We start from the raw sequence: 57,671 nt of genomic DNA, 5'->3' as shown, positions 1-57,671 counted from the left end.
TTAGTGATTATTTGAAGCATAACTTTATCTTATCGTTTTGGCCCCCAGTATAGAATTCAGACTGCCTGCATCGTTCTAAATATTCGCTGTGTTCGCTCTTGCCGAACGGGACTAGCTCCTCTACAATAAAAGTTCGGCAGGCTTTTGTACCTGCAAATCGTGACATGGAGGAGGCCTGAATCAAACATGGAAATTTCACTCGATATTATCAAAGACAAAGTTGAATGCTTGCAGGCTTATGACTTCAAGGAACTGGAACGAGCGATCGAAGACCGAATCGGAATGAACAAGGCATTGCTGCTCCGGGTGAAGCAGGTTCAGCATCAAGTCACGTTCGACCCGTTTCGCAACAAGATGTTATATAGTGCAGTTGTTCATTTTTCTGCAGAGTGATAGACGAGTTTTTTTACTTCGATATGAAATAGTAGAACTACCCCCGTCTGGATTATACGGGGGTAGTCTTTTTTTATCAGCTGGTGTGATCAAACTTTACATTTCCCAGATCCGGTAGAGAACCATCGCTGCTTCAGCACGGGTCAATGGTTCGTCTGGTGCGATTTTGCCATCTTTGCCGTTGACGATTCCACTTCCTACAAGGGAAGTTACACTATCCACCGCATAAGTGGAAATACTTGCAGCATCCGAATAAGGAGCCAGATTCCCGTTGCCAGCAGATTGCTTACCAGCTGCTTTCAGGGCTTTCGCCGTAAGAACCATCATATCTTGACGGGAAATGCTGTTGCCTGGTTTGAATGTGTTATCTTCGAATCCAGAGGTGATACCAAGTTCTTTGGCAATAGCCACAGCCTGTGCATAGTGAGCAGTTGGCTGTACATCGCTGAAGGCTGCCGTGTTCGTTCCCGTACCCTTCAATTCAAGTGCTCTGACAAGCAAGGTGATAAAGTCGGCTCTCGTGATAGAAGCTGCAGGAGCGAAGCTGTCATCAGAGATTCCTTTAATAATATCGCGTGCAGCCAGCGCTTCGACTGCTTGTTTTGCCCACAGGACATGTTGCACATCGGCAAAAGTCTTGGTTACGTAAGCTACAGCATACGTGCTGAAATGAGTTGTTTTGAACACCATTGAACCGGATTTAGCATCATAGCGTCCGCTTGGCACAGCTGTTGCATGCCCTTGATTGTCAATGTAAAGAATCACGATCTGATGTGCATTGACAAGCTCCTGTGCAGCAGGCGTGTACGGAACAGATACCATTACAGGTGCCGCTGGATTGTTCCAGCCAAGGAGACGGTCACCAGCTTTTACACTTAGATCGATCACCGGACGGCTACCCACAATAGCGCGAACATCTGCGCTCAGACGATCTGCCGAGACTTTGTTAATCTGAATAGAGACTTGATCGGCTTGCTCCGTAATATTAGAAAGCATATTAGACGGAATTTGAAGTGTTGCATTCTCCGTCTTAAGCACAAACTCAACATTATTATTGCTTTGCAGGCTGGAAGTCGGCAATTGCACCACATAGGATTGGGCATTGGCCTGCTTCGGCACTTCGATGGTAACCTGCTTCTTGCCATTTGCACCTGGAGAAGCTTTTTCAATCGCTTTATTCAGGCTGTCGCTTGAAATGGTTGCTGTGGCTGTTCCATTTTCGACTTTAATTACCCGCACAATCGCCGAGTCGCTGCCTGGAAGCTCTGGTTGAGGCTGCGGCTGCGGAGTAGTCCCGGAGTTCGATCCGCCACTGCCGCCACCGTTGTTGCCTCCGCCATTGTTGCCGCCAGAAGAAGGTTTGCCAGTCAGCGTTAATTCACCGAATACGGAAGTATCCTGATAACCTTGGCCGGATGGATCGTTCCATGCATTCACGCTGATTCTGTTGCCGTCTTTGGCATCATTAATCTGCGCATCAAAACCAATTTTGGCATTGTTCGCAGGCTTAACCTTTTTGAACGGAATCTTCATTTCAACCGTGTAGTTGGTACCGGAAACAGAGACTTTGGATTCGAAACCTGCAGCGATTTCCGCAGGATTAAAGGAAGCTGCGTTCTCAAAGTTCACTCTGTATTGTCCATCATCGTCATGGAAGTTAGCTGTTTTTCCGTTGTTTTCATCGACGAATACTTCAACGGAATCCTGCTCCCATACATTCGGGTTGGACTTGTTCAGTTGATCATCTCTGACTTGAACCAATACATACAGATTGCCGTCATCCCACAGTGCTTTTGCCGTTCCTGTCGCACCTGACCATGCCATTTGCTTCGTATCCAGTTTCATTTCAGGAGCTTTGCTCCATACACTGTCTACAGAGCCATCAATAGCTGGTGTCCCATAGTGCGCACTTGATTTCTTGTATTCAAGCTCTTCGGGTGGATTTTCCGCCAGGTACTTCTCCGGATCAACGACCCCGTAGAACGCCTCTTTTGCTTGAAAATTCTTATCAAACAAGGTTGGATTCTGCTCGGCTCTCCAGCTGGTGCTGTCATTTAATCCCCAGAAGGTGACACGTGGAATATGCGCACTGTTCTGCTTATAGAGATCCATTAATTGCGCATACAGATAGGCCTGCTGCTTTGCTTCTTTTTCAGTAATTGTAGAATTGGTGCCTGCCATAATGTCCAACTCGGTGACACTGACTTCTACTCCCAAAGAAATGAAACGCTCAAGCGACATCTTGACATTGTCCAGTCTCGTACCCAAATTGTAGTGGGCTTGCATGCCGATGCCGTCAATCAGTTTCTCGCCAGGGTGATTTGCGGCGTAATTCTCATTGATCTCTTTAACCATGCTATAGATGGCTGTAGCTTTATTCTGGTTGTCATCGTTATAGTCATTGTAATATAGCTTGATATCCCAGCCATTTTCATCAATGACTTCTTTTGCTGCAAGGAAGGCCTCCTCTATAAATTCAGGGCCGATGGCTTGTAACCAGCCTGAATTACGCAATGCATTTTTCCAGTCTTCCGGATTAGGCGGGTTATCGTTCATCGCTTCGTTGACAACATCCCAGGAAATGACTTGGTCACCAAAGTGCTCAACGACCGTTTTAACATGTGTTCTTAGATTGGTCAGAGCTTCATCACGGCTCAATGGTTCACCACTCACTGCCGTATGAAGCCATGTAGGTGACTGCGCATGCCATACGAGCACGTGACCGTGCAAATCAAGGCCTGCATCCTGTACTTTTTGGACAAGAGCATCTTCTGCAGTGAAATCAAATTGTCTGTCCGCGTTATAGGCATAATCCGGCTTCATATCATTCTCAAACGTAACCACATTGTGATGTTTCTTCAGAAGCTTGAGCCGAGTCTCATCAAAGGTAGACGGATTAACTATGTTCCCGATCAGGAAATCATCCTCGTAAATATCCTTGAGGTTAGGGAGGTTTTCTTGAATCGGAGGTGCGGCAGTTACAGGCCCCAGATATTTTAGAGCAAAGTCATCCAAGAAGAAGGTACGGTTGCCGCCGTCATTGTTTGCTGTTTCAATATAAGCATTGAGTACGCTTGGAGTAGTGGTGAGCGTATACTTACCCGTTAAGTGTACCCATTCCTGATCAGTAACGGTTGCATTTGGTGAAACGTTCGCAAAGCCGCTGTCAGCATATTGAACACTAATACGAAGGGTTGTAGACTCTTCGCCAGGTGCCATTTTCACCCAAGCAGACAGCTCATATTCGTGATTCTTCGCCATTTTGCCAGTTGCATCAACCAAGGCTGCATCATATTGTGTTGTAGTCGTCACAAGCAAACTTTGCTTGCCGCCAGATGTATGATTATCGTTTTGGGAAAGAACTACCGATTCACGGCCATTCCGTGCTTTGAATCCATCCAGGTCATTCTCAAAATCGGCAGAGATGCCCGTTTTATCTACAATCTCCGGTGCGGTTTGATCAGGGGTTACATCGGTGATCATGACTTCATCAATGTAGATATCGGAGGTTAACGTATTGTCCGATGGTTCAACATAGATGATGACCTCATTCGTTTTAGAAGGTACTTCATAGCCTTTGGTTTCAAATAAAGTCCAGTCGGAAGCGGTTACAAGCTTGTTGCCTATAATCCAAGGATACTTCTGATCATCCGACAATATTTCAGAATCTATCTTGGAAGCCAGATGGAACTGGCCTTCACCTGAACCGAGTCTAACCTTGAGAGAAATATCATACTTATGGTCGGATTTCATTTTGCCCGTAAGTACGAGGGCAGGGACGGCTTTCTCATCGGCCCGGTTAAAGAACTTCAGAGATTTCGTACCTTCGGAGGCTACGTCATTAACGACCGTAGTGTCCCCATTCGATCCCCAACCCAGTTTGCCCCATCCACCGGTATTTCCGTCTTCAAAGCTTTGGTTAAGGACTACCGTGGGTTCGACAGGTGTTGCTGTCTGGGTGATCGTGATATTCCCGATATAGAAAGAGACACCCTTACCTGCTTCATCAGACTTGATTCGCAGAGCTGTATTCTCCACACTGTTAACGGAGAGATCGGCGGATAGTGTAATGCCTTGTCCTGCTTTAAAGTCAGCAGAGCTAATTCCAGTGTATCCCTCAGATCCATCAACGCCCTTATTGCTTACAATTTCCAGAACGGCTTTCCCGTCTGCAGGTGGGTTAGCATCAGTATCGACATATACGGAAGCGGTTACAGAATACTCTTTGCCAACTGACAAACCAAGGTCATCAAAAGCGAGGTCCACGCCATCCCAGTTATTAGATCGGTTACTAACATGTAGAGCCGCTCCATCATCATTGCCTTCAAACGGCTTGCCTGTTACAGCGTCCAGCTGGGCACCGCCTGATTGAGTTGCCTTGCCTTGACCATTCTGGAATGTTTCCTGATACACAATTTGTGAATTAGTTGCCACTAGATCTGCAGCGTTAACTGTCGGAGCTATCAAGCCGACCGGAAGAAGCAAAGCCGCTGCGAGTAACCCGGAAACGACCTGCTTAAATGATTTCCTCATTCGAAGCATTCCCTCCACACCAAATTTTTTATTAAATTTATAAAGCGCTTACATAACTTGCTGTAGCGAGCCTCCTTTCACCCCAAATAATACCACTTCATGAAAGAGAAATCTTACCCCAAATTAAAGGTGAATCTTAGTTTTTTACAGCACTATACCAAGACTGATAATTGTACGGACATGCTCTTCGTTCCGCTGACCAGGCCGCGGCAGATAAATTCGTCGCAGCACTCACAACAGATCGCCTCTTAATAATGCCTACCACCAGCCATACTTAAAAAAGATCAAAAGGAACAGGATTTCCCTGCTCCTTCGCTATGTGAAACTTCTTTCTCTCATCAAACGTAAATTCACAAGGTATAATGAAGTCAGATGACCGTTCAGCATGATCTTATGACCATCATAATGAAGGAGGGGACATTCGTGGCGTTTATCCCGTTAAACTGTCCCAATTGCAACGGAAGAATTGAATACAAAGAGGGTGAGATTTTAAAGTGTCCCTATTGTGAAACAGAGCTTTTATTGAAGCAAAATCATGTCTATTACGTAGACCAGACCATTAATCATTACCACGGAACGCCCCCTAAAGCACCGCGGAAGCAGGCTGTCTCCCTAAAGCTACTGCTGATACTAATGTTCGTCCTAACTGGCGCCATCGGTACGTATTTTTATTATAGCAACAGCTCCACCTATCCAAAAACAGAAGCCAATCTGCCTGTGCGAAAGATGCCTGAAAGCGAGGTTTTGCTCTCATTTTTGCGAGATATCTTCGATAAAGGTTCTGCCTTGCCGACAGAAGAGGAATTGGCTCGTCTTCGCTATTTAACCGTAGCGCATTCGGAGAATGATCAGTGGAAATTTACATATAGCCTCTCCGATCCCTTCAGCGATGAACAGGCCGAGAAGATCACTTATATTACTCAGGACAAGAAACTGAATACTCAGGAGATCGATCAGCGAGATTTTGAAGCTTTTAAGGGACTGACGGCATTGGACCTGACGAATACCTATGAAATCTCCCAGACGGACCAAACCACTTTGGCCCATATGCCCGGATTAAAAAGTTATGGAGGCGCTTTTAACGAATCCTTCAGCAAGTTTTCGGGCTACTTTGGCGACAAGTCTAAAATTACGGAGCTCTCCACTCAGCTTCGCAGCAATCAGGAATTGGCCCTACTGCTGGAATTTCCTAATCTGAGCTCTTTATCCATTACCTATGTGGATGAGTCCGTAACGGATTTCTTTCTGTTGAATAAACTGCCGCTCAAGTCCCTGTCGCTCACCTTTGTCGATGAACTCGGATGGTTGTCGTCCATGACCGGGCTGTCATCCTTGTCCATACATTACAGTGAAGCTACAGACCTACAGCCGCTGTATGCCTTAACCCAGCTTCAGGAGCTTCAGCTTTCCTATATAACCAACGTAAAGTCCATCGACTTTGTACAAAATATGCCTGCTCTACAAACGCTAGATATCGAAAATGTAAACTTTTCAAGCCTAGAGCGCTTGGCCGACAAGGCCTCCATTACTAAACTACGCCTGGCTTCTCTAAGTCAGCTTGGCTCGGTAAAGACCATAAACAGTCTGTCTTCACTGCGGGAATTAACGTTGTCCGGTTATTACGAGAAAGCAGAAGCGCTCACATTGCCAAATGTAGTGCGGGTGGAAGTCCCAGGCTCCTTTCTCCAGGAGCTGAAGGCGCCCGCCGCAACCAGCCTGACGCTCCGGGGCGGAAGCGGGGAATTAAACTTGGCTACGCTGGGGGAATTCCCGAAACTGGAGCAACTCTCCCTCTGGGAGATCAGTGAAATCACACGTCTAGGCGCACTGGACGGCTTGTCCCGCCTAGAGACCCTAAGCATTTACGACTCGTCACTGTTCAAGGAAAGCGATGCCTTATTTCGTTTGAAACAGGTGAAGTCTCTGATGTGCTCAGAGTGTAGGCTGAATTTCGAACAAAAATCGGCCTCAGAGAACGGCGTACTTGAGCATTTGACCTTAGAGCAGCCATATTTCAGCATAAACAACACCTCTGTTACTGAGGTTGACCAAATGATGCCTTACTTTGCCAAAATGACCGCTCTACGTTCCTTCACTCTGCAAGACAGCAATTTGGCTTCTCTCGAATTTATGAGTAACTGGCAGGCCATAGAAGAGCTTCATCTCGAGAACAACGCCATTTCCAATATAGAGAGCCTAAGTCGTCTGCCACATCTGCAAAAGGTATATCTATCCGGTAATTCCGTACAAAACAAATCCGTGCTTGGTACGGGTGTGCACGTATATTAATTACCGCCTGGGATGATGGGGAGTTTTAGACTACTGTAGTTAATGAACTCACTCCAGAATTACTCACAAATTAATGATGAATGGTATTGAAACAAAGACAAGAAGGGGTTCGAGAATCATGTATAAATTCTCGAACCCCTTATGTTTATGTTTAGCTTCTAACCAACACCGCCACGCTCTCCACATGCACTGTATGTGGAAACATGTCCACCGGCGTTACCTCAACCGTGCGATAACCGCCATCCTCCAGCACACGCAGATCACGTGCCAACGTACTCGGATTACAGCTCACATACACCACTCGCTCCGGCTTCATCTCCAGAATCGTATCCAACAAACGTGGATCACATCCCTTCCGCGGCGGATCGACGACGATGACATCAGCTTCAATGCCTTGTTCTTTCCAACGCGGGATGACATCTTCAGATGCACCCACTTCGAACTTCACGTTTCGCATCTCGTTCAAGAGTGCATTGCTACGCGCATCCTCGATTGCTTCGGGCACGATCTCCACCCCGTATACCTGATCCGCATGCTGCGCGAGGAAAAGAGAAATCGTACCGATGCCGCAATAGGCATCGATGACAGTCTCTTTACCAGTCAGTCCTGCGTACTCCACCGTCTTCCCATAAAGTACTTCCGTCTGCACCGGATTCACCTGATAGAACGAACGCGCCGAGATCGCAAACTGTACATCTCCGATATAATCGTAAATCACATCACGGCCCCAGAGGACGCGGGTCTCATCGCCAAAAATGACGTTGGTCTGTTTCTTGTTCACGTTCTGGCAGATACTCGCTACATGCGGAATCGCTTCACGGATACTACCAATCCATTCGTCTTTGTACGGAATGTCTCGGCCATTCGTGACGAGAACGAGCATCATCTCACCAGTACGGAAAGCCTTCTTCACAACCACATGACGTAGAAGTCCGCGACCTGTCTCTTCGTTGTAAGCACTTATCCCGAAATGGCTACCGATCTCCTTGACCTTGGCGACCACTTCATCGTTATGCTCATGCTGAATCAGGCAGGTGTCCATGTCGATGATCCGATGACTTCCTTTGGCGTAAAAACCACCCACCAAGCCGCCCTCGGCTGCTCCAATCGGCACCTGTGCCTTATTGCGATAGCGCCATGGTTCGTCCATACCCATTGTTGGCAGCACACGGATACCTTGCGTTGTGTCATCTTCGATCATGACACCTTCCATGCGAAGGCGAATACGATTGCTGCCGTTCATTTGTTCTTCAGTAGAAGTTTGTTCAGTTTGGATTGCCTGCTCATTATCCTCCACCAACACATTCAGCTTGCCGATCCGCTGCAAATTGTCCACCACCAGCTGGCGTTTCCACGCAAGCTGTCCAGCGTAGCTCATATGCTGGATCTGGCATCCGCCGCATTGATCGTAGATCGGGCAAGGCGCGGATACACGATCCGGGCTGGCCTTCACAATCTCCAGCAGTTTGGCGTAGCCGTACTGCTTCTTGGTCTTCATCACGCGCACGCGTACGGTTTCGCCTGGAAGCGCACCTTGCACGAATAGAGTGTATCCATTGGCACGGCCGACACCTTCACCGTCATGGTTCATGCCGATGATATCGATGACGGTCTCTTCATTTTTACTTACAGGAAGTCCTTCGATTGGTGCAGATTCACGTTCCCGTCCCTTCGGACGAACGGCAGAAAGAGATGCGCCTTGTGGCCGCACCTCTTTCCCTTGCTGACGTGTAGATGGACGAGATGATTTGCTCGGCTGGCGGGATGCTGAAGCATTCCCTTGCCCCTGTGAGGCAGCCGAATTCCGGCGGTTTTTTCCACGACCGCTGCGGTTCGTATTAGACAACGTACATTCACTTCTTTCTTCATATATGTTCATCCCTTGTTCAAGGGAGATTCCATTCATTTTCAGGCACCATGAGATTATACGTGATCCCACTGCCCACGGCAACAGGAAATCACATTTTCTCCCCGATCCATACTACGCTTAACGATACAACATCAGGTGATGACGCAGGTTCTTGAATGTCGCAGGCAATGTGCCGCCCAACTCGCCATCCAGGTTCAACTGCACATAGCCCGGCGACGTTACTTCCATATAATCCGTTTGGAAATGAACGACCTTCTTGTCATTCAGATGTTCACCACGCAGCGCAAGGGTTACGAGGCGAATCATGTCAGCCAGATTACATTTGCGGACACCGATCACATCGAACAGACCATCATCAATGGTCGCACCCGGAGCTAGCTTCTCGAAGCCCCCGACGGAGTTTGTATTGGCAATGAGGAACAGCATGAATTCATCATGAATTTCTTCCTGACCCGCGGCACGGATAACCAATTCCTGCGGAGACAGGCTCGCCATTTTCTCAATACCCTTCATATAATAGGCCAGTTGCCCAATCATCGTTTTCAGACGGCTTGGCACCTCATAGGTCAGTTCGGTTAACGAACCCCCGCCCGCAATATTGATAAAATATTTATCATTCGCCTTGCCCAGATCGAGCGGACGAAGCTGCTGGTTAATGACCAGATCCACGTAATCTTCCCACTGCCTCGGAATACCGAGCGCACGCGCAAAATCATTCGTCGTTCCCAAAGGAAATACACCCAGCGGAGGACGATTCTCCCGCTCGGCCATGCCGTTAATGACTTCATACAACGTACCGTCGCCCCCAGCGGCAATAATCATGTCATATCCGCGTTCAATCGCCAGCTCCGCTTCCCGGGTTGCATCTCCCTCACCCGTTGTTGCGTGACACGAGGCCTCGATACCACCTTGATCCAAACGCTGCAAAATATCTGCCAGACGTTTCTTCATTTCTTCCCGGCCTGAGGTCGGATTATATATCAAGCGAGCTTTTTTCATCTCATACGCCACCTATTCCACATTATCCATGAGTCTGAACGACCTCATATTCTTACTATCTGAGAGTGACCGTAGTCGGGCATCATTTTACACAATGACTCACGTCCGTTAATCCTGCCCCAACACTTTTCTCTACTTATATATATGCATAAGGAATTCCGTCTCATTCCAAAGCCTTTATGTACTATCATATCATCAAATGTAAAGATGTCCTAGCCTGTGATGCATAAGTAATTATTTTCATATTGATTATAACGAAATTTTACACCTGGATAATAATAACGATTAAACCTAAAGAACTATCCTACTCTAGCAATGACGAGCATGCGCTCTGTTCACTTCCGAACTTGTCTATCCTTTACAAAATAAACCTCTAGCACTCCTCTTGAATCTAATCCTATGGATTTCCTGTCATTTATAACTATCCATCACCATTCTGCCCGCTTGGGCCGGAAATAGTCTAATACCCTCTCAAATCATGAGGACTGCAGCTCAAGTACAGGCCAAGTGTACTCCCGTTCGGCATGGCATAATGGCGTATGGGCTATTATGTACGCATGGTACTTCCCGAAAGACTCCCCTTCCTCCGGTCTCGGCACTGAATACAACCGATTTTGGCAGTGCCAATGTTCCGTTGAACGACAGCAATTTTACGAACAATTTAAACAAGGCCTGGTTCAGGTAAAAAAGTAAAATCCCCTTCAAGTAGACACAGAACTTGAAGGGGATCGTTTATGCAATTACATATAGTTTAGAAGCCAATCTTTCTGCCAGCTCGGAGCTGTTTATACCAAAAATATACGGTGCAGCCTACACAGTAACCGAGCAACGCGGCACTTGCAGCAAGGAGAAGCATCGACGAGAAAATATAACCTGCTACCTGCCAACCAAGGCCGAATGAGACAAGTGCCAGCGTAAGAAACAATACGGCCAGAACATTGTTAAAGCGTTGCAGTTCCACTGCCTGTGTCTCTGTCCCTTTTCCAGTTAACACGGCCTTCCCAATCTGCACAAACAGATTAAGCTTGCCTCCGGATGCCAGACCGACAACTTGAATGATCCATAACGCTCCCAGAATTAACGGTTGATTGAACAGAAATGACAGGACAACAAATAGCACAATCCCAATCTGGTTCGCTTTGACATAGCGCATAGGCACTTCCCGCATCTGCATATCTCCTTATCCCCATTTTATTAGTTGGTTTAATTGTAGTCGGTAAATGAAGTAAGAGCAATAGGAAGTTGCTTTGATCATGCTTATAAGAGGGAATAGTCCCTTTTCAAGATCTCCCAATGCGGTGTTGGTACACCAGTAGCCTTTTTCCAATCAGTAAATGCATCATTTAACGCCTCGATCTCTCCAAAAGAACCCGCAACCAGTTTATGGATCGGAAGCATACTATAAATCTTTAATAGAAGGTAAAACATCCGTTGATGCTTGCGAATCAGTTTCGCCTGAATCTCCGGTATAACCGTTATGCCCATAGCCTCAAGCACGCTAAAGCCCTCATCCATCGCCCCAATCATATGCTGGATTTGTTTTCTGTTCCCGTCCAACTTGATCATTTCAAGCTTCTCATTAAAGCTCACCGCATTAAGCATCAGAATGGGCACAATATGGCTTTTCAGCCAGGCATCGATATCGTCCAGGTAATTCAACTTATATTTAGTCTTCTCAAAAGCTTGATCCAGTATGGATTTAAAGGCAATTTCACCATCCAGCCCACCAATCACCATTTGCCCGCTTGTTCCACCAATGGATAACATACGATCTTCTTGCCGCCGCCCGCCGCTGACCTGAAAACCAAACGCGACCTTTTTTTCCACCTTGCTATTTTCCTCCAAAAAGATTTGCATGCTTCGTGCATCTGCATTGTTGCCGACGATCACCAAGTTCCTGCTCTGATTGGCTGCCAAAATAGGCAGTACTGATGGAAAATCGTTATATTTCATAACCACGAAAATAAGATCATATTCATCATTCTCTTCCAGCGTTCTGGTTACCCGAACCGGATCAACTGTCGTTTTAAACTGGAACACATGACGAATGACAATACCATCCCTCTCCAGTTCCTCTGCCCGCTTCCCTCTAGCCAGAATGGTAACGTTATTTCCCCCACGTACCAGAACCTGCGCCAGCTGACTCCCCAGAACACCTGCCCCATACACTAATATATTCATTAGTTATCCCTCTATTTCAATTTTTTATGGATATTCGTTGCTTTATCAACATTTGTTGATAAAATAAGAGTAACAAAGCATCTGCAACGCTTCAATCGCTAAAATATCCGTTATTGTTGAATAATCAACGAATGGATCCATATTGTTGAAAACATCAAAGGAGGAGCCATGGACAGACGAGTTGTCAAAACAAGAAAAGCCATAACCGATGCCTTTATCGGGTTGTTAGAAGAGCATGATTTCGAGCAAATTACGATTAATGAGATTGCTGATCGAGCCAATGTGAACCGTGGTACCGTCTATTTGCACTACACGGACAAGTTTGATCTGCTGGATCAAAGCATTGAGACGTATTTGCAGCAGCTGGTGGAGAGCTGCATAGTGGAGAGTCCTACAACGCCCATGACTGTTAGGGAGGCGTTGCTCCGAACCTTCCGTTACCTGGAGCAGCACGCCCCTGTTTATACCACCCTATTAACCCAAAAAGGCATTCCTGCCTTTCGAAACCGGCTGATGAACATCCTGATTCAGGGAGTGGAAGAGCAGGTTGATGCATGCGGTATTCACAAGGGAATCAGCAGGGAAATCACTGTGCAATTTCTTGCCTGTGCTACCACTGGCCTGTTGGAATGGTGGATCATGAATTCCATGCCTTATCCAGCCGAACAGATTGTTGAAGAATTGATGTCTTTGCTGGAGCTTCATCTGATTCTTCCTTCTCAGATAAAGGGTTAATAAGGAGCTACGGATTGAATGAACAGGAGATCATATGTTGCAGAGACTCCTCCCTGTATGCTGAACTTATCCTCGTACTCCTTATACATGTTGGTGAATAAACGTCGTAAACTGTACCCAGGAATCGTTGCTGCTTCTGAAGTGCTGGCTCCCATTCCTTTAACCGAATACAGAAAATCTCTTGCGGAAGCATACTTTTCCATATAAATCGAACGCTCACAAAGGAAACTAGAATATCCGGATTCCTGAAGCATGATTTCCCATTGAACAGGTGAATGAAACGAAAGTCCATGACGCTGTGTTTCCATCCCGTTGGCACGATAAACTTCATCAAATGCCTCATGCATCTCACGAAATGTATCAGGCCCGAAGGTCGTAAATATGAGCAAGCCACCCGGGCGTAGCATTCGCCGTAGGTGACCCAGTGTTTCCTTCGGCGAACTTAGCCATTGAAAACAGGCGTTAGAGACGATGATATCCACTGAGCACTCCGGAGCTTTTATGGCCCACATTTCGATATCAACCTGTAGAAAACGTAAACGATCCTTTGTACAATTCGCAGTACCTGGATGCTGTGCTGATCGAAACCGCTTTGAAGCCACTTCGATCATCTCGGGTGCAATATCAAGTGCAGTCATATATGCATTAGGCCATTCATTTACTAGGATTTGAGTCAAAGCCCCTGTTCCACAACCGATTTCGAGAATGCTCGGATCACTTAAGAACCCTTTGTTCTTCCATTCTGCGAGGGATCTTGCTAGCTGATCAGCCATAGAACGCTGAATATGAGCATGTGCATCATAAGAAGTGGCACTACGATTAAATTGGCGTTGAACAGCACTACTTCTTCCAATGGTCATGCCACCATCTCCTCCATTCATCAGCGATGTGTACTTCCTTTCCCAAAAAGGGTGCGTGCCCGCAGCCTGTTAATGTAATTAACTCGGCTTGAGGTATTTGAGTGCTAAGTTCCAAGCCAGCACCGTAAGGACATATTCTATCCTCAGTCCCATGAATAAGAAGAACCGGACAACTGATATTGGGCAATTGAGACAAGCATTCCTCGCTTCTCAAAATCTGCAGGCCTGCCAGTAGCGCTTGAGTTGTCCAGCCCCCCATAGGAGGTAGACGTTCAGCAAGACCCGCCTCCCATTCTTGCTCCGTAAACATAATCTTTCGAAAATTGGCTTCCACTGCGTGTTGATCCTTTAAAATCCCTTTGATCATCTGCCTAACGTATGCATCTGCCAAGCCGCGGTCAAACTCTTCTTTTGAGCGGGTAAAACGAGCCGTTGCACCGAACAGCACAAGGCCATCCACGTAACCTTTAGCCGCTAGTCTGAGCGCCAATAAACCTCCGAGCGACCAACCTGAAATCAGAAGTGGACCACGGGATACTCTCTCCCTGCAAGCTGATCCTTCAATACCTAACATGTCCTTAACTGCTGTTTCAGTTAAGCACAGCATTTCCTCAGGAGAATCCGCTGCACTATAATCTACAGAAATATGTCGAAAATCAGGCAATAACAGGCGAAGACGGTCAAACACCGCATCTGGCATGCTCCATCCCGTCAACCATAATATGGTTCCGTTTGTCTCCCGCTCTGTTTGCAGTGGATTATTATCCGAGGCATTCATGAGCTCAGCACTCCTAACTGCAGTCCGATTTTGCAGATTTGTGCGCTGGCATCATTCAGTTCCTTAGGAGTATGGTCGGCTGATAAGGAGAAGCGAATTCGCGCTGTGCCATCAGGAACGGTAGGCGGTCGGATGGCGATCCCAGCAATACCGCCTGCTTCAAGTGCCTCACTGAAACGAAGAGACCTTTCGTTATCACCGACAATTATCGGCACAATAGGGGAATCCCCGGTCCCAACGTTAAATCCGGCATCACTAAGCGAAGAACGAAATAATTGACTTGCCGAGTAGAGGCGTTCACGGCGCCAATGATCCGCTTGTACCAAAGTTAACGCTGTTGATATACCAGCCACAAGAGAAGGCGGCAATGCCGTTGAATAGATAAGTGGTCTTGCTTTGTTAACGAGAAAGCGGATTAATGTTCGGCTGCCGCAGACATAAGCTCCATATAAACCGAATGATTTGCTAAACGTCCCCATATGCACATCCACATCATGATGCAGACCAAGCTTAAAGCAAAGTCCTTCCCCCCGTTTCCCGTAGATGCCCCCGCTGTGCGCCTCATCCACCATCAGCATGGCCCCGTACTCTTGTTTGAGCGCAACGAGCTCTTCCAAGTGTGCTTGATCACCATCCATTGAAAAGACGGCATCCGTAACAATCAGCTTACGCCGTTTATCCCGATGTTTGTTCAATAATAGCTTCAGATGCTCCATATCATTATGCCGATACCGGGCATGTTCCGCGCGGCTCAGCACAATACCGTCTACTATGCTGGCATGGTTTAATTGATCGCTAAAAACGACATCACCCCGGCCCACGAGTGCGCGAATGACACCAGAATTAGCCATATAACCATTTGCAAAAACAAGCGCAGCTTCACTATGCTGCCAAGTGGCCAGCGCTTCTTCCAGACGGCCATAAAGCGGTCGATTCCCAGTCACAAGGCGAGATGCGCCGGAGCCTCCTCCTTCGGTAAGAAGCGCCTCGCGAATTGTATCGATGATATCGGGATGTTGTGCAAGTCCCAGGTAGTCATTGGCGGCCAGGTTGAGGAGCACCCGGTCTCCTCTCCACGTATAACCAGGACAATCTGGAACCGCAGCACTGTCACGCAAGTAACGTTCATTGGAGACATCAGCCAATACCGCAATTTCTTTTTCCATCCAGTTCATAGTCCGTACCGCCTTAAAGTGCATTTAACTCAATCTCAAAACCCAAATCTTCAATCATTTGATGATCATTCGATATTTCCTGACCTGCTGTCGTTAAATAATCACCTACAAAGAGTGAATTAGCAGCATACAGTGACAAAGGTTGCAATGTACGGAGGTTGATCTCGCGTCCACCCGCAACACGAATCTCTTTAGACGGACAGATGAGCCGAAATAGCGCCAGTACCTTAAGCGCCTTCATAGCTGGAGTGCGTCCTGCTCCTTCCAGAGGGGTCCCCGGTATCGCATTCAGGAAATTAATCGGAATTGAATCCGCATCAAGCTTACGGAGTGCCAAAGCCATCTCGACAATTTCCTGATTACTCTCACCCATACCGATAATGACACCGGAACAAGGAGACATGCCGTATGCTTTAACCTTTTCCACGGTTTCAATTCGCTGGTCATAGGTATGAGTTGTGGTGATCGACGGATAATTGGCCTTGCTTGTGTTCAAGTTGTGATTGTATCGGTGCACACCTGCTTCAGCCAAACGTTCTGCTTGACCGTCCTTCAAGATTCCTAGACAAGCACAAATTTTAAGTGGCATCGTTTCACGGATTTCTTTTACCGCTTCTACAACTTGATCCAGCTCCTTATTCGTGGGACCTTTGCCTGAAGCTACAATGCAATAGGTTCCTGCTTTACGCGCCATAGCTTCATGTGCTCCTGCAAGCAACGTTTCTTTGTCGAGCAAGCTGTATTTTTGGATGGGAGCGGTGGATACAATGGATTGTGAGCAATAACCGCAGTCTTCGGGACAAAAGCCGCTTTTGGCGTTGATGATCATATTCAGCTTCACTTTTTTGCCGTAAAAATATTGCCTCACTTGGAAAGCCGCTTGCATTAGCGGCAGTACCTCATCGTCGCTTGCTTCAAGCACGGCAAGTCCTTCTTCCATTGTTAAACATTCGCCATTCAACGATCGATTCGCAAGCGACGACCATTCTAGATTAGTTACCGTTGTTTTCATCTTCATTCATCCTCCATGGATTGAACTGTTAATGCCTGTCTGATCGGTGTTAACTGGATCTTCTCTCGAATCACCTTGATCAACATTTCCGTATTCGTCTCGTCCATTAAGCGGGGAAAATGTCCAAGAAAGGGTATGCCGCAATAACGTTCAATCAGCTCCGCGTTTGTTGTGATGCTGGAATCGTTATAAATCTCGTCAGATTCACCATCGTTAAGAATAAAACCTACGATCGGTACCCCATGCTGCTGCAGATATGACACTGTAAGAAGTGTATGATTAATCGTACCTAAACCTGTCCGCGCAACGATCAGAGCCGGTGTCCGTAGCTTCGAGATTAAATCCACCACAAAAGAGTCTTCGGTCAGAGGAACAGCGACACCGCCTGCTCCTTCAATGAGTACCGATTCGTATCGATCTACCAGCGGCTGACCCGCACTGATAATCTCCTGTAACGTAATATCCACCCCATCCTGCTTGGCAGCGAGCATCGGGGTCAGTGGAGCTTGGAATGTAAATGGCGCCACATCCTCGGCACGCTCATGAATTCCGGTGTATTGCAACAGGCGTTCTGCATCGGTTTCTCCGCTGCCAAGAAGTGCACCAGATTGCACGGGCTTCCAGACGCCTATATTCCGTTTTTCAGCTCGAAGCGCAGCCACAAGAGCCCCTGTAACGATTGTTTTCCCAACCCCTGTGTCCGTACCTGTTACGAATAATCCGCGAATTACATTCATGATTTCAAACCACCTTCGGTGACGTCAAAAATGGATTGCATCAAGATATCAATCATTGCTTCAAGCTCAGTCTCTGTGCTAGCAAGAGGAGGAATGAACACAATAACATTGCCAAGTGGTCTCGTAAGCATGCCAAGCTCTCTGGCCCGCTCCGTTACCCGAACGCCGATTCGTTCAGCCCAATCGTACGGTTCCCGAGTTGCTTTATCCCCTACAAGCTCAATTCCTAACATCAGTCCCTTTTGCCTGATATCACCGACGTGCGGAGAATCTTTAAGTACTGAGAGCTTCTGCTCTACAAAAGCCGCCTTTGCTCTTACACCTTCCACCAGGTTACGCTCTTCAAATAGTTTCAAGTTAGCCAAAGCAACAGCGCAGCCGAGCGGATTACCTGTGAAGGAATGACCGTGGAAAAATGTTTTTTGCTCCTCATAATCGGCATAAAATGCGCTGTACACCTCATCTGTTGCCAGTGTCGCTGCCACAGGTAAGTAGCCCCCTGTAAGACCTTTGCCTATCACCATCAAATCAGGTGACACCTCTTCGAGATCACAAGCAAACATAGCACCTGTCCTACCGAAGCCTGTCGCCACCTCATCGGCTATGAACAGTACACCATATGTACGGCAAAGTGCTGCCATCTCGCGTAGACAGCCCTCTGGCATAATAAGGATGCCACTAGCTCCTTGCACAATCGGCTCCACGATAATAGCCGCGATTTCATCTGCACTCGTTTCAAGTACATTACGTAATGCGGTTAACGTAGCTTCCATGGCTTCCCGCTCGCCGTCCTCATGTCGATAAATGTAAGGATATGGAATGACATGAGTAGGAAATAGCATGGGACGGAACACATCATGGTACAACGGAATTGCACCGACACTCACCGCACCAATCGTATCTCCGTGATAGGCTTGATTCATCGTGATAAACTTCGTTTTACCGGTTTCTCCTCGGTTCTTCCAGTATTGAAACGCCATTTTCACTGCGATCTCAACACCCGTTGCTCCCGAATCGGAATAAAATACTTTATTTAATCCCTCTGGGGAAATCTCTACTAGTTTCTCAGCAAGTTCAATAGCTGGCACATTAGCCATTCCGAGTAACGTAGAATGTGCAACACGTTCCAACTGATCCGTTATGGCTTGGTTCAACTCGGGTATGTTATGTCCGTGAACATTAAGCCAAACCGAGGAGAAGCCATCATAATAAGCACGTCCCTGGACGTCATAGAGCATGACGCCTTCGCCTCGTTCAATGATGAGAGGATCAGAGTTATTGTAATCTTTCATCTGCGTAAAAGGGTTCCATAAATGGGCCTTATTTATAGCTGCAAGCCGTTCATAATGTGTCACAAGATATCACCTTCCGTTAGATCATTTCAATTGTTAACCAAAATTATTTTTAAGGTTAACAATTGAATGTTGACATCTTATCAGACAAAAACTTTCCTGTAAAGAGAATCATTTCTGAGTTAAAACCCTCACCTCCACTCTGTATGAACGGATTGAACCCGGAACTTCGGCTCGTAAAGGGTTTGGCCTAATACAAAAAAACACGCCTGATTCGGCGTGTTTTGTCTAAAATACATATAAAAACAAAAAAACGGCATCTCTGCCGTTTGTGTTTAAGCTATTGTTAGAGATAACGGGGGTAATCGCTAGCAGCGACCTGTTTTCCCCTAAACTAAACCTCATTACATCTTTCCAGTAAAAGTTGAATTTGACGCTCCAGCCACTTTCCTAATAAAGGATGTGGAAGCAGCGTCTCACCACTATACGCGTAATCCAGTTCCTTCAGTCGGCCCGGGATCACCTTCATGGTGAAATAACCGGCACTCAAAAACAGCGGCGCCACAATAACCCGGCTCCCCCGCTCTTCACTCCAGTATTTCGCCTTGTCGTACACACTATCTGGATTTAGCAGCGCATAATCGGTATGAGCAACACCGCTGACTTCCTGCACCCGCTGTGCGAGTGAAGAAATGCCCGCTTCCCAGCGCTGACGGAATCCATCGTGAATACTCCCATGTCCGACTAACAGGATCGTCTCCTGTTCTGGTTGCTGCGACAGGGCCTTTACCTTGTCCCAGACCATGACCGCAATATCCGGGTCGTTATCCACAGGATAACCGAAGTGTACTTGTGCTTTCACCTCGAATGGTTCCAGATCAGTCTCACGCTCCGGAGCGCCTTTGGCACCGATGGCATACTCAATCTCATCCACATGTGTACTACCGGACGAAACAAACAGAGGTACTACCAATATATCGGTTACGTCCTGTGCTTCCAGTCGGTTGATACCGTCCTGGATCAGGCGTCCTTCCACAAGTTCAAGAAACCCGGCTTCAACGGGCAATGATTCAGGCAGATGCAACCGGGAGACCGCGTCATCGACGGATTCTACCCAGGTCTTCTCCTGAGAACCGTGACTAATGATGAGTACACCCGGTTTCTTCATCCTTAACGTCCCAGGCGTTCCAGCGTCATTTTATAACCGTCATTACCGTAGTTCAGGCAGCGTTTTACACGAGAGATCGTGGCTGTACTTGCACCTGTCTCAGCTTCAATCTGGTTATAGGTATTTCCTTTGCCAAGCATACGCGCTACTTCCAGCCGCTGGGACATGGATTGAATCTCGTTTACCGTGCAGAGGTCATCAAAAAACACATAACACTCTTCAATATCTTTCAGAGTCAAAATAGCCTCAAATAATTGTTCAATGCTTTTATCATTTAGCTTTTTCAGCTGCATTTCATCATCATCCCCTAGCGGTTACTGTGTACCTTCATTGTACCCAGCCTGAGTTGGTATTTCAAGCGTTAACGATTTCACGCACTACAGAATAAAAATACATGTTACCGCTTTCATATAGCATTAATGTCCTCCCTGCGCGCACAATCCCCCTCTATCTCACGATTTATCCCCTTTTTTCGCGTATATTTCCGATTAAATATGTAGGAATTAACCTATTTAAAATGTGACAAATTTGTGTCCGAACCATATAATTCCACTGTGAACCTATCATCCTCTCCTGCGCCCAAATCCGCAAATATCCCGTTTTGCGGGATACTCGCCTACGCCGTTTCTCCGCTAATGACATACAGTATAGCAAAAGGGAGTTCCATCTCGGTCTGTTATGCACGTCCAGCCGCAGAAGGAACGCAATTCCGAAATCCAACATAGAAGGAACGTGATAGTTCATGCCACAGCATTATTATCACCGCCAGCCCGCTCCACGGCAGCGTCCGTCTTCCCATACGCAACGGCAGGGACATACTTCTGCCTATATGCCGCCACGGGCATTGAATGAAGCCCAGGTTCAACCCATGTATCCTGGAGTAGAGCCTTACTACCCTCAATTCCAAGAGGTTGAAGCATCCGGACTTGTACCTTATAGTCCAGGTGGTCCGGGGGGACCCGGTGGAAACTTTTTCGGCGGGGGAGCTCCTGTTGCTCCCCCTGTTTCGGTGGAAGCGCCTGCGTCTTCCTCAGGCTTTTCCCTGGCCAACATCGGAGAACTGAAAGGAATGATCGACCGCTTCGGTGGAATTGATGGCATCATGAGTGGAATCGGCAAAATGCAAAAGGTCGTTGGCGGCTTCCAGCAGATGGCACCCATGATGAAACTGGTGATGGGGATTCTGCCTTTTGGAAAAGGAAAAAAAAGCAGCAGTGCTGCGGACAAAGACTATGAAGAGTATTCTCCGCCTCGCTCACGCAAACGCCGTAAAAAAACGACCTCTGCTCCGCGCAAACGGAACACGAGTAGTAAAACTGGCCGGAATAAATCCAATTCTACCCAACGTCGTCCCAAAAAAAGCAAAAAGCTCTAACACTTTTCCCAGGCGCCCTCTTACATAAGGGGGTGCCTTAATCCACTTCCAACTTATTCTCCCCTTCAATCCACTCATTCTTTCATATAAGAGAATATTCATAACCTTTTCTTAAGAACCTATGTTCTTATTCCCGTGAATTGAGGTATACTGAGTTATAGATAAAGGAGGCGGATTATGGAACTGTTTAAAGACAAATATACTCCCGCATTAATCGACCGGACAGGAGAAAGGTTACACCAATTCTACCCCAAGTTGGACAAGCAACAATTTCGTGAACTTGTATTTGCCGAGGGCTGGGAAGAGCTGGAATTCAAAGCTCGTATCCGCCGCATTACGTCGGCATTGACCGAAGTTCTCCCTGACAACTATAAAGAGGCATTACACGTGATTGAGCAGGCAGCACCGCAGATGCGAGGGGTCGAGTACCTGTTCGTTCCTGATTTTATTGAAGTCAACGGACTTGCGCCGGAAAACTACGAACTATCCATGAAGTACTTGACCCTCTTCACACCTTATTCCAGTTCCGAGTTCGCGGTACGCCCGTTTATTGAACGCTACCCGATCGAAACGATGAAACGCATGATGGAATGGACGGGGAGTCCCAATGAACATATACGCAGGCTTGCCAGTGAAGGCAGCCGTCCACGTCTCCCATGGGGCTCCAAACTTCGGGGCTTCATCACCGATCCCACACCAGTACTTCCAATTCTCCATGAGTTGAAGCAGGACGAGTCCCTGTATGTCCGGAAAAGTGTAGCCAATCACCTGAACGACATCTCGAAAGACCATCCTGAACTGGTCCTGGATTTGGCCTCAAGCTGGTACGGACAGCATGAACATACGGACTGGATCGTTCGTCATGCAAGCCGCTCATTGCTGAAAAAGGGACATCCGAAGGCGCTGAGTCTCTTTGGTTATGTCGAGCAGGATGCGACACATATCGAGCATCTTCAGCTTGCAAGAGATACCGTGGCCATCGGGGAAGATCTTCATTTTTCCTTTGATGTCGTTAATGAAAGTGGTCAGTCACAGATGCTGCGGATCGAATATGAAATCGGGTATATGAAAGCAAATGGCAAGCAGGCACCCAAACGGTTCAAATGTTCTGACAAAACCTTCCCTACCGGGAGAACCAAGGTTGCAACGAAGCAATCGTTCAAAGTCATTACGACGAGAAAGCATTACGCTGGCTTGCATACGCTAACGATTGTCGTTAATGGACAACCTGCCTCTACGGCCACATTTGTATTGGAGCAAACTGAGTAAACTGCGAAGGGCCAGTAGCCATCCAACTTATCATGAAAAGATAGCAAGGTTCATTTGTGATATGAATCCCATGTTAAAATTCAGCTCATAGAATCCATTCCTTGAGAAATTCCCCAAGGCGTCTTCAGTACTGAAGATGCCTATTACCTTTTCCACCCTGTTCGTAACAGCCAAATATCCCTCAAAATCAAGTTATACACATGATGCTTCTTCATTTATCTTATCCACATGTGGACATCTATTCCGAAAACAAATCTATATGTACTCCTATTTGCCCTCTTATGCACATCATACACAGGCTAAAGAAGCGATCTTTACAGACCGCTAACTCATCACTTGCTATTCAGTTTCTATTCTTCCTTACTTAAACCAGCCCCGCTTCACGAACCAGGCCACCATACTTCCGCCCAGAATAAACATCAACAGCAGCACAGCTCCATACCCAAACTTCCATTGCAGCTCAGGCATATAAGCAAAGTTCATACCATAGATCCCTGCGATCAGCGTCAGTGGCATAAAGACTGTTGTTATCACGGTGAGGGTCTTCATAATCTGGTTCATACGGTTGGAATTCAGCGAAATATAACTGTCGCGCAGGTCTGCCGTCATTTCCCGATCAGCTTCAATCATGTCCGTCAGCTTCAACAAATGGTCATAGATATCGGTAAAATATACGGTATGCTCTCCTGTTCTCTGCACATGCTGAGAATTGACTACCCGATAGAGCAGATCCCGCATGGGCACTACCGTTCGTCTAAGCTTCAGCAGTCGACTGCGCAAGTCGAACACCTGATTCATCAGGTCTTCCACCGACTCCTTGCCGCCCCGGTTCTCCAGTTCAGCCAGCTCATCCTCAATGGTAAACAGAGACGGGAAATAATGATCGACCAGCTTGTCCATCACCGTATATGCCGCTGCCACCGGGCCCCTGGCCCAGATGGTTCGTTCGTGCGCATGATGCAGCAACCTCTCCCAAGCTTCATCGACTTCCTCCAGTGCCCCGTGATGAAAGGATACCAGGAAGTTCGCACCCAGAAACAGGTCCACCTCTTCCGCTTCCAATGTGGTCGGATTCAGTGCATGCAGCACGAGAAACTGCAAATTGTCATAATAATCGAGCTTGGGTCGCTGCAATACATGCATACAATCCTCAATAGCTAATGGATGAAAATGAAAATATGTATCCAGCAACTGGCTTTCCTCTTCGGAAGGCTGATTGAAATCTGCCCATACCCAGGCGTAATCCTGCAGATCCAGCTGTGTAAGCGGTACATTTACAGATACCTGATGATCCCGTGAGATGGCGAGTGTACGAATCATAAATTAGACCACGTCCTTGTCTTGTATCCTTTACGTTATTGTACAACTTTAACCATTGAACCGTCTCCTGCAACAGCCCATTATACACACGTTATCCTGCAAACGCGACAACAAAAAAAGCCAACCCTGTTGGCTTCTCTCATTTCCCTATCCACAGTCTCCTGTATCCACAGGAATATCTTCTTTTGGTTTATCATTCCACGGATGGCTATCCACATATCCAGCCTGTCCACACGTTCATGCACAGGCGTCTCTTCTTTTTGGTTGTATAATTGTCCACATATCCCGATATTCACATAGTTATGAACAGTTTGTCTGAAACCCAGAATTTGTCCCGGAACACTTTTTCGAATTAGAAAATGATCCAGTACAACAATCCTGCCAGCGCCCCGGTAATCGGAATCGTAATAAACCACGTAATAATGATACGTCCGGCAAGTCCCCATTTCACGGCTGAGAAACGTTTCGCGGAACCAACACCCAGAATGGCAGATGTGATTGCGTGAGTTGTGCTCACCGGCAGGTGGAGCAAGGTTGCCGAGAAAATAACAGATGCGGCTGATAGATCAGCTGCAAACCCGTTAATCGGTTCAATTTTGAAAATTTTGGTTCCCATCGTTTTGATGATTTTCCAACCACCGATGGAAGTACCGAGTGCCATCGCTGTTGCCGCGGAGATTTTAACCCACAACGGAACATCCAGATGATCCTGTACGCCTGCTGCGACCAGTGCAAAAGTAATAATCCCCATTGCCTTCTGCGCATCATTGGTACCATGCGTAAACGCCTGGAGCGCTGCTGTGAAAATCTGTACCGTACGGAAACCTTTGTTCACATTATGCGGACTGCGTTTGGCAAAAATATATTTGAGAATGGTCATGACCACATAACCGATGGCAAATGCGATCAGAGGTGATAATAACAATCCTCCGACGATGTCAATAAATCCACTCCATTTGACTTTATCAGCGCCTGCGCCAACGAGTACAGCTCCTGCAAGGGCTCCAATCAATGCGTGTGAGGAAGAGGACGGAATACCAAACCACCATGTAACCAGGTTCCAGATAATCGCCGCGATCAAGGTGACTATGACGACCTCGATCCCGTTATCTAGCGTGGTGGGGTCGGTTACACTCCCCCCAATCGTCTTCGCAACTCCCGTAAACATCATGGCACCGACAAAGTTCATCACCGCAGCCATAAGAATAGCTCGGCGTGGTGTCAGTGCTCGGGTCGAGACCGAAGTTGCAATGGCATTCGCCGTATCGTGGAATCCGTTGATGAAGTCAAACGCCAGTGCAAGGAAGACGACTATACCCAATACCCAAATCGTTGTTTCCATTATTCTCTGGCTCCTTAAGAATTACGCATGATGATGGATTCGAGCACATTCGCTACGTGTTCACATGCATCCGTTGTCGTCTCAAGACGTTCGTAAATTTCCTTGCGTTTGATCAGTTCAATCGGATCAGGCACAGTAGCGAAAAGATTCTTGATACAGTTGCGCAGCACTTCGTCGCCCTGGTTTTCCAGATCGTTCAGACGAATCGTGTACTCGCGGATCGCCAGCAATTTTTTCTGAGACAGCAAATGAATGGCCTTCTGAATTTCGTAAGCCGATTGGCGCAAAATTTCAGCGAATTGAACGATATATTCGTCCGGGTCAGTCAGTTGGTACATATAGAAACGGGAAGCCGTTGCTTCGAGTCCGTCCAATACGTCATCAAGTGTCGTTGTCAGTTCCATAATATCATCGCGTTCGATCGGCGTGATAAATGTCTTGTTGAGCTCTGTAATGATGGTATGAACATAATCATCACACTGGGACTCGTACTTCTTCATTTCATTGGCAAAAAGAGTCACATCCTGAAGGTTGGAAACATGTTGGGAGAAATAATCAGCCGCTTGCACGACCGTATCTGCCATGTTCTCTAGTGTCTCAAAAAATATATCCTTCTTCTTCTTAAGCTTCATAGCTCTATCCCCTTTACGAGAAATTGCCGATAACCGATGAAACATGAAATGACAACCTTTGATATCTTATCATAAATGTTTCACGGTTTGTACATAAGGCATGATCCTTTTTTATATTCTTATCACATAAATCTGAAATGAATCTTAATTATTTGGAATGGCTGGAAAAATGATGATGAAATTTTACACTGCGTTTACATTTCTCTTCAAATTGGATTAATTTTCAATTTCGATATGCCCCGCAAAGTCAGGCTGATTCGGAACGATACTGATAAAAGTCTTGCCAGGAATAAGCGCAACTTCGGACCCATTTTGCACAAATCGAATAATATCACCCGTTTTTTTGATCCACTGGCCTCGAACCATCTTGCCTTTTTGAAACAGCATGGCTTCACCGCCCTGTTCCAAATTAACGGAAAGTCTGCCCACATTGTCGAGCACCTTGTGATCCGCACCCGCTACAATAATATTGGCCGCTCCAATGGGATTGCCGTTATCCAGATCCTGATCTGCTTTTCCGTTCACCAATCTCATATATCGTCCGCTAACTTCATCATAATCATACGTGACCCGGTAACTCTCCAATAAATAATGAATATCGAATTGCTTGGCTAACTCTCCGGCGGACGTGGCCCCTTCCTCGTTATACGTATATACAGGGGACTTAAAATCGTGACTATAGCCTTTGGTATCCGCGCCTTCTCTCAGCTTGTCCGCCGACGTATATAGATTGTGCGGTGCTTTACGATCCGAGGAACGCCAGAAATAGGGGCCGCTATTCGATATCTCATCCATATGCTGTTTCTGCTGCTTTTGCAAAATGGAATAGGCATCCGGGCTGCCACCCGCATGAACCAATACCCCATCGTAACTCTCACCAAGCTCGATCAGATACGGACGGATACTGCGCACGGGTCCAACCGTTTCTGCCCCGCCTTCACTTTGGAAGATGGCAATAAAACGGGTAATGCCTCCCTCAGCGAGCACTTCGATAATAATATCTGCCGCACTCAGACCTGACTGGGGCCGGGCTGCAGGTGCATTGTTAATCATAACTGCCAGCGGACGGCGCGTTACTGCTTCATCAACAGGCAGACCCGTCAGCGGTGCTGTGTAGAGCGACGTGGCAGGTTCTTCTGTCTCTTGTTCTTCCTGTATGGGTGTAGGAACGGACTCCGGCTTCGGAATCTGGACCATCTCCTTATTCTGGCAAGCGACCAGACTCAGGGCCAGAATAAGCAGCGACGCCGCTGACGTCGTTTTGTTCCATTTCAGTTGCTTCAATATATGTACCTCCTGGACGATATGGCTGAAATCTAGGCTGTAGTTGCTCTTATGTAAGTGACCATTTCACGTATTTCTTTCCATTTAATCACACACAGCACCATTTGTCTTCGATAAGGAGAGCATTTCTACCCTGCATTTCACGTTTGAAACTTGAGACAGGATGAAAAATATGTCCTAAATGTGAACTTCTCAAACCTTACTTAAAATTTGAACTAGATTGTGATAATAATCACAAACAGAATGACTTTTGAACTATACAATAAAGACATCAAAGGTGATCACTTAGAAAAACAAAAAAAAAAAACACACACACTAAATTCCATGAAGGAGTGGTTTATATGTTCAGCTTCAACCAATGGCTTAGAGAAAACAAAGTGGCAATGTGGATTTTGACAGTACTTCGGGTGTATATCGGTTACGACTGGATGACACACGGCTGGGGCAAATTAACAGGTGGATTCCAAGCTGGTGGATTCCTTGCAGGCGCTGTAGGAAAAGCAACAGGTGAAAACCCAACCGTTCAAGCTTGGTGGGGAACATTCCTTGAGAACTTCGCGGTACCAAACGCAGGACTGTTCGACTTCATCATCCCGCTGGGTGAATTCCTTGTAGGTCTGGGTCTCATTCTTGGATGCTTTACAACACTCGCAGCACTGATGGCGATGGTCATGAACTTCGCATTCCTCTTCTCGGGAACAGTAAGCACGAATGCTCAATTAGTTCTGATGGAAATCTTCCTTGTAGTCGCTGGTGCAAATGCTGGTAAAATCGGTTTGGATCATTGGGTAATGCCTTACCTTCGCGGATTGTTCACTCGCAATAAAGGCAGTCAGCCTAAAGATACACCAACGATAAATCATACACACAAAACAGCCTAAATATTAAATAGACATTTTCCGGTCCTGCTCCCCTCCCCCTGGAGAGCAGGACTTTTTTTGGTTTTTTATATATGCTTGTAGGTCAACTGACTTGCCCATCGACAGAAACACGTATTATGATGAACATATCGATCGATTACAATTAAAGGAGTACATGACATGCCAACCCAGCGCCGCCTTGAAACCGATGCCGACTTCCAAGAAGCCATGGAAATGAAGCATAAAGTTCGTGTTTTTAAAGATAATCACCAGATTGATTCCGGTGGCCTCATTATCCGTTTTGACAGCAATACCGTTGTTATTCAGTCCAGTGTAAGTGAACTAGCATATCACTCGCGTACAGCATGTGAGCTTTTCGAGATTCGCAAGTGATTATACTAAATTGCAGAATGCTCAAGTTATAGAAAAAGGTTCCTGAGGCCCATTACGCTGGCCGCAGAAACCTTTTTTGGTTCAGCTAATTCATAACCTAAGTCTGTCTGGTCGATGAACTAGGTGTATTTGCAAAATAAAACTCAAAGACTTGTTCACATACTCTTGTTTGTTCCAAGTTATACGCCGTCACCAAACTGCCAGCAGTTCAAACTGAGCGTACCGTAAGGATACGACTGGAATAGACGTTTTGCAGATCGTGACATATCGGCCGTACCCATAGCATAGAACAAAGGCGCAATGTGCTCCGTTCCATAAGATGGAACCGCCGTGCGGGCATGGGGCGCTTTTTTGTCATATTGAAACAGCTCTCTCGTATTCCACTGCTCAAGCCGCTCGCCAATCCAGTTATCGAATTCCACTGCCCAGTCTTGCGGTTCATCATTAGTGCCAAGCATGCGCAAGTTATGAACTGTTCCGCCACTGCCAATGATCAGCACATTATCATGACGCAGTTGTTCCAGCATCCGGCCAATATCATATTGCTCTTGCGGGGAACGCAACGAATCGACAGATACCGCAATAACAGGAATATTGGCCTCTGGATACATGTGTAACAGCGGTACCCATACACCATGATCCAATCCCCGGCCTCGAACCGGTTGATGTGGAAGATTACTACGAGTGAACAGAGCGCAGATCTCATTCGCAAGGTCTGGCTGACCAGGAGCAGGGTAATTTATTGTATACATATTAGAGGGAAATCCGTAAAAATCATGCAAGGTCTGATGTGTATCATCCATTGTCACGGACGGTTCGGGACGATCCCAATGCGCCGTAAATACAACAATGGCTTTCGGAGCCGGCAGCCTGTCTCCAAGCTGGTTCAAAAAGTGAGTGTAGTCATTGCTCTCCACCGCCAGAGCGGGAGAACCATGCGCAATGAATAGTGCGGGTAATGTCATTGCTGCCAACCTCCAGACACGGATAGGATGCTTACCCCTCTATTTTACCCCGAAGAAGGCGCTTTTCCAAGCTAACATCCCAATCAGATGCAATCTGGGCGCACATGTTGCCTTATGGACCAACCCATGTTGGCTATAGAATGCTCCAGCCTAATCATAGAGATCGATATTTAGTCCTCTTAGATCATCCAGTGCTGCCAATCCTGTTCAATCTTCTGACGCTCTCCCAGCCATTCTCTCGTACGCGTAATCAGCTGTTCACGCTCTTTACCGGAAGAGAAGGTATGATCGCCCTGGAAAATAATCTCCTTGTCGCAGCGGCCTTCCTGGCGCATCCAGAATACCTTTTGATACAGGAACGCGTAATCCACAGGAATGATCTCATCCGACGTGCCGTGCACCACCAGAACATCTCCGTTAAATTTAACGGCTTCCTGGTATGGCTGATGTTCAGCCAGTGATTCAAAGAATGCTGGTGTAAACTTATAACCGAGATAATCAGCAGATCCCAGTTTCACCCCTTCATCATACACATCACGTCCCGTAATTTTCACAATATCATTGAACGGATATCCCACGGATGACCACATGACGAGATTCTTGACCCGTTTGTCACGGACAGCAGTCAGCAGAGCAACAGCTCCACCCAGACTATGACCGATCAGCGTTACACGGGTTGGATCTACATCACTGCAATTTACCGCATAGTCCAGCACAGAACGTGTTTGGGTAATCATGGATTCAAGTCCTTCAGCTCCATACTCACCGCTGCTCTCCCCGCAGCCGATGTAATCGAAGCGCAGCACCAAATATCCATCTTCGGCCAGCTCACGGGCGGTCTTCACAAAGAGACGATCCACACCGATCCGACTTCCTACGAATCCATGACAGATGACAGCAAGAGGCACGCGCTGTTGGTGATTTCCCTCCTTAATGTCTTTGACGACCGGATAATGAATCGTGGCTGTTAATTCTTCTTGCCCATGACGAATACTGATCTGACGCTCCATGCCTATTTCCCCTTTCCATTCTTCCCTGCTCATGTTCATTTTGTTAATCATATATAAATCCGATAAGTTTAATGTGTATTAAGATGATATTAGTATATTATCATCCTGTGAACCTCAAGTCAACGTGAGGAAATGTCCATTTCCAGACGTACCTTGTCTACATTTTATCGACAATTTCGCAAAAAAAATGAGCCAAGCTGACCACAGCTGACTCGAATCATTCCTAATACTTGAAGCCATCACTCATAACTTCGACGGAACATCTCATGAGTCTCCACTCGCCCCTGCCATTCATGTTCATGAGCCGAATTCGAGCTCCCCCAGAAGCTCCCTGACTGAAAGGTTCCATCTGTATACTCTTCCGCATATTCAGCATCCTCCAACGTCTCATCCATTGGCACAACCTCATCCGTTACTCCGCGGGAGTTGCTGTTCAGCAGCAGCTTCCTAGTTAATTTATCCGTTTGTTGATCCATAACCTGCCACGCTCCAATCCCTGGTTTCTGTTGGAAATGCTACTATTGTGGTGGAATCGGCTGCACTTTATTCATTCTTCACACAATCGTTGGAACTGGGCGATCCCTTACGCATATTAACGGCCAACCACGGAGAACCTAATCAATATAACATAGCCAACATTTGCCTCCGATTCCTTCTGGCGAAAGGGTTGAATTCATGGAACACATCTTGGATTGGATTCGTATTCACGGAAAACTGGTACTGCTATGTACCTGTGTCATTCTGGCCTGCGCAGGGCTATGGTCGAATCGTAAACAGTTGTTTTATAAGGAATGACTTTGCGAAACGAGAGCCCTTCCCGTATACTAAAATACCGTCAGGGTCTCCAGATCACCGGGGATCAGAACGTGTGTAGACAGGGGGAGCAATCATTGGGGATTTCCTATAAAAAGTTGAAAGAAATACAGAATCGGCAAATGACCGAAATGAGTAAGATGACACCTGAACATGTAAAACTGTTTGATCAGATCAGCACCATTGCGCGCCAAGCACCTGCCGATGAGAGAACGCAGGAAGAATGGATTCTCTCTGCTGGAAGAGCCATCGTACAAGCTCAGCGTGACGGTAAGCCTGCTCGCGAGTTATATGGACCTGATCTGGAACAACATATCTATTCACAACTAGGAGTAGCAGACAATAATCCGGCTGCAACTGCTAGTGAATCAAATATGGACTCATCCAGAGCTTCAAGTACGGCCGTACAGGGCTCCGGAAGCAAATCCAATGAACGCAGTACGTCAGCCAAGAAGACAGCAGCAGTTGAAGCGGAACCTGCGGAGACTCCGGATCAAGTTAAACGGACGCCCAAATGGTACTTCATGATCTCTTGGGCAGCTTTGTCTTTTGTCATGCTGATTCAAGGTGCGGTTGGGCTATTTATTGGCTGGACGGGTGGAGATACGGAACCATTTAGCCATATCAGCTTGTTCTCCCTGATCGTTGCGGCGGTTGGGGGGATTGCACTGGTTGAAATGCTTCGTCGCCTTGCTGAGCGTCCAGACGACCAGGGAGCAGACAAGACTGCCAGGCCACAGATCAATCTTCGCGGAATCGTCATCTATATCGTTATCGTTGTGCTTGTCTTATTTGTAGGATATCCGCTGCGTGACAGCCTTCCCGTATTTACGTTGGCTCCGTGGATTAGTCTCGTAATCGGGATTGTGGGATTGGCTACGTTGAGACCACTATTTGGACAAAAGAAAGCGTAAGGATGGCCCTTTGTGGAGAAACAACATTTGGGTATATCGTACAGTTATGTGGTGTGTGAAGATGAAGTACGAGTGAAGTACGACAATTCGGTGATTAGATAGAATATCGAGTGTCAAAAAAGGGGCCATAATGGCCCCTAGCCAGCTGTTGAGAAATTCTCGACAGCTATTTTTTATTTCCGAAAGGAATGGCCTCGTCATACTTCAGATAGATGATCCACCGCGCCCGTAGAGTCTCTCTCCATTTTGAGCTGAATGCGATGTTTGATCTCCTTGCCCGGAGTCTCTCCGAATTCTCGCTTATACATGCGGATAAAGTAGTTAACTTCCATGCCAACCGTCTCCGCAGCCTCTCTTACACTTGCCCGTGGGTGCTTGTCCAGCCATTCGGAAGCCTTCTGCAAACGTAATCTCTGCATGTACTGATGTCCTGTCACCCCATGTCTCTGGTGAAATAATCGGTTCAGGTGCTGCACCGAATAACCAACGGCTTCAGCTACATGCTTCAGCAGCAGATCATCCTGGTAGTGCGTGTGCATCAGTGACACAGCTCGGGTGAATGCTTCATTTGCCGATTCAGACTCACGTTCTGAACGTGTTAATGGCACACTCCGTGCTTCTTGCTCTTCTGTGTCATCATGCAGCAGGAGGATGGATCGTGACATGTCCAGAATAAGCTGGTAGATGATCGTTGAACTGTTCCACATTTCAGTCATCCCATCGTCCAGCGAGTGCCAGATATCCGTAACACGTAACCAAAACTGTTCAAACTCTGACAAGCGCCGTGGCCCCATCGGTAGCAGTCCCGCCGACCGAAGCACCGCCCCCGCCACCTCTCCACCAATGCCGATATATCCAAGCTCCCCGTGTGTTTTGGAATGCGGAATATACTCATAGGCCACCCCAGGCTCCATCACGAACAGTTCACCCGCCGACACTGTCCAAGCTCCTTTACCTGGAACCTTAAATTCCCCCTTGCCGCTGCGTAAAAAGAAAAGCAGATACACCGGAAATCCATCCGGTCTAAACTGAACTTTCTCTTCTTGTGTTCCCACACAATACAGATACAGAGGTAACCGGGAATCCGGCAAGCCGGTCAAGCGAAATGCAAGCATTCCATCAGTCCTTTCGGATCATGCTCTTCTTTCTCCTATTATCCATCGATTTGCCCCGTTGCAGCAATGGCCAAAGGAACCTTTTTGGTGGCAGGATTTTCAAGCAGTATAAGTGATTCAGAGTGGCCATTTGAGATAATAGAGCAACCTTCTGATCGCTGTTATCCCCCAAATTTCCTAAATTGCTGTCCAAGGTAGATATCCGGGGATAAAGGCGAACGCTTTGCTTCCTTTGGTTTTTCAGTCCTGTCGTTTTTTAATACTTTTCATAAAAAGAAAAGCTCCCCTTCTCGTTTGGAAAGGGAGCTTCTTCAATTCAATTTATTTATTTCATTATATTTTGATTTTAGGTTTGTGGAGATGTAGTGCTAGCTTGATTCGAATTGGAAGATCCAGTATTTGTGTCTGTCACTTGTGGTGAATCCGGAGTAGTAGTTACAGGGGCAGCTGTTGCTGCATCCAATTTAACTGTAGCCGAAGGACCATAAAGCGAACTTGTATACAAGGAAGTATCACTTGATACAGACAGGATATATATTTTATATTCTGCTCCAAGTTCAATTGCTTTCCCATTTGAATCCAACGTATCTTTGGTCAAGTTAATTTCTCCAGCTGAAACTTGTTTAAAACTAATATTCTGGGTTGCCTGAGCTACAACAAAGTCATCTTGGGCTCTTACTACAAAAAGTCGATATTGGGCTATCCCTTTTTCGTCTGCCGCTTTATTGAAAGTAACCTTGATGCCTGCATCCGCAGCAGTGCTATTATTCTCAATTTTAGTGATGATCCCTGTTTGGACAGGTGCGGCTGGAGCAAGGATACTGAATTCGTTGGAAGCTGAGGACAGATTGGAAGCACGAGAACTGCTGTCCGATACGGATAACACAAAGACTCGATATTTCTGCCCTATAACAAGTGACTTATTATTAATATCCCGGTGACCATTATTCAAAACGACAGGATTTGAAGCATCATTTTTGTTGATATCAATATTATAAGAAATTCCAAGTGCAGAAGAAACACTAAAACCACTCACTTGATTTGCTGGTACTATAAAAGCTTTGTAACCCGAAATCCCATTCTCACTGGAAGGCTTGCTGAAGCTTATAGATACATCCGAAGCATCTCCCGCTTGCCCTTGTTTTTTCACAGTTGCACTTACATTACTCGCTGCGGCTACAGCCGTATTGGAAGCTAATGTGATCACTCCCGAGCCTGAAGACAGTGCATTGGCAAGAGAGCCGTTATTATTCACTGCCATTACATGCACTCGATAGCCCACACCATTCACAATAGCACTGTTATCCACGGTTTTCGTATTACTTGTAAGATTAACAGTCTGGTTGTTTCCGTTTTTGCTTACATACGTATAATTCGCACTGCTAACTGAGTTCGCAGATGTCAGATTAAAGCTCGTATTTGTCGATTTCACCACAAACACACGATAATGATTCACATTTGTCTCATCCGACGAACGATTGAAAGTCACACGCAGATCGCTACCATTGCCGTTATCCCCAATATCACTTGCCGTCACATTACTTGGTGCCGTCACAGCTGCGTTCGCAGTCAACGTAATCTGTGAAGAATAAGAAGATAAAGCATTCTGACTGGAATTTCCACTTGTGCTTACCGACAAGACAAACACGCGATAGTTATTGTTATTGGAAACTGTGTAACCGTTGGTATCCACCATGTAGTTAGGGAGGGTAAATGACTGATTTCCACCCGTCTTGTTCACCTGATAATAATTGTTTGATGCGTTAGCCGCGCTCAGTGTAAAGCTGCCTGCATTGCCGGAACGGACCACATATACACGATACGCGGAAACATTGGATTCATCCGAAGCTCTGGTAAACGAAACCCGAAGATCGCGTCCATCGCCGTAATCACTCACATCAGCCACACCAATGCTGCTTGCGACTCCAGCATTACTATTCGTTGTCAGTCTCAACAGCGTCGAGGAGGAAGATAGCGCATTCGTATAGCCGTTCTGCTGGTTGCCTACAGCCATAACGTAGATCCGGTAGTCTTGCAGATTTGTTACGTTATAACCACTTGTGTCCTTCATAGAGGATGGCAGTGTTGTTGTAATATTGTTGCCTGTTTTGTTCACGTTATAGTACAAGCTGGAAGACAGATTGCTCGCCGTAGTCAGATTAAAGCTGCTGGATACCGAGTTGCGCACAACGAAAATTCGATAATTAGCAACTTTAGACTCATCGGATGAACGGTTGAAGCTCACCTGAATGTCACGACCGTCTCCATAATCCGAATTATCTCTCAATGATGTGATCACAGGTGCTGTTGCTGTGTTTATTCCCAGTGTGAGCGAAGAGGATACTGTGGACAGTTTATTGTCTGCTGTTGCCGCATTGGAGCTCACAGATACAATATACACGACATATGATGTGCCGTTTTTGATCAGTTCCCCAGATGTATCACGTGTCGAGGAACTTAGCTGGGTTTTAACCGCTGTGCTGTTACCTTTGTAGATAATGGTTGAATTAGAGCTGGACACATTGTTGGCCGTAGTCAGGTTGAATGAAGAAGCGTCTTTCGCCTTGACTACAAAAGCACGGTAATACGTAATATTGGATGTTGTACTCGGCTGTGTGAAGTTAATTTCCAGGTCGCGTCCATCGCCATAGTCACTGATATCTGCGATCCTGAGACCTGTGACAGGTTGCACCGTTGTTTTCACATTGTTTAGTTTCAAGGACTGGGAAGACCACGCCAGCAGATTTTTATAGCTGTTGTTGCTGTTCCCCATTGTAAGTACATACAGACGATAGGTTTCACTTGTGTTTAACAAATCCCCGTTCACGTCGCGTGTCTGAGCATTCAGCGTCAATCTTGGATCAGTGCCATTTGGAGAAATGGATGTGTAATTACCGGATGGCACGACTGATGCCGCAGACTCATTAAAGCTGTTTACATCACGGGTTTTCACCAGCATCACACGATACTGGGATACAGCTTTTTCGGACGTGGGGCGTGTGAAGCTTACAGTCAGGTCACGACCATCCCCATTGCTTCCGGATACTGAACCGTAAATGTTCCATGCTGCATATTGCGTCTCATCCACAGGAGGAGTGGACGTTGTTTTGATATCTACCCGCTGATTGCGGGAATTCCAGAATACTTTCTCCCCAAAAGCTTCACTGACAAAACGAATTGGAACCATTGTGTTTCCCTTGATGGTATTTGCAGGTACATCTAGCGCTACCGCTTCTCCGTTGATGTAAGCCGTTTTGGAACCCAGTTTCAGTGATACTTCCTGATCTCCCCGGTTCGCCGTGATCGTTTTAGTTTTATTGGTGTACTTTACAGTCGCATCCAATCCTTCGAAAATGGAGCGTAATGGAACCAGTACACGTCCACCTTTCATGACAGGTGCCTGTGCGGACGAAAGCTCCGCATCATTGATATATATACTAATTCTCGCAGCTGCATCCATAACCGACGTTGGTAGTGCAGACATCAACATGGCCGATACGGCCAGTGCTGACATCACCTTTTTCACTTGACGTCCTCCAGCTTTTCTCATATCCAATATCCCCATTCTCTTCATTATTTAAGTTGAAATGTGATCGTTGGTGAATTTCAATTTATTCCTGTAATTTCCTGTGCACATCTAAGACGTATGAACATCAGTAAAAGTTTCCAATCCCACAAAAAATATTTTCGCAGAAATGTCCTTGCACCATCTACCCTCCAAAGGTTAAAAATAACAGAATAATTTGTCATTATTCCGCAACAACATCCTTCCCAAATTCGTTTAATGTATAGTGAATAACAACCTACTATCTTTAAAATTACGGGAGGTTCACACAGATGACATCATCGTATTTATCTGGCCAACGCAAAGGGATGCGATTCTTCCTCACATTCCTTACCATTGCTGCAATTTTCACAGGAACCGCAGCTACATCTGGAGCTGCTACTGCCGCTCCTTCAAGCCCGGATACCAAAGTAACCACCAGCAGTTCAACCGCCATATATAAAACATTTCAGTCCATGCTCAAAAAAAAGAACGGCTTACCCGCCGCTGACACCTTTCTGGAATCCAATATCAAAAAAGTAACAAAGCATCACGCCACCCTGATGGTGCTTCAATTGGAGAATGCACGTCTGAAGGCCCTAACCTCCATGACGGACCGCTTGCTCGTTCCTAACGTTCAGGACAAGATGCTCAAGGCATACCAAACGAACGACAGCTTCACCAAACTCATGGGGCGTACTCAGGATTCCGATCTGCGTGTACTGTTAAAAGAAGCCCGTGACAGCGGTTATCGCCTCGTCATGCTCGAAGGCTCCCTCTATCCGATTATGAATTATGAGGCACTCGTGAAATATACCTCTGATATTACAGAGGATATCTCAAACTACATCAATATCATGACGAAGGAAACGAAAAACTTGCCTGCGGATGACGGAGCTCTGGTCATTGGATATCAGGAAATTCTCCTTCGGGCACTCAGCCAGGAAAGATTCCTGGAGCTGCATCCGAAATCGAATCGGGCCAAGCAGGTGCAAGATCTGTTGAACAGTTATACCCTGTATACCTTTTATGGGCTGAACAATACACCGCTGTTTGATTATGAAACGAACAAAATGGTTGCGAACGCCCAAAGAGGATACAACGGCGTCTTGCAGCGTCTTGCATCCGTCGATAGTGAATTCCTCACCAAGCTGGATGCCTTTATGGATGTGGTTAAGGAAGCAAAGTATGAGAAAACAGCTGCCGTGGAGAAATGGCTGGAACAGAATGTTCCGACCGGGGCGGATGCTGGCTATTAAATAATTCATGATATTAATCACCTAAAGCACATAAAAAACACAAAGAAAACCGACATAGGATTCGCTCCCATGTCGGTTTTCTTTGGATTCTATCGATGAATTGAATCTTCTAGACCAAGTCGAACTCAGAATCAAGATCTATAGAATTGGCTTGACCATATGGTTATACTCATGTCCAGCAATGACAATTACTTCATCCTTGATATAGCCCTGGCGTTCGTACAACATCAAGGCCCGGCCATTGTCCCGTTCAACAATGAGGGATACCTGGGAGTGTCCAAGTTCCCTTCCCTGCTGCTCAAAAGCAGCCATCAAGGCCTTGCCGATACCCTGCCCCTGATATACTTCGCTTACGGATAGAGTATCTAGATAATACTCCCCGGGACGGGTTTCTTTGACCAACGTATATTTCTCATCTGTACTCCGACCAGGCCGATCCAGAATCGGCTGATCCAGAAGATCTGCCTCACCGCCATCATACGCTACCAGGATTCCAGCGACCTGTTCGTCCTGCTCCATTACCGTTATATTACGATAACTGATCCGATTGTCTTCCTGCGCGTAAAATTGCTGCAAAATCTGCATCGCTTTCTCATGCTCACCTTCACCCGCCAGAGCATAGGCAATATCACCAATCGCCTGATAAAGCAGAGGAATGACTTGTGCCGCATCTTCTTTGCGAGCAGGTCTCAACAGAGGCTGCGCCTCACTACGGTCCGACTTCACATTGAAATGATTCATCAGATTAACATGTTGAACAGATTGAGATTTTTGTTCAGCTCGGTATACGCGAGGCCTTTACGATTCATACGTTCAATCAGCGGCTGGTAATCTTCCTTGTACATCAACTCGATGCCTACCAAGGCAGGTCCATTTTCCTTATCATGCTTCTTCGTATATTCAAAACGGGCAATGTCGTCATTGGGTCCCAATACTTCCACAAGGAATTCACGCAAAGCTCCCGCACGTTGTGGGAAATTGACCATGAAATAATATTTCAGACCTTCGTAGATCAACGAACGTTCTTTGATTTCCTGCATCCGATCGATATCATTGTTGCCGCCGCTGATCACACAGACAACCGTCTTGCCCGCAATCTGTTCGCGATACTGCTCGAGTGCAGCAACCGCCAGAGAACCGGCAGGCTCCACAACAATTGCATTTTCATTATATAGCTCCAAAATGGTGGTGCAAGCTTTGCCCTCAGGCACCTTCACAATGTCGTCCAACGTGCCGCTACAGATGTCGAAGGTCAGGTCACCAACACGTTTCACCGCAGCACCATCCACAAATTTATCAATATCATCCAACGTGACAACCTGCTTGCGGAACATCGCCTCACTCATGGAAGCCGCACCAAGTGGTTCTACGCCAATGATACGCGTTTCCGGGCTAACCGTCTTCATGTAGGTTCCAACGCCAGCAGCCAGACCGCCGCCACCAATTGTGACGAATACATAATCCGCTTTTTCATCCAGACTCTCCATGATTTCCATCGCTACCGTACCATTACCCGCAATGATCTTCGGCTGATCGAACGGATGTATAAACGTCATGCCCTGTTCATTACACGCACGCATAGCTTCTTCATAAGCATCGTCATACGTATCACCTGTCAGCACAACTTCAACATTATCTCCACCAAATCGACGGACCTGTTTCACCTTCTGGTTTGGAGTTGTGCTCGGCATGAAGATTTTGCCATGGATGCTAAGCGCGTTACAGGAAAAAGCAACTCCCTGCGCATGATTACCCGCGCTCGCGCAGACAATGCCTTTCTCCAGTTCAGCCGGAGTCAGACTACGAATCATGTTGTAAGCTCCGCGAATTTTAAACGAACGTACCACCTGCAGGTCTTCCCGTTTAAGATACACATTACAGTTATATTTGGCCGACAATACAGCATCCCGCTGCAATGGCGTTCTTACAATGACTTCACGCAGCACATGGTGTGCGCGCACGATATCTTCCATGCCAACACCGGTACGGCCGGGATTGGCAGTTCCCGTTGGTTCTTGTTCCACTGGTTTCATCTCTTATCCACACTCCGCTTATCTTGGTTGGCAATGCAAGCATTGCTTTTTCTTTTTATTGTATCACTTTTGTTCTGTTCTTGCGCCTGAGCTCGCATCATTTACCATTCGCAAAATTTCATCAACAATGACCTGAGGATCTGTAAACATGACCATATGGCTGGATTGATCAGCTCCGATCCATTTTGCATTCGTTAAAGTACTCACAGTCCGGCGGTGTGCCTCCATAATAGCAGGTCTTATTTTACGTTCTCCCATGCCCGTTTTTGTACCTGAGATAATGCTGACCTCCAGATCACCAAGATCGAGAGGGGTAACCAGCAAGGAAGCCAAGTCATTCAGAAAAGGTTTCGATTCCGCAACCATTGTCCTGGCCGCCTGTACGGTGAAATCCTCTGCACGGTGATCCCCGACAACGTCGTCAGGCTGAACACTTCCAGGTCTGCTGCCTAATAATCTGTATAATCCCGAACGTGCCATGAGTGGAATTAGGAGACTGTTCAAGGCAAAATTGAATTTGGCTGCTTTGGAAAAATACAATTCGCAATGCTCGTCTGAAGGATCAACCAGGATGATCCCCCTTAATCTTGATAGGTTCGAGGCCGCAGCCGCTCGTACAATGGGTCCTCCCCAGCTGTGCCCTACCAATATGAACGGACCTGGCCCCAATGCAGTCAGCAGATCGTCAAGATCTTCTGCTATTCTGCGAAGTTTACGCGGAGACGAATCGACTTCACTTCGTCCTGTGCCCGACCTGTCGTACACGACGGCACGTGCATGTTCAGCAACAGCAGGTGCTACCAGCCCCCAGGTCGATCGTGAGAAGCCCATACCGGACTCAAATATAACTATCAGATCGCCTGTTCCTCTGGACATATAATGTAATTTGCGACCATCCCGGGTCTGAATAAAGGCACTTGAACCAAAAGAATGTGAGCTATGGTTAGGCTTCATCTTCCCCTCCTAATTACACGCATAGTCATAACAAACCGAATCTAATTGAAAATGATTATCAATTACTTGATTATAGATTATTCCACTCTTTAGGACAAGGCATAGGTCTTTAAGACCAACAAAATCATTGTCATACCATGACTAAAGTAATATAATTACAATGAAATCATATATTTACTTTAGGAGGAAGAATTTGTGAAGAAAAAGTTGATTATTGCTTTATCAAGTTTTACACTTCTCGGAGGTATGGCTATCGGAGCAGGAGCCGCGCCTATCTTGGAGAAAATTACTGCCAATCTTAACTGGGGAATTAACTACAGCATTTCAGGTAAAACATGGAGCCCAGTAGATCAGAATGGTAAAAAACTAGCAGCAATTACATATAACAATAGGACATATCTACCTGTTCGATCTGTAGGTGAAGCACTTGGGGTAGCCGTAGATTATAACAACAGTAGCCAGACCCTTATGCTTGGTGAGAAATCAGATACAACACCTATTACTTCCGAGAAAATCGAAGTAAAACGTGATTCCTTTGTAACAAAAGACAAACAATTTACAGTGCAACAAGAAAAAGATTATGAATCAGGAGTAGTTATTAAAGAAATTTTTGCATATCAAGAATTCACTTTAATTCCTGAAGGGAAATATCAAACGATAGAACTTTCTGTATTTCCCGTTAAAATGAATAATACCGTTAGTCTAAAAGTATTCGATGGAGATACTCTTCTTAAAGAGTTCGAAATAAATGCTTCTAGCGGAAAACAAACCGCTTCGTTTGATATCGGAGGAGTTAAAAAACTTAAATTCACTGCTGATTTACCAAATATAGGATTTGATTCACAGTCTGTTTTTGTAACTGGTAGCTACAAATAAATCATTAATGATACATCTAAGTTTGTATAGACTATAGCAACTAAACAAAAAGAACACCATTACCTGTACGGATAACGGTGTTCTTTTTCTATCAATAACATATTACCTCTGCATACCAGTCACTTCGACTCAAGCCTGAGTCTTAAACCAAGCCGCAGCAGCTTCCGCCTCGGTACGAGTCAGTTGATGCCCCTGACGCTCCAAGTGCATATGCACGGCTGCACCCGCACCGCTAAGCAGTGAGGCCAATTCATCCGTTTCACGTTTCGGCACAATTGGATCGTTCTCTCCTGCTCCGATAAATACAGGCAGCCCTTTCAGGTCTGGTAATTCCAAACCGCGAAGTGGTACCATCGGATGGTGCAGAATCGCTCCTTTGAATACGTCAGCCTGATGGAAGATCAGACTTGCTGCGATGTTTGCTCCGTTGGAATAGCCCAGTGCGAAGACATTGGCACGATCAAAGCCATACTCCACAGCAGCTGCATCCACAAAAGAACCCAATTCCGCTGTCCGTGCAATGAGATCCTCTTCGTCAAACACCCCTTCCGCCAAACGGCGGAAGAAACGGGGCATTCCATTTTCAGATACGTTACCACGCACCCCCAGAATACCAGATCCTGGGGCAATCATCTCGGCCAGACCTACCAGATCGTTCTCCGTTCCACCTGTCCCGTGCAGCAACAAAAGTGTGGGTGCATTTGGCTGAGAACCTGCTTTATAAATATGTTTCATTGTATTAGTAGTACTCATGATTTGGACTCTCCTTTCCATTCACGTACTTGAATAGGTGGCAGCAGCTGTTCAATCTGCTCACGCTGTGGTTCGTACCATTCAGGCAACATCAGCTTTTGACCCATGCTTTCCTGTGGTTCATCCCGTGCAAATCCTGGAGGATCAGTAGCCAGTTCAAACAGTATACCTCCCGGTTCCCGGAAATACACAGCGTTAAAGTACTGGCGGTCAATGACCGGAGTTGGATGATAACCGGCTTTTTGAAGCTCCTGCTGCATTTGTTCATGCTCGACATAATCTTTTGCACGCCATGCGATATGGTGAACCGTCCCTGCTCCGCCAATTCCCCGCTGGATTCCAGTCGATTGAATGTCGATGAGTTGACCGATGTCACCACTCGCCTGCAGACGAATGATTCCATCCTCTTCTCCTACTTGCTCCAGACCGAGCATCGTTATCAGCACATCCGTTGTTTTGTCAGGTACATGGCTGAATAGTACAGCTCCACCAAAACCTTTGATGGCATGTTCAGACTGCACACCGTTGAATGCCCACTGACTTGGCTGGCCTCCATCACGCTCGACCAATTCGAGCAAGAGACCCCCTTTATCGAAGAAGCGAATGTACTGCTCGCCAAATCTTGTTTTATTTTCAAATGGAATATCGAAGGATGTCAGACGTTCTTTCCAGAATGGCAGACTACCCACCGGAATCGCATATACGGTTACGCCAGTCTGTCCTGCACCGATGACACCTCTTCTGGCATTTTGTTGAGGGAAGAAGGTGATAATAGTACCCGGTGCCCCATCCTCATTGCCATAATACAGATGGTACACATCCGGTGCATCAAAGTTAATCGTTTTTTTCACCAGTCTCAGTGCCAATACACCTGCGTAAAAATCAACATTTTTCTGTGCATCATCTACAAAAGCCGTAACGTGATGGATTCCTGAAGTTCTGAACATAATCTCCACTCCCTTAGTTTTATTTGGTTCATTGTTATATTTAGCAGTTTGTTATGCATCGCTTTTTGTTATTTATCTTAAAATTAAGATTCTTTAAATTTATATTAATCCATTGAGCCTAAATAAGCAAGCTTTTGTTTTGAAGTTAAGATATTAATGGACTTTAACCTGCTAATACCGCCTGAGTATACCGACATGGACAAAAAAACAGGTCCCGATCACTCGGAAACCTGTCTTCCTTGAATCTTATTCAATTGCCGCCACACAACATCAAACCTTATAATCTCGCATTACGTTATTAGGTTAATTTTAATCGCTTAGACGGTTGGACCAGATCTTTGCCATCATACTCATCCTTGATATCTCCAACAATTTCTTCAAGGATGTCCTCCATCGTAACCAGACCAACCGTTTCCCCTTCTGCATTATGCACCGTGGCGATATGGGAACGACTTTGCTGCATTTGGACCAAGACATCCTTAATCGGCGATAACTCCGAAAATTTTAACATGTCGTGTACAAACGTATCCATGTTGAACTCCCGGCCTGCTGCAACACTCGTAAGCATTTCCTTAGTATGGATAAATCCAATGAATTGATCCTGATTTCCTTTTTCGATCACCGGGAAACGTGTATATTCATGCTGCTTTAGAACCTCGATCATACGTTCCAGCGGCATTTCTTTGTCCAGCGTAACGATTTTTTCTTTGCGGATCATAATCTCCTGAAGCAGACGCTCATCAAAAGCAAAAATGTTTTTGAGGTAGTCCAGCTCTGTCTGATTAATTTCTCCACTCTCATAACTCTGCGCCATAATCAGCTTCAATTCCTCTTCGGAGTGAACCGTATCGTGACCGGCAGGTTTTATACCAAAGATGCCAAGCAATAGACGGGCAGCCCCATTCAGCGCGTAGATGAACGGATTCATGATCTTACCAAACCAGTACAGCGGTGGTGCAAGCAATAGTGTCATCTTCTCTGCAAACTGGATCGCCAGTGTTTTCGGTGCCAATTCACCAATAACGACATGCAGGAACGTGATGATTGCCAAGGCAATCCCGTAAGAGAGTACCGTAGACAACGCCGCTGGGACTTCCAGTCGATCAAACAGCGGGTGCAGCATTTTCTCAACAGTTGGTTCACCCAACGCACCCAATACCAGCGCCGTGATCGTGATACCCAATTGACATGCAGATAGATAATAATCTAGATTGTGAGCCACTTTTTTGGCCAGTACCGCTTTTTTGTTCCCTTCCAAGATCAACTGATCTATTCGGGACATCCGTACTTTCAGAATTGCAAATTCCGCTCCAACGAAAAAGGCGGTCAGACCTATAAATACGGCTACTAAAAATAAGTTTAAGGCTATTATTCCGTCCAATGATTTCCCTCAATATGAGGGATTCACCTCCAAGTAAATTTATATTAAGGTTGCACGAGTGACGTTCCGGTAACGGCTCGTTCTTCCGATCGCCATTGCCTCCAAATTTCCCTGATTGTTGTTTTCAAAGGTTTAAAATTGGTTTGCAAACGCGAACGCTACGCTTCTTCAGAATCGATTCCGTCCCCTACACTGCTACGTTGCCAAAACATTTAAATTCTGAGGGCAGTAGCCAAATGGGCAGTCAAACCCTAGATTACAGTCATGATCGAACATCACGCCAGGTCACTGGCAGATTCATCGACCTGAGCAACGTTTACACGTTCAAGCAGAACCTGCTTAATGTGAAAATTTTCTGCGTCCACAACGGTCCAGACGTAATCACCGTGTTCTACTGTATCACCTTGTTCCACACCGACACCCTTCTGGAACTGAATCCATCCGGCCACGGTATCCATCTCTTCATTGCCTTCAAAGACAAGCCCAAACTGCCGCTCCAACTCATCCAGCAGCACCCGGCCGTTAATGAGATATTGGTGCTCTCCGGTTACCTGAATGTCAGCAACTTCATCAGCGTCGAACTCATCCCGAATCTCGCCGACAAGCTCCTCCAGAATATCCTCCATTGTAATGATTCCCGAAGTACCTCCGTATTCATCCACGACCACAGCCATGTGCACGCGTTCCTGCTGCATCTTGATCATGGCATCCTGGATACTTGTAACTTCAGAAACGAAAGGAATTTCGCGAACAAAATCGATAAGTTTGTGCTCCCTAAGGGCAACCATGTCAGGCAAAATCTTTTTCACATTCACTATACCGACAATTCGGTCCTTGTCCCCATCCTCGATGACGGGATAACGTGAATAATTATGCTCATCCAATATCGGAATGATATCGTCGTAAGTCATATTCTGATTCAGTGTCACAAGCTCTGTCCTCGGAACCATGATGTCTTTGGCATCACGCTCATCGAAGACGAATACGTTTTCCAGATACGAAAGCTTGGTCTTGTTATTCTCGTCTCCTTCATAGCTCTGGTTCATGATGATTTTGATCTCATCCTCCGAGTAGGCCTGTTCATGTCCGGCAGGCTTCACGCCAAATGCCCTAAGAAGCACGCGGGATGCACCATTCAGCGCCCAAATGAAGGGATACATAATTTTTCCGAACCAATATAGCGGCGGCGAGAGCAACAGCGTCAATTTTTCCGAAAATTGAATCGCCATCGTTTTGGGAGCCATCTCTCCAACCACGACGTGCAGGAACGTGACAAGGATAAAGGCAATCGCATAGGAAGCAACCGCCGATATGGAAGCTGACACATCCAGATAATTAAATACCGGGTATAACAACCTTTCAACGGTTGGCTTACCGAGCGCCCCCAATCCAAGGGCAGTTACGGTAATACCGAGCTGACAGGCTGACAGATAATAATCGAGGTCCGAGACTACTTTCTTGGCCAATATGGCTTTTTTATTCCCCTCGGCAACCAGTTGATCCACTCTTGATGTACGAATCTTAACCACAGCGAACTCAGATGCAACGAAAAATGCGGTCAACGCAATCAAGATAATGAGTAATACAATATTTAATATGGTGATTATGTCCAATGATTTCCCCGCTTCTCAGGGATTCACCTCCAGAGATAGTTACAGTGTGATCGGTTAACTTGATTAACCATTCAACAGCTGATTGACGTTCAATATGGCGTATGCCTTATATGAAATCGATAAATGATAAAGTGTGTATAGGTTGTACTTTGACCTTGTAAAATTGCAAAACAGGAATTCAGGATGAAGTCAATCACTTAAAGAAACTACTTCACTAAAAACAGGGTTCCCCCTCATGCTGTCATTGTTTCTCGATTTACTCCACCAAAATTCTCCATTTGGACAGTTTACAATATCGCCTTCCCAATAGATATCCACCTCCCCTCTTGTTCATTCCTGTTTCAGAAAAGTATAACATGATCTACGCCAAACCATCCAGTTGCACGTTATGGTTTGGAATATAGATTATATAATGAGTTCACAAAATAAACTTTTATGTATGTGGTCTTTCTCGCATCTACAGTTAATTCTATGTGATATTGTTCACATGATTAGTATAGACCAGTTTATAGAAATGGTACCCTTTACTTTAGTCGATTAAACCTGCTGTGGCCTTTATTTACAGCCATTCTTCTTTGCCGTATCCGGACTGTGACACGTCCAGCAATGACATCATAATCATGTATACGTTGAAAAGGGCCCGAAGGATGCAAACACCTTTTTTCGGTGTACATCTTTACGGGCCCTTAGGTTTCACTTTATCAAGTTACAATTAATTAGATTTAGTTATACCAATGCTTTGGCAGCAATATCAGAACGTTGATGTTTACCGTCAAAATGGATACGTTCCGCTTGAGCATAAGCTTTGTTTCTGGCCTCGGCAATATCAGAACCAAGACCCACAACGCCTAGAATCCGTCCACCATTGGTGACCCATTCTCCAGATTCATTGCGTGCTGTTCCGGCGTGGAATACTACTGCTTCGTCGACTTGATCCAGTCCCTCAATGACTACACCTTTTGCATATGGACCAGGATATCCTCCAGATGCAAGCACCACACATACAGCGGCTTCGTCGCTCCATTCAATCTCGATATCCGCCAATTTCCCGTGCACGGTTGCCCAGAAAATGTCGATTAGATCACTCTTCAGACGCGGCAATACGACCTGTGTCTCGGGATCACCGAAGCGCGCGTTGAACTCAATCGTTTTGGGTTTGCCATCTGGTGAAATCATCAGTCCGGCAAACAATACACCTTGGAACGGCCGTCCCTCGGATACCATCGCTCTGGCTGTTGGTTTGATAATCGTCTCTACCGCTTCTTCAATGATGGAGGCCGGGATATGTGGCAATGGTGAGTATGTACCCATACCGCCCGTGTTTGGCCCCTGATCATTGTCGAATACCGGTTTGTGATCCTGTGCAGCAGCCATCGGACGAACGGTCTCCCCATCGACAAAAGCCAAAATCGACATTTCCTGACCGGCCAGGAATTCTTCGATGATAACTTTGGCTCCTGCTTCACCAAATACTTTGTCCACCATAATACTGCGGAGTGCCTGGTCAGCCTCATCACGGGAATAGGCTACGGTAACGCCTTTTCCAGCTGCCAGCCCATCGGCCTTGATTACCACAGGGATGGCCTGCTCATTCAGATAAGCCTGCGCTTGCTCATAATTGTCGAATTTCTCATAGGCTGCAGTCGGAATATTGTATTTGTGCAGCAGGTCTTTCATGAACGTTTTGCTGCCCTCAATCTCTGCTGCATTGCGGCGTGGTCCAAATACCGGAATGCCTGTTTTATCAAAAGCGTCTACGATGCCGTCTGCGAGCGGATCGTCTGGCCCAATAACAACCAGACCCACTTTAAGCTCTACCGCAAGAACCGTTAGTTTATCGAATTCATTCACCGCAATGGCATGACACTCAGCGAGCTGAGCAATGCCTGCATTTCCCGGTGCACAGTGAATCTCGCCTGCCTTCGGACTCTTCGCCAGCGCCCAGATGATTGCATGCTCCCGGCCACCGCCGCCTACTACCAGAATATCCATTCGCTCTGCTCCCCCTCCGTGCATAACTGGATTTGTTATGCTATTGCGTGTTGATAAGCCTAAAAAAGAGGGGGTGTACCATAAGTCATAAGTATGACTGGCGACACCCCTTATTAAACCTTTTTTGCTCTAGTGTTTGAAGTGACGAACGCCAGTGAAGACCATGGCAATGCCGTATTCATTCGCTACTTTGATGGACTCTTCGTCCTTGATCGAACCACCTGGTTGAATAACGGCTGTAACTCCAGCTTTCGCTGCAAGTTCCAGTGTATCGCCCATTGGGAAGAACGCATCAGATGCCAGAATGGCTCCCTTGGCTAGTTCTCCAGCTTGTTCAATAGCAATCTTGGCTGCGCCCACACGGTTCATTTGCCCTGCGCCTACACCTACAGTCATGTCGTTTGCTGCAAGCACGATCGCATTGGATTTCACGTGCTTAACCACTTTCCAGCCAAACAACAGCTGTTTCAGTTCTTCTTCGGATGGTGCACGATCTGTAACTACCTTGAGCTCGCTCGCTTCAATGGAATGCACATCACTTTGTTGAACGATCATGCCGCCGTCGATGGAGGTTACTACGAACTTACTCTCCCGATTGCGGGCAGCGTTCAGTTCACCCGTTTTGAGTAAACGAATATTTTTCTTTTTGGTCAGGATGTCGAGTGCCTCTTGTGTAAAGTCAGGAGCCAGTACGATTTCCAGGAAAATCTCACTCAGTTTAGCTGCTGTATCGCTATCGATAATGCGGTTGGCTGCCACGATTCCACCAAAGATAGAGGTTGGATCAGCCGCATAAGCTTTGCCATAAGCTTCGTAGATGCTTTCGCCAATACCCACGCCGCAAGGATTCATATGTTTAACCGCCACAACAGCTGGTTCTTCAAATTCTTTGACAATCTGCAAGGCTGCGTTCGCATCGTTGATATTATTGTAGGACAACTCTTTGCCGTGCAATTGCTCGGCTGTTGTCAACGTATCTTGGGCTGCCAGCGGTTTGCGGTAGAATGCCGCCTGCTGATGTGGATTTTCGCCATAGCGCAAATCCTGGAGTTTTTCGTAAGTAACCGTCAGACGCTCTGGCAGTGGATCACCGTTCAGGTTGGAGAGATAATCGGAAATAACTGCATCGTATGCCGCTGTATGGCGGAACACTTTTGCCGCAAGCCGTTTGCGTGTCTCGAGTGTGGTGTCCCCATTGCTGCGGACCTCTTCAAGCACCTTGCCATAATCTGCTGTGTCTACAACAACACTAACATAAGCATGGTTTTTGGCAGCAGAACGAAGCATGGTTGGACCACCAATATCGATGTTCTCGATTGCGTCCTCATACGTTACGTCCGGTTTGGCGATGGTGTCCTGGAACGGATACAGGTTTACAACAACGAGGTCGATATAATCCAGTCCACTCTCCTCCATCTGGCGCTTGTGCTCTTCGCTGTCACGAACAGCCAATAAACCACCATGCACTGCCGGATGTAATGTTTTGACACGTCCGTCCATAATCTCCGGGAATCCGGTCACATCCGAAATTCCGATGACAGGTACGCCTTCCTTCGACAACAGACTGCTTGTACCTCCTGTCGAAATAATCTCCACACCCATTTGCGACAGCTCGCGGCAAAAATCCACGATGCCTGTTTTATCCCATACGCTGACCAGCGCTCTTTTGATACTCACAATATGCTCCTCCTTTAATGTCCCATGGCTTCGCGTTTCATGGCGAAACACAACCGATTTATTTCCCGAGAAATATCACAAAATGCGTACCAATTTTCGACTTCTGTTATACAAGTTGATAAATGAGTTTACACTAAAACACTACGAGTCCAGAATAATCTTTCGATCGCTGTTATTCCCAGATTTTTCGAACAATTTCTCAAAGGTAAAAATCCAGTAATAAAGGCGAGCGCTTCGCTTCTCCAGCTTATTTCTGGCCTCTCCGTTAACGCGTAAAAGGTTCCAACTTATATCAAACCGGTTTCCGTACCGTAACTTGGCGACCTTCGAGTTGTACCCATCCCTGAGCAAACCAGGACACAACCTCTGGGTACAGCTTCTGTTCGGCAGCATGGATGGACCTACTAACGGATTCAGCCGTATCCTCTGGCAAAATCGGAACAGGATGCTGGGCAATAATCGGCCCTGTATCCATGCCCCCATCCACAAAGTGGACTGTAACCCCAGTGATTTTAACACCATATTCCAGTGCCTGCCCTATGGCATCTTTGCCTGCAAACGCTGGCAACAAGGACGGATGAATGTTAATCAGTCGTCCTGCATAGCGATCCACGACTACTGAAGTCAACAATCTCATGTATCCGGCAAGAACAACCAGGTCAATGTTTCTGGATTCAAGCACTTCCACGATCTCAGCCTCGTAGGCTTCGCGGGAATCATAATTTTTGGGAGTAAACAGATGGCATTCCACGCCTGCATCCTGCGCCCGCTGCACCACACGTGCAGCCGGTTTGTCACATACCAGCAGATCTATGGATGCCCCCAGCCCTCCGTTCCGTGCTGCATCAACCAATGCTTGAAAGTTCGACCCTTCACCAGAGGCAAATACAGCAATACGGTAGTTAGCCATTAAACATCCGCTCCCCTGAAGGTTACGCGCGCATCTCCTTCAGTCACACGTCCAATGATGTACGCTTCTTCACCGGATGCTTTCAGTTGTTCCAAAGCTTCAACTGCATCTGCTTCATTCACGACCAGTACAAGTCCGATCCCCATGTTAAATGTGGTGAACATGTCGCGGTTCGAAACGGAGCCTTTTTCTTGCAACAGGTTGAAGATTGGCAGAATCGGCCAAGAACCATAATTAATATCTACATTCACGCTGCTTGGCAGCATACGCGGGATGTTCTCGATGAAGCCGCCACCTGTAATGTGGGCCATGCCTTTTACTTTTACCTTTTCAAGCAGGGACAGGAGTGGTTTTACATAGATTTTGGTTGGTTCCAGTAGTGCGTCACCCAGCTTGCCACCCAGTTCAGCGACTTCATCCTGCAAGCCCAATCCGGCTTGTTCCAACAAAAGTTTGCGTACCAAGGAGAATCCGTTACTATGCACTCCGCTGGATGCAAGTCCGATCACTGTATCACCAGGAGCGATGGTTGTACCGTTAATGATTTTCCCTTTGTCCACGATACCAACAGTAAATCCGGCAATATCGTATTCGCCCTCACTATACATACCTGGCATTTCAGCCGTTTCGCCACCGATCAGAGCACAGCCCGACTGATGACATCCTTCTGCGATTCCCGCAACAATTGCTTCGATTTTCTCTGGGATGACTTTGTCACATGCCAGATAGTCGAGGAAGAACAACGGTTCTGCACCCTGTACCACAATGTCGTTCACACACATGGCTACCGCGTCGATTCCGATGGTATCATGACGGTCCATGGCAAATGCGATTTTCAGCTTGGTTCCTACACCGTCTGTACCGGATACAAGCACCGGCTCATCATATTTATCTTTGTTCAAACCGAACAGGGCGCCAAAGCCTCCCAGATCTGTCATCACTTCCGGACGGAAGGTACGCTTCACGTGTTTTTTCATCCGTTCAACCGCTTCGTTGCCTGCCGCGATATCGACGCCGGCGTTTTTGTATGCTTCGGACAAGTGGAATCCGCTCCTTTTTTTCGCCCCTCCTAAATCCTCCCGCCCGGGAGAACCCCAAAGGACCTTGGCAGGCCCTCTGGACACCCGCCAAACAAGCGGTGCAGGGGTGGCTGGTATGATCTTGCTATGGTTGGGTTCGTTCGTGTGCTCGCGTGGTTGTTCGCCGATTCCGTTGGCCACAGGCCATCGGTCGCCGAACCCCGCTCGGCTGCGCTGCGGGACTTGCCCGCGGGGCAGCTGCTTCGCCTGGCTGCCCGTGCCCCTGTTGCTCCGCAAGGCGGGGCTAAGGGCCGGGCTGCGCCCTGAGGGCAGCTGCTTCGCACTGCTGCCTGAGCCCCTGTTGCTCCGCAAGGCGGGGCTAAGGGCTCGGGCTGTGCCCGGGGGCAGCTGCTTTGCACTGCTGCCTGGACCCCTGTTGCTCCGCAAGGCGGGGCTTAAGAGCCGGGCTGCGAGTTACGTTTGTCTTGCCGGATAACAGCTAGCAGCTGCAGCCGAATTTCTCTTCGCCGCCGAAGTCGAGGCGGGTTGGGTAATCATTATCAAAACATGCGAGGCAAAGCCCGCCTTTGTAGTCATCCTGATTATCTCCCTGAATCGACGTAATCAGCCCATCCGGGCTGAGGAACGACAGGGAGTCCGCGTTGATTTCACGGCAAATCTCTTCCACCGACAGCTGGGAGGCAATCAATTCACGGCTGTCAGGCGTATCAATGCCGTAGAAGCACGGGTTTTTGAACGGTGGTGAGGTAATGCGTACATGCACCTCTGTTGCTCCGGCATCACGCAGCATGTTCACAATCCGGCGGGAAGTTGTTCCCCGTACGATGGAGTCGTCAATCATGACCACACGTTTGCCTTCTACCACACGGCGCACGGCGCTCAGTTTCATCTTCACGCCTTGTTCCCGCAGTTCCTGGCTTGGCTGGATGAACGTACGTCCGGTGTATTTGTTTTTGATCATACCCATCTCATACGGAATCCCTGTCTGCTCGGCGTAACCGATTGCCGCGGAAATACTGGAGTCCGGTACACCTGTTACCAGATCGGCATCGACAAACGACTCAATCGCCATCCGGCTACCCATCCGTTTACGCGCAGCGTGCTGGTTTGCACCATTCATGTCACTGTCCGGACGGGCAAAGTAGATGTATTCCATCGCGCATAGCGCCTTGCGGTGTTTGTGATGATCGAACCGGTCCTCATGAAGACCATCCGCATCCAGCACCAACAGTTCACCCGGTTCAATGTCACGAATCAACTCAGCACCAATCGTCTCCAGCGCACATGTCTCGGATGCGAACAGATACGCATCTCCCAATTTACCCATTGTGAGCGGACGCAGACCATGGGGATCAGAAGCAACCAGCAATTTGTCGTTGGTCATGATCAGAAATGCATAACCACCCACAATACGCTGGAACGCATCCTTCGCAGCTTCTACCAATCCTTTGGAAGATCTCGCGATTAAATGGGCAATAACTTCGGTATCACTGGTCGTTTGAAAAATAGACCCGCCCTGCTCCAATTCACGCCGGATTGTTGGCGCATTTACGATATTTCCGTTCGTTGCTACAGCCAGATCACCATCACGGTATTTAAATACCAATGGTTGTGCGTTCGTCAGCTTACTGTCACCACTGGTTGAATAGCGAACGTGTCCGATGGAGATATCCCCGGTCAACGTCTGCATCAAGTCTTTGGTGAAAACTTCCTTCACCAGACCCATACCACGGTGGTAGTGAAACTCGTTACCGTCACTTACACACATTCCTGCACTTTCTTCACCCCGGTGTTGCAAGGCATGCAGGCCATAATAGGATAGTGATGCGGCGTCAGGGTGTTTGAACACCCCGAATACTCCGCATTCTTCCTTTAATTTGTCGAGTCCTTCCTTGCCGGACCCTTCGTTATAATAATCACCTGTCCACAATGGTCCTGTCGTCAGTTCATGAGACATGGAATCGCATCCTCCCAGACCTGAGCTAAACCTCCTACAGGTTCGTTCACGGCTGATGTTCCGTTCAATTCAATTGTCAGGTTACTTCCTTCTACACGTCCAATAACAGCTACAGGCACACCACGTTCACGTACAAAAGCTTCCAGCTTACCTGCTTGCTCCGGCGAAGCCGACAGCAGAATACGAGATTGGCTCTCACTGAACAGCGCATGGTCTGCACGCAATGCCGTTTCCACATTGACCTGCGCACCCACGTTTCCGCTGATGCAAGATTCAGCCAATGCTACAGCCAGACCACCTTCAGACAAGTCATGCGCGGAGCGAACGAGACCAGACTGAATTGCTTCCAGTACCGTACTAAGCAGTGCTTTTTCCGTGTTGAGGTCGAGCTGTGGTGGACGACCTTCCGTCTGACCATGAACCGCGTATTGCAGCTCGCTACCACCCAGTTCAGCTTTCGTTTCACCGAGCAGGATAATAACGTCACCTTCGGCTTTGAAGCCCTGTGTTGTGATGTGATCTGTATCATGTACCAGACCAACCATACCAACAACTGGTGTTGGATAGATGGAGCCTTTGGCGTTTTCGTTGTACAAACTCACGTTACCACCGATAACTGGCGTATCCAGTACGCGGCAAGCTTCCGCCATACCGTCTACTGCTTTTTCCATCTGCCAGAAAATATCCGGCTTCTCCGGGTTACCGAAGTTCAGGTTGTCCGTAATCGCCAGCGGTTCTGCACCGGAACATACAATGTTACGAGCAGCTTCACTGACTGCAATCCGTCCGCCTACTTCTGGATCCAGATATACATATCTTCCGTTACAGTCTGTTGTCATCGCCAGACCCTTACGTGTCCCGCGAATCGTTACAACCGCTGCATCCGAACCTGGACGAACCGCAGTACTTGTACGCACCATGTAATCATATTGATCATAAACCCACTTCTTGCTCGCTACTGTTGGGGATGCCAACACTTGTTTCAATGCACCGCCGAGATCTGACACTTCATCATAACGAAGGGTGTCGATAGAGGCACTTTGCTCATAGTAAGCAGGTACAGAAGAAGGTTTGTCATACACCGGACACTCGTCAACCAGTGCTGTTACCGGCATGTCTCCAACCACTTCGCCATGGTGGATCAATTTCAGACGTCCATCATCCGTTACTTTTCCGACTTTTGCACAGATAACGCCCCAACGTTCAAAGATCTCCATCGCTTGCGCCTCATCCTTCGGCTCAACGACAAACAGCATCCGTTCCTGGGACTCGGACAGCATCATCTCATAAGGCGTCATGCCTTCTTCACGCTGTGGTACTTGATCCAGATACAGTTCCAGACCATTGCCCGCCTTACTTGCCATTTCCGCACTGGAGCATGTCAGACCTGCTGCGCCCATATCCTGAATACCAAGCACGATACCGGTATCGATCAATTCGAGGCAAGACTCCATTACGAGTTTTTCCATGAACGGGTCACCTACCTGAACCGCTGTCCGTTGGGACTCGGATTCTTCCGTCAATTCAACTGATGCAAAGGTCGCTCCATGAATACCATCCCGGCCTGTTGGCGGCCCTACATAATACACAGGGTTCCCCACACCTTTAGCTACGCCGCGCTGGATTTTGTCATGATCAATTAGACCCACACACATAGCATTAACCAGCGGATTGCCTTCATAGCTCTCATCAAACATGACTTCACCAGCAACCGTAGGAATACCAATACAGTTTCCGTATCCAGCAATACCTGCTACCACATGCTCGAACAGATATTTAACGCGATCACTTTCCAGCTTGCCAAAACGCAAGGAATTCAACAAAGCTACCGGTCTTGCTCCCATGGAGAAAATATCACGGATAATGCCACCCACACCTGTTGCCGCACCTTGGTAAGGCTCAACCGCGGAAGGATGGTTATGGCTTTCAATTTTGAATACAACGGCCTGATTATCACCGATATCTACGATCCCGGCACCTTCACCCGGACCCATCAGGACACGCGGTCCACTTGTAGGGAATCGACGCAGTAACGGCTTGGAGTTTTTGTACGCGCAATGCTCGGACCACATAACACTGAAAACACCAATCTCCGTGTAGTTCGGCTTACGCCCCATGAACTCACAGATCAGCTCATACTCGCTGTCAGACACGCCCATTTGTGCGTAAAGTTTATGTTCTGCGACCTGTTCTGCTGTCGGTTCCTTAGCGGATAGCTGCTGCGTCATGCCGATCCCTCCATGCTTTCAAAATAGATGTAAACATACGTTTGCCATCTTCCGAACCCAGCAGTGAATCCACTGCGCGCTCTGGATGTGGCATCATGCCAACCACGTTTCCACCCTCATTACAGATTCCTGCGATATCACCAAGAGAACCGTTCGGGTTGCTGCCATACGTAAAGACGATCTGGTTGTTTGCCTGCAAACTCGCGAGCGTTTCCTCGTCACAATAATAGTTTCCTTCACCGTGAGCAATCGGAATAACAATCTCTTCCCCAGGTGCATAGTCACGTGTAAATGGAGTATCTGCATTCGCTACTTTCAACACCGTATCGTGACAACGGAATTTCAGCGACATGTTGCGGATCAATGCGCCAGGAAGCAATCCTGCCTCAGTGAGGATCTGAAATCCGTTGCAAATGCCGAGAATATATTTACCTTGTTCAGCAGCCTTAGCTACCTCATTCATTACGGGTGCAAAACGGGAGATCGCTCCGCAGCGCAGATAGTCACCATAAGAGAAACCACCTGGAACAAGAATACAATCATAAGCCGATAGATCTGTAGCCGTGTGCCATACATAATCAACCTCTTGTCCAATCGCATCTTCTACTGCTTTGTAACAGTCGATGTCGCAGTTGGAGCCAGGAAACACAAGAACTGCAAATTTCATGGGGTTAACCCTCCAATTCGTAGCGGTAATCTTCAACAACGGTGTTAGCCAGCAGCTTCTCACACATTACTGTCAATCGTTTCTCCGCTTCCGCACGGTCTGTTGTATCCAGAGTCAGTTCCATGACTTTACCAATCCGTACACTTTCCACTTCATTGAATCCCATCGAGTGCAGGGCACCTTGAACAGCTACTCCTTGCGGGTCGAGAACGCTTTGCTTAATAGTGACATAGACGGTTGCTTTGATCATGATCCTTATGTTCCTCCTCAGTAATGAACGGGATAAATGCTTTATGCTGTTAAAAAGGGGTTTGGAGCTTGCTCCGGGGCGGATTGTTCTTCCGGTCGCTGTTGTCCCCAGGTTTTTTGATTATTTTGAACCGCTGTGCGGTCAAAACCCGGGGACAAAGGCGAACGCTATCGCTCCTTTAAGAACAATTCCGCCCCTCCGCTAGTCCATGCGACGTTTTTTTAAAGGCCTAAACCCTTTTACGTTGCACGGTGTGTAATGGTCTAGCCTGACCAT

General features: G+C 47.0%; 47 protein-coding genes and 1 pseudogene. 11 read left to right on the top strand and 37 right to left on the bottom strand.

Annotated features, from left to right (window positions below):
* Nucleotides 1-186 precede the first annotated feature (186 nt).
* Nucleotides 187-393 (top strand): DUF2536 family protein, encoded by a 207-nt coding sequence (locus AC3ITG_RS04050; RefSeq protein WP_076291617.1) that lies wholly within the window; start codon nt 187-189, stop codon nt 391-393.
* Nucleotides 394-489: 96 nt separating this feature from the next.
* Here the strand turns inward: AC3ITG_RS04050 and AC3ITG_RS04045 are convergent, their stop codons facing one another.
* Nucleotides 490-4,926 (bottom strand): endo-1,4-beta-xylanase, encoded by a 4,437-nt coding sequence (locus tag AC3ITG_RS04045; protein WP_489252874.1) that lies wholly within the window; start codon nt 4,924-4,926, stop codon nt 490-492.
* Nucleotides 4,927-5,349: 423 nt separating this feature from the next.
* Here AC3ITG_RS04045 and AC3ITG_RS04040 point away from each other — a divergent pair, with 423 nt between their 5' ends.
* Nucleotides 5,350-7,215 (top strand): leucine-rich repeat domain-containing protein, encoded by a 1,866-nt coding sequence (locus AC3ITG_RS04040; protein ID WP_489252873.1) that lies wholly within the window; start codon nt 5,350-5,352, stop codon nt 7,213-7,215.
* 151 nt (nt 7,216-7,366) lie between these two features.
* On the opposite strand, the gene rlmD is transcribed toward AC3ITG_RS04040, so the two are convergent.
* Nucleotides 7,367-9,094: a 23S rRNA (uracil(1939)-C(5))-methyltransferase RlmD gene (gene rlmD / locus AC3ITG_RS04035; RefSeq protein ID WP_489254409.1), complete on the bottom strand. Its 1,728-nt coding sequence runs from the start codon at nt 9,092-9,094 to the stop codon at nt 7,367-7,369.
* 108 nt (nt 9,095-9,202) lie between these two features.
* Entirely contained in the window at nt 9,203-10,084 is an 882-nt protein-coding gene (locus tag AC3ITG_RS04030) for a diacylglycerol kinase (RefSeq protein WP_063568189.1), read from the bottom strand.
* A 486-nt stretch (nt 10,085-10,570) separates the two neighbouring features.
* Here AC3ITG_RS04030 and AC3ITG_RS04025 point away from each other — a divergent pair.
* Nucleotides 10,571-10,769: pseudogene (locus tag AC3ITG_RS04025) on the top strand (NPP1 family protein); the annotation flags it as partial.
* A 66-nt stretch (nt 10,770-10,835) separates the two neighbouring features.
* Here the strand turns inward: AC3ITG_RS04025 and AC3ITG_RS04020 are convergent.
* Both AC3ITG_RS04020 and AC3ITG_RS04015 read right to left on the bottom strand, forming a co-directional pair.
* Nucleotides 10,836-11,252: a DUF4395 domain-containing protein gene (locus AC3ITG_RS04020; RefSeq protein ID WP_063568191.1), complete on the bottom strand. Its 417-nt coding sequence runs from the start codon at nt 11,250-11,252 to the stop codon at nt 10,836-10,838.
* 89 nt (nt 11,253-11,341) lie between these two features.
* Nucleotides 11,342-12,265, bottom strand: coding sequence for a ketopantoate reductase family protein (locus tag AC3ITG_RS04015; protein WP_489252872.1), 924 nt, complete (start codon nt 12,263-12,265; stop codon nt 11,342-11,344).
* A 168-nt stretch (nt 12,266-12,433) separates the two neighbouring features.
* Between AC3ITG_RS04015 and AC3ITG_RS04010 the strand changes: the two genes are divergently transcribed.
* On the top strand, nt 12,434-13,000 hold the full coding sequence (locus AC3ITG_RS04010; protein WP_489252871.1) for a TetR/AcrR family transcriptional regulator: 567 nt from the start codon (nt 12,434-12,436) through the stop codon (nt 12,998-13,000).
* On the opposite strand, the gene bioC is transcribed toward AC3ITG_RS04010, so the two are convergent.
* The 8 genes from bioC to AC3ITG_RS03970 form a co-directional block, all read right to left on the bottom strand.
* Nucleotides 12,997-13,860: a malonyl-ACP O-methyltransferase BioC gene (bioC, locus tag AC3ITG_RS04005; RefSeq protein ID WP_489252870.1), complete on the bottom strand. Its 864-nt coding sequence runs from the start codon at nt 13,858-13,860 to the stop codon at nt 12,997-12,999. The two genes, AC3ITG_RS04010 and bioC, sit on opposite strands and share 4 nt — an antisense overlap.
* The gene (locus AC3ITG_RS04000) at nt 13,841-14,638 is read right to left on the bottom strand and encodes an alpha/beta hydrolase (protein WP_326067042.1); all 798 of its coding nucleotides are present in this window, start codon (nt 14,636-14,638) and stop codon (nt 13,841-13,843) included. Before AC3ITG_RS04000 ends, bioC begins: the two co-directional genes overlap by 20 nt.
* The gene (gene bioF / locus AC3ITG_RS03995) at nt 14,635-15,813 is read right to left on the bottom strand and encodes an 8-amino-7-oxononanoate synthase (RefSeq protein ID WP_489252869.1); all 1,179 of its coding nucleotides are present in this window, start codon (nt 15,811-15,813) and stop codon (nt 14,635-14,637) included. Before bioF ends, AC3ITG_RS04000 begins: the two co-directional genes overlap by 4 nt.
* Nucleotides 15,814-15,826: 13 nt before the next feature.
* Entirely contained in the window at nt 15,827-16,825 is a 999-nt protein-coding gene (gene bioB, locus AC3ITG_RS03990) for a biotin synthase BioB (protein ID WP_489252868.1), read from the bottom strand.
* 2 nt (nt 16,826-16,827) lie between these two features.
* Nucleotides 16,828-17,562, bottom strand: coding sequence for a dethiobiotin synthase (gene bioD / locus AC3ITG_RS03985; protein ID WP_489252867.1), 735 nt, complete (start codon nt 17,560-17,562; stop codon nt 16,828-16,830).
* A complete protein-coding gene (gene bioA, locus AC3ITG_RS03980; RefSeq protein WP_489252866.1) occupies nt 17,559-18,917 on the bottom strand; it encodes an adenosylmethionine--8-amino-7-oxononanoate transaminase in 1,359 nt (452 codons plus the stop codon). Before bioA ends, bioD begins: the two co-directional genes overlap by 4 nt.
* A gap of 331 nt (nt 18,918-19,248) precedes the next feature.
* On the bottom strand, nt 19,249-20,022 hold the full coding sequence (locus AC3ITG_RS03975) for a sirohydrochlorin chelatase (RefSeq protein WP_489252865.1): 774 nt from the start codon (nt 20,020-20,022) through the stop codon (nt 19,249-19,251).
* Nucleotides 20,023-20,024: 2 nt separating this feature from the next.
* On the bottom strand, nt 20,025-20,315 hold the full coding sequence (locus AC3ITG_RS03970) for a YerC/YecD family TrpR-related protein (protein WP_017690665.1): 291 nt from the start codon (nt 20,313-20,315) through the stop codon (nt 20,025-20,027).
* A 449-nt stretch (nt 20,316-20,764) separates the two neighbouring features.
* Here AC3ITG_RS03970 and AC3ITG_RS03965 point away from each other — a divergent pair, with 449 nt between their 5' ends.
* Nucleotides 20,765-21,397, top strand: coding sequence for a tyrosine protein kinase (locus AC3ITG_RS03965; RefSeq protein WP_489252864.1), 633 nt, complete (start codon nt 20,765-20,767; stop codon nt 21,395-21,397).
* Between the two features lie 177 nt (nt 21,398-21,574).
* Nucleotides 21,575-22,666 carry a DNA alkylation repair protein gene (locus tag AC3ITG_RS03960; protein ID WP_489252863.1) on the top strand — a complete coding sequence of 364 codons (1,092 nt, stop codon included), beginning with the start codon at nt 21,575-21,577 and terminating at the stop codon, nt 22,664-22,666.
* A gap of 360 nt (nt 22,667-23,026) precedes the next feature.
* Here AC3ITG_RS03960 and corA read toward each other — a convergent pair whose 3' ends face one another.
* From corA to AC3ITG_RS03940, 4 genes are all read right to left on the bottom strand, one after another.
* Entirely contained in the window at nt 23,027-23,986 is a 960-nt protein-coding gene (gene corA, locus AC3ITG_RS03955) for a magnesium/cobalt transporter CorA (RefSeq protein WP_489252862.1), read from the bottom strand.
* 352 nt (nt 23,987-24,338) lie between these two features.
* On the bottom strand, nt 24,339-25,328 hold the full coding sequence (locus tag AC3ITG_RS03950) for an inorganic phosphate transporter (RefSeq protein WP_063568079.1): 990 nt from the start codon (nt 25,326-25,328) through the stop codon (nt 24,339-24,341).
* Between the two features lie 14 nt (nt 25,329-25,342).
* The gene (locus AC3ITG_RS03945; protein WP_062327047.1) at nt 25,343-25,960 is read right to left on the bottom strand and encodes a DUF47 domain-containing protein; all 618 of its coding nucleotides are present in this window, start codon (nt 25,958-25,960) and stop codon (nt 25,343-25,345) included.
* Between the two features lie 216 nt (nt 25,961-26,176).
* Nucleotides 26,177-27,244, bottom strand: a complete 1,068-nt coding sequence (locus AC3ITG_RS03940; RefSeq protein WP_489252861.1) for a DUF3048 domain-containing protein — start codon at nt 27,242-27,244, stop codon at nt 26,177-26,179.
* A gap of 341 nt (nt 27,245-27,585) precedes the next feature.
* Here AC3ITG_RS03940 and AC3ITG_RS03935 point away from each other — a divergent pair, with 341 nt between their 5' ends.
* Together AC3ITG_RS03935 and AC3ITG_RS03930 are read left to right on the top strand one after the other, a co-directional pair.
* Nucleotides 27,586-28,125 carry a DoxX family protein gene (locus AC3ITG_RS03935; protein ID WP_064642274.1) on the top strand — a complete coding sequence of 180 codons (540 nt, stop codon included), beginning with the start codon at nt 27,586-27,588 and terminating at the stop codon, nt 28,123-28,125.
* Nucleotides 28,126-28,284: 159 nt separating this feature from the next.
* Nucleotides 28,285-28,497, top strand: a complete 213-nt coding sequence (locus tag AC3ITG_RS03930) for a hypothetical protein (RefSeq protein WP_489252860.1) — start codon at nt 28,285-28,287, stop codon at nt 28,495-28,497.
* Nucleotides 28,498-28,676: 179 nt separating this feature from the next.
* On the opposite strand, the gene AC3ITG_RS03925 is transcribed toward AC3ITG_RS03930, so the two are convergent.
* From AC3ITG_RS03925 to AC3ITG_RS03915, 3 genes are all read right to left on the bottom strand, one after another.
* Nucleotides 28,677-29,462 carry a DODA-type extradiol aromatic ring-opening family dioxygenase gene (locus AC3ITG_RS03925; protein WP_489252859.1) on the bottom strand — a complete coding sequence of 262 codons (786 nt, stop codon included), beginning with the start codon at nt 29,460-29,462 and terminating at the stop codon, nt 28,677-28,679.
* 179 nt (nt 29,463-29,641) lie between these two features.
* A complete protein-coding gene (locus AC3ITG_RS03920; RefSeq protein WP_063568073.1) occupies nt 29,642-30,472 on the bottom strand; it encodes an alpha/beta hydrolase in 831 nt (276 codons plus the stop codon).
* A 239-nt stretch (nt 30,473-30,711) separates the two neighbouring features.
* Complete coding sequence (locus AC3ITG_RS03915; RefSeq protein ID WP_489252858.1) at nt 30,712-30,948, bottom strand: hypothetical protein; 237 nt, start codon at nt 30,946-30,948, stop codon at nt 30,712-30,714.
* Between the two features lie 414 nt (nt 30,949-31,362).
* On the opposite strand from AC3ITG_RS03915, the gene AC3ITG_RS03910 reads away from it, so the two are divergent.
* Nucleotides 31,363-32,199 (top strand): hypothetical protein, encoded by an 837-nt coding sequence (locus AC3ITG_RS03910; protein ID WP_489252857.1) that lies wholly within the window; start codon nt 31,363-31,365, stop codon nt 32,197-32,199.
* 197 nt (nt 32,200-32,396) lie between these two features.
* On the opposite strand, the gene AC3ITG_RS03905 is transcribed toward AC3ITG_RS03910, so the two are convergent.
* Both AC3ITG_RS03905 and AC3ITG_RS03900 read right to left on the bottom strand, forming a co-directional pair.
* Nucleotides 32,397-33,314: an AraC family transcriptional regulator gene (locus tag AC3ITG_RS03905; RefSeq protein WP_489252856.1), complete on the bottom strand. Its 918-nt coding sequence runs from the start codon at nt 33,312-33,314 to the stop codon at nt 32,397-32,399.
* Nucleotides 33,315-33,660: 346 nt separating this feature from the next.
* Nucleotides 33,661-36,864 carry a stalk domain-containing protein gene (locus AC3ITG_RS03900; RefSeq protein WP_489252855.1) on the bottom strand — a complete coding sequence of 1,068 codons (3,204 nt, stop codon included), beginning with the start codon at nt 36,862-36,864 and terminating at the stop codon, nt 33,661-33,663.
* 287 nt (nt 36,865-37,151) lie between these two features.
* Here AC3ITG_RS03900 and AC3ITG_RS03895 point away from each other — a divergent pair, with 287 nt between their 5' ends.
* A complete protein-coding gene (locus AC3ITG_RS03895) occupies nt 37,152-38,117 on the top strand; it encodes a hypothetical protein (RefSeq protein ID WP_489252854.1) in 966 nt (321 codons plus the stop codon).
* A gap of 138 nt (nt 38,118-38,255) precedes the next feature.
* On the opposite strand, the gene AC3ITG_RS03890 is transcribed toward AC3ITG_RS03895, so the two are convergent.
* The 3 genes from AC3ITG_RS03890 to AC3ITG_RS03880 all read right to left on the bottom strand — a co-directional run bounded on the left by AC3ITG_RS03890 (nt 38,256) and on the right by AC3ITG_RS03880 (nt 41,104).
* A complete protein-coding gene (locus tag AC3ITG_RS03890) occupies nt 38,256-38,858 on the bottom strand; it encodes a GNAT family N-acetyltransferase (protein WP_489252853.1) in 603 nt (200 codons plus the stop codon).
* A complete protein-coding gene (gene ilvA, locus AC3ITG_RS03885) occupies nt 38,858-40,150 on the bottom strand; it encodes a threonine ammonia-lyase IlvA (RefSeq protein ID WP_379448235.1) in 1,293 nt (430 codons plus the stop codon). Before ilvA ends, AC3ITG_RS03890 begins: the two co-directional genes overlap by 1 nt.
* A 63-nt stretch (nt 40,151-40,213) precedes the next feature.
* Nucleotides 40,214-41,104, bottom strand: coding sequence for an alpha/beta fold hydrolase (locus AC3ITG_RS03880; RefSeq protein WP_489252852.1), 891 nt, complete (start codon nt 41,102-41,104; stop codon nt 40,214-40,216).
* A 195-nt stretch (nt 41,105-41,299) separates the two neighbouring features.
* Here AC3ITG_RS03880 and AC3ITG_RS03875 point away from each other — a divergent pair, with 195 nt between their 5' ends.
* Nucleotides 41,300-41,980 (top strand): stalk domain-containing protein, encoded by a 681-nt coding sequence (locus AC3ITG_RS03875; protein WP_489252851.1) that lies wholly within the window; start codon nt 41,300-41,302, stop codon nt 41,978-41,980.
* Between the two features lie 129 nt (nt 41,981-42,109).
* Here AC3ITG_RS03875 and AC3ITG_RS03870 read toward each other — a convergent pair whose 3' ends face one another.
* The 12 genes from AC3ITG_RS03870 to purS all read right to left on the bottom strand — a co-directional run bounded on the left by AC3ITG_RS03870 (nt 42,110) and on the right by purS (nt 57,395).
* On the bottom strand, nt 42,110-42,715 hold the full coding sequence (locus tag AC3ITG_RS03870; RefSeq protein ID WP_489254408.1) for an alpha/beta hydrolase: 606 nt from the start codon (nt 42,713-42,715) through the stop codon (nt 42,110-42,112).
* A gap of 14 nt (nt 42,716-42,729) precedes the next feature.
* Nucleotides 42,730-43,680 carry a ring-cleaving dioxygenase gene (locus tag AC3ITG_RS03865; RefSeq protein ID WP_413375223.1) on the bottom strand — a complete coding sequence of 317 codons (951 nt, stop codon included), beginning with the start codon at nt 43,678-43,680 and terminating at the stop codon, nt 42,730-42,732.
* A gap of 298 nt (nt 43,681-43,978) precedes the next feature.
* The gene (locus tag AC3ITG_RS03860; protein ID WP_489252850.1) at nt 43,979-45,061 is read right to left on the bottom strand and encodes a hemolysin family protein; all 1,083 of its coding nucleotides are present in this window, start codon (nt 45,059-45,061) and stop codon (nt 43,979-43,981) included.
* Between the two features lie 275 nt (nt 45,062-45,336).
* Nucleotides 45,337-46,674 carry a hemolysin family protein gene (locus AC3ITG_RS03855; RefSeq protein ID WP_489252849.1) on the bottom strand — a complete coding sequence of 446 codons (1,338 nt, stop codon included), beginning with the start codon at nt 46,672-46,674 and terminating at the stop codon, nt 45,337-45,339.
* A 726-nt stretch (nt 46,675-47,400) separates the two neighbouring features.
* On the bottom strand, nt 47,401-48,666 hold the full coding sequence (gene purD, locus AC3ITG_RS03850; protein ID WP_489252848.1) for a phosphoribosylamine--glycine ligase: 1,266 nt from the start codon (nt 48,664-48,666) through the stop codon (nt 47,401-47,403).
* A gap of 129 nt (nt 48,667-48,795) precedes the next feature.
* Nucleotides 48,796-50,343: a bifunctional phosphoribosylaminoimidazolecarboxamide formyltransferase/IMP cyclohydrolase gene (purH, locus tag AC3ITG_RS03845; RefSeq protein ID WP_489252847.1), complete on the bottom strand. Its 1,548-nt coding sequence runs from the start codon at nt 50,341-50,343 to the stop codon at nt 48,796-48,798.
* A 292-nt stretch (nt 50,344-50,635) separates the two neighbouring features.
* Nucleotides 50,636-51,253, bottom strand: coding sequence for a phosphoribosylglycinamide formyltransferase (gene purN, locus AC3ITG_RS03840; RefSeq protein WP_489252846.1), 618 nt, complete (start codon nt 51,251-51,253; stop codon nt 50,636-50,638).
* Entirely contained in the window at nt 51,253-52,293 is a 1,041-nt protein-coding gene (purM, locus tag AC3ITG_RS03835) for a phosphoribosylformylglycinamidine cyclo-ligase (protein ID WP_489254407.1), read from the bottom strand. Before purM ends, purN begins: the two co-directional genes overlap by 1 nt.
* 478 nt (nt 52,294-52,771) lie before the next feature.
* Nucleotides 52,772-54,250 carry an amidophosphoribosyltransferase gene (gene purF, locus AC3ITG_RS03830; protein ID WP_079697175.1) on the bottom strand — a complete coding sequence of 493 codons (1,479 nt, stop codon included), beginning with the start codon at nt 54,248-54,250 and terminating at the stop codon, nt 52,772-52,774.
* Nucleotides 54,235-56,478: a phosphoribosylformylglycinamidine synthase subunit PurL gene (gene purL, locus AC3ITG_RS03825; RefSeq protein WP_489252845.1), complete on the bottom strand. Its 2,244-nt coding sequence runs from the start codon at nt 56,476-56,478 to the stop codon at nt 54,235-54,237. Before purL ends, purF begins: the two co-directional genes overlap by 16 nt.
* Nucleotides 56,456-57,145, bottom strand: coding sequence for a phosphoribosylformylglycinamidine synthase subunit PurQ (gene purQ, locus AC3ITG_RS03820; RefSeq protein WP_024633543.1), 690 nt, complete (start codon nt 57,143-57,145; stop codon nt 56,456-56,458). Before purQ ends, purL begins: the two co-directional genes overlap by 23 nt.
* Nucleotides 57,146-57,149: 4 nt before the next feature.
* The gene (purS, locus tag AC3ITG_RS03815; protein WP_024633544.1) at nt 57,150-57,395 is read right to left on the bottom strand and encodes a phosphoribosylformylglycinamidine synthase subunit PurS; all 246 of its coding nucleotides are present in this window, start codon (nt 57,393-57,395) and stop codon (nt 57,150-57,152) included.
* Nucleotides 57,396-57,671 lie beyond the last annotated feature (276 nt).

This window comes from Paenibacillus sp. GL_099_B (assembly GCF_057835695.1).
Note: the sequence above shows the minus strand (reverse complement) of the source record. Positions and strands in the feature narration are given on the sequence as shown.

What these genes read in the sequence shown, in the direction of transcription:
- AC3ITG_RS04050 (WP_076291617.1), top strand. Translation starts at nt 187, where the DNA reads ATGGAAATTTCACTCGATATTATCAAAGACAAAGTTGAATGCTTGCAG.
- AC3ITG_RS04045 (WP_489252874.1), bottom strand. Translation starts at nt 4,926, where the DNA reads ATGAGGAAATCATTTAAGCAGGTCGTTTCCGGGTTACTCGCAGCGGCT.
- AC3ITG_RS04030 (WP_063568189.1), bottom strand. Translation starts at nt 10,084, where the DNA reads ATGAAAAAAGCTCGCTTGATATATAATCCGACCTCAGGCCGGGAAGAA.
- ilvA (WP_379448235.1), bottom strand. Translation starts at nt 40,150, where the DNA reads ATGAAACCAGTGGAACAAGAACCAACGGGAACTGCCAATCCCGGCCGT.
- AC3ITG_RS03870 (WP_489254408.1), bottom strand. Translation starts at nt 42,715, where the DNA reads ATGAAACATATTTATAAAGCAGGTTCTCAGCCAAATGCACCCACACTT.
- AC3ITG_RS03890 (WP_489252853.1), bottom strand. Translation starts at nt 38,858, where the DNA reads ATGAATCATTTCAATGTGAAGTCGGACCGTAGTGAGGCGCAGCCTCTG.
- corA (WP_489252862.1), bottom strand. Translation starts at nt 23,986, where the DNA reads ATGATTCGTACACTCGCCATCTCACGGGATCATCAGGTATCTGTAAAT.
- purS (WP_024633544.1), bottom strand. Translation starts at nt 57,395, where the DNA reads ATGATCAAAGCAACCGTCTATGTCACTATTAAGCAAAGCGTTCTCGAC.
- AC3ITG_RS03925 (WP_489252859.1), bottom strand. Translation starts at nt 29,462, where the DNA reads ATGACATTACCCGCACTATTCATTGCGCATGGTTCTCCCGCTCTGGCG.
- AC3ITG_RS03975 (WP_489252865.1), bottom strand. Translation starts at nt 20,022, where the DNA reads ATGAAGAAACCGGGTGTACTCATCATTAGTCACGGTTCTCAGGAGAAG.
- bioD (WP_489252867.1), bottom strand. Translation starts at nt 17,562, where the DNA reads ATGAATGTAATTCGCGGATTATTCGTAACAGGTACGGACACAGGGGTT.
- bioC (WP_489252870.1), bottom strand. Translation starts at nt 13,860, where the DNA reads ATGACCATTGGAAGAAGTAGTGCTGTTCAACGCCAATTTAATCGTAGT.
- AC3ITG_RS03880 (WP_489252852.1), bottom strand. Translation starts at nt 41,104, where the DNA reads ATGAAGCCTAACCATAGCTCACATTCTTTTGGTTCAAGTGCCTTTATT.
- purN (WP_489252846.1), bottom strand. Translation starts at nt 51,253, where the DNA reads ATGGCTAACTACCGTATTGCTGTATTTGCCTCTGGTGAAGGGTCGAAC.
- purF (WP_079697175.1), bottom strand. Translation starts at nt 54,250, where the DNA reads ATGTCTCATGAACTGACGACAGGACCATTGTGGACAGGTGATTATTAT.
- bioB (WP_489252868.1), bottom strand. Translation starts at nt 16,825, where the DNA reads ATGAAAACAACGGTAACTAATCTAGAATGGTCGTCGCTTGCGAATCGA.
- rlmD (WP_489254409.1), bottom strand. Translation starts at nt 9,094, where the DNA reads ATGAACATATATGAAGAAAGAAGTGAATGTACGTTGTCTAATACGAAC.
- purL (WP_489252845.1), bottom strand. Translation starts at nt 56,478, where the DNA reads ATGACGCAGCAGCTATCCGCTAAGGAACCGACAGCAGAACAGGTCGCA.
- purQ (WP_024633543.1), bottom strand. Translation starts at nt 57,145, where the DNA reads ATGAAATTTGCAGTTCTTGTGTTTCCTGGCTCCAACTGCGACATCGAC.
- AC3ITG_RS04010 (WP_489252871.1), top strand. Translation starts at nt 12,434, where the DNA reads ATGGACAGACGAGTTGTCAAAACAAGAAAAGCCATAACCGATGCCTTT.
- AC3ITG_RS03965 (WP_489252864.1), top strand. Translation starts at nt 20,765, where the DNA reads ATGCCACAGCATTATTATCACCGCCAGCCCGCTCCACGGCAGCGTCCG.
- AC3ITG_RS03935 (WP_064642274.1), top strand. Translation starts at nt 27,586, where the DNA reads ATGTTCAGCTTCAACCAATGGCTTAGAGAAAACAAAGTGGCAATGTGG.
- AC3ITG_RS03915 (WP_489252858.1), bottom strand. Translation starts at nt 30,948, where the DNA reads ATGGATCAACAAACGGATAAATTAACTAGGAAGCTGCTGCTGAACAGC.
- AC3ITG_RS04015 (WP_489252872.1), bottom strand. Translation starts at nt 12,265, where the DNA reads ATGAATATATTAGTGTATGGGGCAGGTGTTCTGGGGAGTCAGCTGGCG.
- AC3ITG_RS03960 (WP_489252863.1), top strand. Translation starts at nt 21,575, where the DNA reads ATGGAACTGTTTAAAGACAAATATACTCCCGCATTAATCGACCGGACA.
- bioF (WP_489252869.1), bottom strand. Translation starts at nt 15,813, where the DNA reads ATGAACTGGATGGAAAAAGAAATTGCGGTATTGGCTGATGTCTCCAAT.
- AC3ITG_RS03945 (WP_062327047.1), bottom strand. Translation starts at nt 25,960, where the DNA reads ATGAAGCTTAAGAAGAAGAAGGATATATTTTTTGAGACACTAGAGAAC.
- AC3ITG_RS03930 (WP_489252860.1), top strand. Translation starts at nt 28,285, where the DNA reads ATGCCAACCCAGCGCCGCCTTGAAACCGATGCCGACTTCCAAGAAGCC.
- AC3ITG_RS04000 (WP_326067042.1), bottom strand. Translation starts at nt 14,638, where the DNA reads ATGAATGCCTCGGATAATAATCCACTGCAAACAGAGCGGGAGACAAAC.
- AC3ITG_RS03950 (WP_063568079.1), bottom strand. Translation starts at nt 25,328, where the DNA reads ATGGAAACAACGATTTGGGTATTGGGTATAGTCGTCTTCCTTGCACTG.
- AC3ITG_RS03970 (WP_017690665.1), bottom strand. Translation starts at nt 20,315, where the DNA reads ATGCAGCTGAAAAAGCTAAATGATAAAAGCATTGAACAATTATTTGAG.
- AC3ITG_RS03900 (WP_489252855.1), bottom strand. Translation starts at nt 36,864, where the DNA reads ATGAGAAAAGCTGGAGGACGTCAAGTGAAAAAGGTGATGTCAGCACTG.
- AC3ITG_RS03905 (WP_489252856.1), bottom strand. Translation starts at nt 33,314, where the DNA reads ATGCTTGCATTTCGCTTGACCGGCTTGCCGGATTCCCGGTTACCTCTG.
- AC3ITG_RS03920 (WP_063568073.1), bottom strand. Translation starts at nt 30,472, where the DNA reads ATGGAGCGTCAGATCAGTATTCGTCATGGGCAAGAAGAATTAACAGCC.
- AC3ITG_RS03865 (WP_413375223.1), bottom strand. Translation starts at nt 43,680, where the DNA reads ATGTTCAGAACTTCAGGAATCCATCACGTTACGGCTTTTGTAGATGAT.
- AC3ITG_RS03895 (WP_489252854.1), top strand. Translation starts at nt 37,152, where the DNA reads ATGACATCATCGTATTTATCTGGCCAACGCAAAGGGATGCGATTCTTC.
- purD (WP_489252848.1), bottom strand. Translation starts at nt 48,666, where the DNA reads ATGGATATTCTGGTAGTAGGCGGCGGTGGCCGGGAGCATGCAATCATC.
- AC3ITG_RS04020 (WP_063568191.1), bottom strand. Translation starts at nt 11,252, where the DNA reads ATGCGGGAAGTGCCTATGCGCTATGTCAAAGCGAACCAGATTGGGATT.